General features: G+C 63.4%; 52 protein-coding genes and 1 tRNA gene (2 of these 53 running past the window's edge). 32 read left to right on the top strand and 21 right to left on the bottom strand.

Annotation, left to right across the window (positions count from 1 at the left end; translation table 11 throughout):
• The 3 genes from AC07X9_RS11290 to AC07X9_RS11280 form a co-directional block, all read left to right on the top strand.
• A protein-coding gene (locus tag AC07X9_RS11290; protein ID WP_017184247.1) for a uroporphyrinogen-III synthase crosses the window boundary here: on the top strand, window positions 1-332 show its end. 340 nt of this gene lie to the left of the window's left edge; the window shows 332 of its 672 coding nt (coding positions 341-672); its start codon lies off the left edge, out of view; the stop codon is at window positions 330-332.
• Window positions 329-1,237 (top strand): hypothetical protein, encoded by a 909-nt coding sequence (locus AC07X9_RS11285; RefSeq protein ID WP_017184248.1) that lies wholly within the window; start codon window positions 329-331, stop codon window positions 1,235-1,237. The genes AC07X9_RS11290 and AC07X9_RS11285 overlap by 4 nt, the downstream gene beginning before the upstream one ends.
• A 109-nt stretch (window positions 1,238-1,346) precedes the next feature.
• On the top strand, window positions 1,347-2,090 hold the full coding sequence (locus AC07X9_RS11280) for an esterase/lipase family protein (RefSeq protein ID WP_017184249.1): 744 nt from the start codon (window positions 1,347-1,349) through the stop codon (window positions 2,088-2,090).
• A 37-nt stretch (window positions 2,091-2,127) separates the two neighbouring features.
• Here AC07X9_RS11280 and gltX read toward each other — a convergent pair whose 3' ends face one another.
• Entirely contained in the window at window positions 2,128-3,456 is a 1,329-nt protein-coding gene (gene gltX, locus AC07X9_RS11275) for a glutamate--tRNA ligase (RefSeq protein WP_017184250.1), read from the bottom strand.
• A 39-nt stretch (window positions 3,457-3,495) separates the two neighbouring features.
• Complete coding sequence (locus AC07X9_RS11270; protein ID WP_017184251.1) at window positions 3,496-5,157, bottom strand: NAD+ synthase; 1,662 nt, start codon at window positions 5,155-5,157, stop codon at window positions 3,496-3,498.
• A gap of 134 nt (window positions 5,158-5,291) precedes the next feature.
• Between AC07X9_RS11270 and AC07X9_RS11265 the strand changes: the two genes are divergently transcribed.
• Window positions 5,292-6,227 carry a ribose-phosphate pyrophosphokinase gene (locus AC07X9_RS11265; RefSeq protein ID WP_006952279.1) on the top strand — a complete coding sequence of 312 codons (936 nt, stop codon included), beginning with the start codon at window positions 5,292-5,294 and terminating at the stop codon, window positions 6,225-6,227.
• A 5-nt stretch (window positions 6,228-6,232) separates the two neighbouring features.
• Here the strand turns inward: AC07X9_RS11265 and AC07X9_RS11260 are convergent, their stop codons facing one another.
• Window positions 6,233-6,469 (bottom strand): hypothetical protein, encoded by a 237-nt coding sequence (locus AC07X9_RS11260; RefSeq protein ID WP_017184252.1) that lies wholly within the window; start codon window positions 6,467-6,469, stop codon window positions 6,233-6,235.
• 55 nt (window positions 6,470-6,524) lie between these two features.
• Complete coding sequence (locus AC07X9_RS11255; protein ID WP_017184253.1) at window positions 6,525-6,947, bottom strand: VOC family protein; 423 nt, start codon at window positions 6,945-6,947, stop codon at window positions 6,525-6,527.
• Window positions 6,948-7,012: 65 nt separating this feature from the next.
• Here AC07X9_RS11255 and AC07X9_RS11250 point away from each other — a divergent pair, with 65 nt between their 5' ends.
• The 6 genes from AC07X9_RS11250 (at window position 7,013) to pheT (ending at window position 12,934) form a co-directional block, all read left to right on the top strand.
• Window positions 7,013-7,822 (top strand): inositol monophosphatase family protein, encoded by an 810-nt coding sequence (locus AC07X9_RS11250; protein WP_017184254.1) that lies wholly within the window; start codon window positions 7,013-7,015, stop codon window positions 7,820-7,822.
• 130 nt (window positions 7,823-7,952) lie between these two features.
• Window positions 7,953-8,156, top strand: coding sequence for a 50S ribosomal protein L35 (gene rpmI, locus AC07X9_RS11245; RefSeq protein WP_004208916.1), 204 nt, complete (start codon window positions 7,953-7,955; stop codon window positions 8,154-8,156).
• A gap of 13 nt (window positions 8,157-8,169) precedes the next feature.
• Window positions 8,170-8,532, top strand: coding sequence for a 50S ribosomal protein L20 (gene rplT, locus AC07X9_RS11240; RefSeq protein WP_017184255.1), 363 nt, complete (start codon window positions 8,170-8,172; stop codon window positions 8,530-8,532).
• 214 nt (window positions 8,533-8,746) lie between these two features.
• Window positions 8,747-9,361 (top strand): LysE family translocator, encoded by a 615-nt coding sequence (locus AC07X9_RS11235; RefSeq protein ID WP_017184256.1) that lies wholly within the window; start codon window positions 8,747-8,749, stop codon window positions 9,359-9,361.
• Between the two features lie 67 nt (window positions 9,362-9,428).
• Complete coding sequence (gene pheS, locus AC07X9_RS11230) at window positions 9,429-10,520, top strand: phenylalanine--tRNA ligase subunit alpha (RefSeq protein WP_017184257.1); 1,092 nt, start codon at window positions 9,429-9,431, stop codon at window positions 10,518-10,520.
• Window positions 10,517-12,934 carry a phenylalanine--tRNA ligase subunit beta gene (gene pheT, locus AC07X9_RS11225; protein ID WP_017184258.1) on the top strand — a complete coding sequence of 806 codons (2,418 nt, stop codon included), beginning with the start codon at window positions 10,517-10,519 and terminating at the stop codon, window positions 12,932-12,934. The genes pheS and pheT overlap by 4 nt, the downstream gene beginning before the upstream one ends.
• A gap of 18 nt (window positions 12,935-12,952) precedes the next feature.
• Here pheT and AC07X9_RS11220 read toward each other — a convergent pair whose 3' ends face one another.
• Both AC07X9_RS11220 and AC07X9_RS11215 read right to left on the bottom strand, forming a co-directional pair.
• On the bottom strand, window positions 12,953-13,852 hold the full coding sequence (locus tag AC07X9_RS11220) for a DMT family transporter (RefSeq protein WP_017184259.1): 900 nt from the start codon (window positions 13,850-13,852) through the stop codon (window positions 12,953-12,955).
• On the bottom strand, window positions 13,845-14,864 hold the full coding sequence (locus tag AC07X9_RS11215) for a threonine aldolase family protein (protein ID WP_017184260.1): 1,020 nt from the start codon (window positions 14,862-14,864) through the stop codon (window positions 13,845-13,847). Before AC07X9_RS11215 ends, AC07X9_RS11220 begins: the two co-directional genes overlap by 8 nt.
• A gap of 138 nt (window positions 14,865-15,002) precedes the next feature.
• Here AC07X9_RS11215 and AC07X9_RS11210 point away from each other — a divergent pair, with 138 nt between their 5' ends.
• Together AC07X9_RS11210 and AC07X9_RS11205 are read left to right on the top strand one after the other, a co-directional pair.
• On the top strand, window positions 15,003-16,094 hold the full coding sequence (locus tag AC07X9_RS11210; RefSeq protein ID WP_086485767.1) for a branched-chain amino acid aminotransferase: 1,092 nt from the start codon (window positions 15,003-15,005) through the stop codon (window positions 16,092-16,094).
• A gap of 96 nt (window positions 16,095-16,190) precedes the next feature.
• The gene (locus tag AC07X9_RS11205) at window positions 16,191-17,399 is read left to right on the top strand and encodes an FAD-dependent monooxygenase (protein WP_017184262.1); all 1,209 of its coding nucleotides are present in this window, start codon (window positions 16,191-16,193) and stop codon (window positions 17,397-17,399) included.
• A 72-nt stretch (window positions 17,400-17,471) separates the two neighbouring features.
• Here the strand turns inward: AC07X9_RS11205 and AC07X9_RS11200 are convergent, their stop codons facing one another.
• Complete coding sequence (locus AC07X9_RS11200) at window positions 17,472-17,984, bottom strand: cytochrome b (RefSeq protein ID WP_017184263.1); 513 nt, start codon at window positions 17,982-17,984, stop codon at window positions 17,472-17,474.
• A 22-nt stretch (window positions 17,985-18,006) separates the two neighbouring features.
• Window positions 18,007-19,950: an acetate--CoA ligase gene (gene acs / locus AC07X9_RS11195; RefSeq protein ID WP_086485766.1), complete on the bottom strand. Its 1,944-nt coding sequence runs from the start codon at window positions 19,948-19,950 to the stop codon at window positions 18,007-18,009.
• Window positions 19,951-20,135: 185 nt separating this feature from the next.
• On the opposite strand from acs, the gene AC07X9_RS11190 reads away from it, so the two are divergent.
• The gene (locus AC07X9_RS11190) at window positions 20,136-20,807 is read left to right on the top strand and encodes a glutathione S-transferase family protein (protein ID WP_017184265.1); all 672 of its coding nucleotides are present in this window, start codon (window positions 20,136-20,138) and stop codon (window positions 20,805-20,807) included.
• 22 nt (window positions 20,808-20,829) lie between these two features.
• On the opposite strand, the gene AC07X9_RS11185 is transcribed toward AC07X9_RS11190, so the two are convergent.
• Both AC07X9_RS11185 and AC07X9_RS11180 read right to left on the bottom strand, forming a co-directional pair.
• On the bottom strand, window positions 20,830-21,990 hold the full coding sequence (locus AC07X9_RS11185) for a GGDEF domain-containing protein (protein ID WP_026002593.1): 1,161 nt from the start codon (window positions 21,988-21,990) through the stop codon (window positions 20,830-20,832).
• A gap of 69 nt (window positions 21,991-22,059) precedes the next feature.
• Window positions 22,060-22,938 carry a LysR substrate-binding domain-containing protein gene (locus tag AC07X9_RS11180; protein WP_017184267.1) on the bottom strand — a complete coding sequence of 293 codons (879 nt, stop codon included), beginning with the start codon at window positions 22,936-22,938 and terminating at the stop codon, window positions 22,060-22,062.
• Between the two features lie 333 nt (window positions 22,939-23,271).
• Here AC07X9_RS11180 and AC07X9_RS11175 point away from each other — a divergent pair, with 333 nt between their 5' ends.
• The 6 genes from AC07X9_RS11175 (at window position 23,272) to AC07X9_RS11150 (ending at window position 32,298) form a co-directional block, all read left to right on the top strand.
• Complete coding sequence (locus AC07X9_RS11175; RefSeq protein ID WP_017184268.1) at window positions 23,272-25,557, top strand: CDC48 family AAA ATPase; 2,286 nt, start codon at window positions 23,272-23,274, stop codon at window positions 25,555-25,557.
• A gap of 128 nt (window positions 25,558-25,685) precedes the next feature.
• A complete protein-coding gene (locus AC07X9_RS11170) occupies window positions 25,686-26,330 on the top strand; it encodes a class I SAM-dependent methyltransferase (RefSeq protein WP_017184269.1) in 645 nt (214 codons plus the stop codon).
• A 117-nt stretch (window positions 26,331-26,447) separates the two neighbouring features.
• On the top strand, window positions 26,448-27,548 hold the full coding sequence (locus AC07X9_RS11165) for a helix-turn-helix transcriptional regulator (protein WP_086485765.1): 1,101 nt from the start codon (window positions 26,448-26,450) through the stop codon (window positions 27,546-27,548).
• 130 nt (window positions 27,549-27,678) lie between these two features.
• A complete protein-coding gene (locus AC07X9_RS11160) occupies window positions 27,679-29,064 on the top strand; it encodes a porin (RefSeq protein ID WP_026002594.1) in 1,386 nt (461 codons plus the stop codon).
• Between the two features lie 121 nt (window positions 29,065-29,185).
• Window positions 29,186-31,198: a TonB-dependent receptor plug domain-containing protein gene (locus tag AC07X9_RS11155; RefSeq protein WP_017184272.1), complete on the top strand. Its 2,013-nt coding sequence runs from the start codon at window positions 29,186-29,188 to the stop codon at window positions 31,196-31,198.
• A gap of 65 nt (window positions 31,199-31,263) precedes the next feature.
• Entirely contained in the window at window positions 31,264-32,298 is a 1,035-nt protein-coding gene (locus AC07X9_RS11150; RefSeq protein WP_017184273.1) for a LacI family DNA-binding transcriptional regulator, read from the top strand.
• A gap of 32 nt (window positions 32,299-32,330) precedes the next feature.
• Here the strand turns inward: AC07X9_RS11150 and AC07X9_RS11145 are convergent.
• Window positions 32,331-32,405, bottom strand: a tRNA-Thr gene (locus AC07X9_RS11145).
• A 113-nt stretch (window positions 32,406-32,518) separates the two neighbouring features.
• Between AC07X9_RS11145 and AC07X9_RS11140 the strand changes: the two genes are divergently transcribed.
• Window positions 32,519-32,647: a hypothetical protein gene (locus AC07X9_RS11140; protein WP_017184274.1), complete on the top strand. Its 129-nt coding sequence runs from the start codon at window positions 32,519-32,521 to the stop codon at window positions 32,645-32,647.
• On the opposite strand, the gene AC07X9_RS11135 is transcribed toward AC07X9_RS11140, so the two are convergent.
• Window positions 32,644-34,425 (bottom strand): aminopeptidase P family protein, encoded by a 1,782-nt coding sequence (locus tag AC07X9_RS11135; RefSeq protein ID WP_017184275.1) that lies wholly within the window; start codon window positions 34,423-34,425, stop codon window positions 32,644-32,646. The genes AC07X9_RS11140 and AC07X9_RS11135 overlap by 4 nt on opposite strands.
• 109 nt (window positions 34,426-34,534) lie before the next feature.
• Between AC07X9_RS11135 and AC07X9_RS11130 the strand changes: the two genes are divergently transcribed.
• From AC07X9_RS11130 to AC07X9_RS11120, 3 genes are all read left to right on the top strand, one after another.
• Window positions 34,535-36,622, top strand: a complete 2,088-nt coding sequence (locus tag AC07X9_RS11130) for a S9 family peptidase (RefSeq protein ID WP_026002595.1) — start codon at window positions 34,535-34,537, stop codon at window positions 36,620-36,622.
• Window positions 36,623-36,737: 115 nt separating this feature from the next.
• Complete coding sequence (locus AC07X9_RS11125) at window positions 36,738-37,136, top strand: acyl-CoA thioesterase (RefSeq protein WP_017184277.1); 399 nt, start codon at window positions 36,738-36,740, stop codon at window positions 37,134-37,136.
• 46 nt (window positions 37,137-37,182) lie between these two features.
• Complete coding sequence (locus tag AC07X9_RS11120; protein ID WP_017184278.1) at window positions 37,183-37,692, top strand: hypothetical protein; 510 nt, start codon at window positions 37,183-37,185, stop codon at window positions 37,690-37,692.
• Window positions 37,693-37,702: 10 nt separating this feature from the next.
• On the opposite strand, the gene AC07X9_RS11115 is transcribed toward AC07X9_RS11120, so the two are convergent.
• The 4 genes from AC07X9_RS11115 to AC07X9_RS11100 all read right to left on the bottom strand — a co-directional run bounded on the left by AC07X9_RS11115 (window position 37,703) and on the right by AC07X9_RS11100 (window position 42,952).
• Entirely contained in the window at window positions 37,703-39,547 is a 1,845-nt protein-coding gene (locus AC07X9_RS11115) for an ABCB family ABC transporter ATP-binding protein/permease (RefSeq protein ID WP_026002596.1), read from the bottom strand.
• Window positions 39,548-39,704: 157 nt separating this feature from the next.
• On the bottom strand, window positions 39,705-41,888 hold the full coding sequence (gene uvrB / locus AC07X9_RS11110) for an excinuclease ABC subunit UvrB (protein ID WP_017184280.1): 2,184 nt from the start codon (window positions 41,886-41,888) through the stop codon (window positions 39,705-39,707).
• A gap of 40 nt (window positions 41,889-41,928) precedes the next feature.
• Complete coding sequence (locus AC07X9_RS11105; protein WP_017181997.1) at window positions 41,929-42,321, bottom strand: hypothetical protein; 393 nt, start codon at window positions 42,319-42,321, stop codon at window positions 41,929-41,931.
• 22 nt (window positions 42,322-42,343) lie between these two features.
• A complete protein-coding gene (locus tag AC07X9_RS11100) occupies window positions 42,344-42,952 on the bottom strand; it encodes a DNA/RNA non-specific endonuclease (protein ID WP_241763597.1) in 609 nt (202 codons plus the stop codon).
• Between the two features lie 61 nt (window positions 42,953-43,013).
• On the opposite strand from AC07X9_RS11100, the gene AC07X9_RS11095 reads away from it, so the two are divergent.
• Together AC07X9_RS11095 and AC07X9_RS11090 are read left to right on the top strand one after the other, a co-directional pair.
• Window positions 43,014-43,571 carry a DUF3617 domain-containing protein gene (locus AC07X9_RS11095; RefSeq protein ID WP_037514165.1) on the top strand — a complete coding sequence of 186 codons (558 nt, stop codon included), beginning with the start codon at window positions 43,014-43,016 and terminating at the stop codon, window positions 43,569-43,571.
• 83 nt (window positions 43,572-43,654) lie between these two features.
• A complete protein-coding gene (locus AC07X9_RS11090) occupies window positions 43,655-44,170 on the top strand; it encodes a DUF3617 domain-containing protein (protein ID WP_017181994.1) in 516 nt (171 codons plus the stop codon).
• 14 nt (window positions 44,171-44,184) lie between these two features.
• Here the strand turns inward: AC07X9_RS11090 and AC07X9_RS11085 are convergent, their stop codons facing one another.
• Genes AC07X9_RS11085 through AC07X9_RS11070 form a run of 4 tightly spaced genes read right to left on the bottom strand, consistent with a single transcriptional unit; the run spans window position 44,185 to window position 48,725 of the window.
• Window positions 44,185-45,363 (bottom strand): MBL fold metallo-hydrolase, encoded by a 1,179-nt coding sequence (locus tag AC07X9_RS11085; protein WP_176342131.1) that lies wholly within the window; start codon window positions 45,361-45,363, stop codon window positions 44,185-44,187.
• Between the two features lie 44 nt (window positions 45,364-45,407).
• Window positions 45,408-46,457 (bottom strand): ribonucleotide-diphosphate reductase subunit beta, encoded by a 1,050-nt coding sequence (locus AC07X9_RS11080; RefSeq protein ID WP_017181992.1) that lies wholly within the window; start codon window positions 46,455-46,457, stop codon window positions 45,408-45,410.
• A 12-nt stretch (window positions 46,458-46,469) separates the two neighbouring features.
• On the bottom strand, window positions 46,470-46,733 hold the full coding sequence (locus tag AC07X9_RS11075; protein WP_017181991.1) for a hypothetical protein: 264 nt from the start codon (window positions 46,731-46,733) through the stop codon (window positions 46,470-46,472).
• A gap of 60 nt (window positions 46,734-46,793) precedes the next feature.
• Window positions 46,794-48,725: a ribonucleoside-diphosphate reductase subunit alpha gene (locus tag AC07X9_RS11070; protein ID WP_037514163.1), complete on the bottom strand. Its 1,932-nt coding sequence runs from the start codon at window positions 48,723-48,725 to the stop codon at window positions 46,794-46,796.
• A 470-nt stretch (window positions 48,726-49,195) separates the two neighbouring features.
• Here AC07X9_RS11070 and AC07X9_RS11065 point away from each other — a divergent pair, with 470 nt between their 5' ends.
• From AC07X9_RS11065 to AC07X9_RS11035, 7 genes are all read left to right on the top strand, one after another.
• Entirely contained in the window at window positions 49,196-49,840 is a 645-nt protein-coding gene (locus AC07X9_RS11065) for a glutathione S-transferase family protein (RefSeq protein ID WP_017181989.1), read from the top strand.
• A 101-nt stretch (window positions 49,841-49,941) separates the two neighbouring features.
• Entirely contained in the window at window positions 49,942-51,462 is a 1,521-nt protein-coding gene (locus AC07X9_RS11060; protein WP_017181988.1) for a fumarate hydratase, read from the top strand.
• A 122-nt stretch (window positions 51,463-51,584) separates the two neighbouring features.
• Window positions 51,585-51,818 (top strand): hypothetical protein, encoded by a 234-nt coding sequence (locus AC07X9_RS11055; RefSeq protein WP_017181987.1) that lies wholly within the window; start codon window positions 51,585-51,587, stop codon window positions 51,816-51,818.
• 51 nt (window positions 51,819-51,869) lie between these two features.
• The gene (locus AC07X9_RS11050; RefSeq protein WP_017181986.1) at window positions 51,870-52,925 is read left to right on the top strand and encodes a DUF3667 domain-containing protein; all 1,056 of its coding nucleotides are present in this window, start codon (window positions 51,870-51,872) and stop codon (window positions 52,923-52,925) included.
• A 30-nt stretch (window positions 52,926-52,955) separates the two neighbouring features.
• A complete protein-coding gene (locus AC07X9_RS11045) occupies window positions 52,956-53,873 on the top strand; it encodes an EamA family transporter (RefSeq protein WP_017181985.1) in 918 nt (305 codons plus the stop codon).
• A gap of 88 nt (window positions 53,874-53,961) precedes the next feature.
• A complete protein-coding gene (locus tag AC07X9_RS11040) occupies window positions 53,962-55,323 on the top strand; it encodes a methyl-accepting chemotaxis protein (protein WP_017181984.1) in 1,362 nt (453 codons plus the stop codon).
• 180 nt (window positions 55,324-55,503) lie between these two features.
• Complete coding sequence (locus AC07X9_RS11035) at window positions 55,504-56,070, top strand: glycine zipper 2TM domain-containing protein (protein ID WP_026002197.1); 567 nt, start codon at window positions 55,504-55,506, stop codon at window positions 56,068-56,070.
• Window positions 56,071-56,107: 37 nt separating this feature from the next.
• On the opposite strand, the gene AC07X9_RS11030 is transcribed toward AC07X9_RS11035, so the two are convergent.
• Window positions 56,108-56,489: the 3' portion of a thermonuclease family protein gene (locus AC07X9_RS11030; RefSeq protein WP_241763596.1), read on the bottom strand. 140 nt of this gene lie beyond the right edge of the window; only the last 382 of its 522 coding nucleotides appear in the window; its start codon lies off the right edge, out of view — the gene reads right to left on this strand; it ends in the stop codon at window positions 56,108-56,110.

The raw sequence follows: 56,489 nt of genomic DNA, 5'->3' as shown, positions 1-56,489 counted from the left end.
CGGTGCTGCATCTGGCGGGCACGACGGTTGCGCCCATGGCGACAGGATCGCTGCATGTCAGGCGGATCGCGGTGTATAGCATGACCAGTCTGCCGCCCGATCCCGCGCTGTTGGACGATGCGACGCCGGGATCGGTGCTGCTCGTCCATTCCCCGCGTGCGGGCGAGCGGCTGGCGGAGCAGGTCGCGCCGACTGCGCGTGCTGCGCTGCATATCGTGGCCATCAGCCCCAAAGCGCTGGCGGCGTGCGGAAGCGGCTGGGCCAGCGGTCATGCGCCCGACCAGCCGGGGGATGACGACATGCTGGCTCTCTTGCGCGGTTTGTGCGAATGACGGATGTCATGACAGGCAAGAGGGGCAGCATGAGCGACGAGGATGGCCTTGGCAGCATGACCCCGACCCCGCCTTCCGCCCGGCGACGGAGCATGGTGCCGCTGCTGGTTTTGATCCTTCTGGCCTTTGTGGTGGGGGTTGGCGTCACCATCTGGGCCTGGCCGCAAATCCAGAGCCGCATGGACGAACCGCAGCCACAGGCGGCCAGCATGGCCCCGCCACAGGCCAGCACTGTCCCGCGGACCCTGACGCAGCGCTCCTTGTCCATTGACGCCGCGCAGATGCTCGACGCGCGCGTGGTGCAGCTGGAGGAGCGGTTGACACGCATCACCGTGGAGGCGCAGGCGGCGTCGGGCAATGCTGCGCGAGCGGAGGGGCTGCTGGTCGCCTTCGCCGCGCGCCGGGCGCTCGATAGCGGGACGCCATTAGGCTATATCGAAGGGCAGTTGCGGCTCCGCTTCGGCCAGGCCCAGCCGCGCGCGGTCGCGACCATCATCAATGCCGCGCGGGAGCCGGTGACACTGGCCGACTTGCGCGGGGGGCTGATCGACATTGGCGAGCGGGCCACGACGCCGCCTGCCAATGCGAGCTGGTGGAGCGCGCTGGAACATGAAGCGCGCGAACTGGTGACGATCCGCCGGGCGTCGTCTCCTTCGCCCCGTCCGCAGGCCGGGTTCGACCGGGCAATCCACTATCTTGACGGCGGGCGGGTCAATGCCGCGCTGGCAGAGGTCGAGCGGCTGCCAGGCCGTGCGGCCGCTGATCGCTGGATCCAGCTTGCCCGCCGCTATCTGGAGGCGCGCCGCGCTCTTGACCTGATCGAAACGGCAGCCATATTGGAACCGCGCGTGTTGCGCAGTGCGGAGGGCGCGCCGGTCGCGCAGACGTCGCCGCTTGCCCCCTGATCCGATATTGCGATAAACAGTTTATCAGTTGCGACGAAACCGATGGACGCGGACGGCGTTTGTCACGACAGTGTCATCTTTGCCTCCAGGCCAAAGGGATTTTGTCGTCGTGCCTCCTTATGCTGCCGTCACCACTTTCTGGAAGGATCGCCTGGCGTCCGGCCCCCGTGCCGCCCGGCCTTCGATTCAGCATCTGGTCGGCAATATGGCGCTGCCCTTCGATCTGGCGCGGACGCGGGCGCAGGCCGATATATTGGCGCGGACGATACAGGGCGATGGTCGCACGCTGCTGCTGATTCCAGGCCTGCTGGCATCGGATGCGCGAATGGAGCCGATGCGCGCGATCCTCAACAAGGCCGGATTTGATGCCCATCATTGGGGCATGGGGCGCAATTATGGCCCGAAGCCGGACAGCCTGGACGCGATCGACCGGCGGGTGGACGAAATAAGGCGGACGACCGGCGGGCCGGTGACGCTGGTCGGCTGGAGCCTTGGCGGACTATATGCGCGCGAATATGCCAAGCTGGCGACGGCCAAGGTCGGCGGCGTGGTGACGCTGGGCACGCCTTTTTCCGGCGACCCGCGTGCCAATCATGCCTGGCGGCTGTATCAGCTGGTGTCAGGTACGCCGGTCGATCGCCCGCCCTTTCCCTGCATGCGGGAGGTCAAGCCGCCCGTTCCGACCGTGGCGCTCTGGTCGCGGCGCGACGGGGTGGTCCTGCCCGAATGCGCCAAGGGGCGCCGGGGGGAGCGGGATAGCGCGATCGAGGTGGATTGCACCCATATGGGTTTCGCGGCCGCCCCGGAAGGCATCGCCGCCGTGGGCAAGGCGCTGGCCTTGACGCGCGCCTGAGGCGATCCAGGCCCGCGTAGAGCGGATCGGATCGCCTTTAGGTTCGCAGCCGGGCCAGGGCTTCGTCCCGCCCAATCAACGGCAGCAATTGTCCCATGTCCGGCCCGTGATCCAGCCCGGTCAGCGCGCGACGCAGCGGCAGGAACAGCGCCTTCCCCTTGCGACCGCTTTCCTCCTTCAGCGCATGGGTCAGCGTGCGCCAGATGTCGGCGTCGAAGGGGGCATCCGTTAGGATGGCGTGGGCGCGGGTCAGGAAGGCGCGGTCGTCCGGATCAGGCGCGGGCGCGTCCACGGGACCTGTGACGATCCGCCACCAGTCGGCGGCACCCGCAACCGTCTCCAGATTGGGACGGATGGTGTCCCATGCCTGGCCATCCATGCCATCGGGCAGACGGGTGGCAACCGCCTCATATGGCAGCAGATGAACGATCTTCTGGTTGAGAGTGGCGAGTTCGCCTTCATCGAAGCGGGCTGGGGCGCGGCCAAAATGGGCAAAGTCGAAACTGTCGACCAGCGGCTGCATGTCCGCGAACGGCTCGATGGGTTGCGAACTGCCCAGTCGCGCCAGCAGCGAGGCGATGGCGGCAGGCTCCAGCCCGATTTCGCGGAAATGGGCGACGCCGAGCGAACCCAGCCGCTTGGACAGCTTGCCCTCGCTTCCCGTCAGCAACGCTTCATGGGCAAAGGCCGGGAGCGGCGTGCCCAAGGCCGTGAACATCTGGATTTGTGTCGCGGTGTTGGACACATGATCCTCCCCGCGCAGGACGTGGGTGACGCCCATGTCAATGTCGTCGATCACCGAAGGGAGCATATAGAGCCAACTGCCATCGGCGCGGCGAATGACCGGATCGGACAATGTTTTGGGGTCGAAACGCTGCTCGCCGCGGATGAGGTCGGTCCAGACGATGGGCTGGTCATGGTCCAGCTTGAAACGCCAGTGGGGCGCGCGCCCTTCGGCTTCATAGGCGGCGATCTGATCCGGCGTCAGCGTCAGCGCGGCGCGATCATAGACCGGCGGCAGGCCGCGCCCCAGCAGGATTTTGCGCCGAAGCTCCAGTTCCTGTTGCGTCTCATAGGCGGGATAGACATGGCCCGACGCCCTGAGCGCCTCGAACCGCGCTTCATAAAGGGCGAAGCGGTCGGACTGCTTCGCTTCGGCGTCCCAACGGAGCCCCAGCCATTGCAGGTCGGCGCGGATGGCATCGGCATATTCGGTGCGTGAGCGTTCGAGGTCGGTATCGTCGAGCCGCAGGAGAAATTGCCCGCCGCTTTTTTGCGCCCACAGCCAGTTATGCAGCGCGGCGCGGATATTGCCGACATGAAGGTGGCCGGTGGGCGAGGGGGCGAAGCGGGTGATGACGGTCATGTTTATCACTCATTCCCCGTTCGGTTCGAACGGAGGTTGTTAAAGGGTGCGAAATGCGTTGGTGATCGGATAGCGCCGGTCGCGGCCGAAATTGCGGCTGCCCAGTTTGACGCCGGGCGGGGACTGGCGGCGTTTATATTCCGCGACATAAAGCAGCCGTTCGATCCGCGCGACCGTATCGCGATCGAAACCGCGCGCGACCAGTTGTTCCACCGACAATTCCTCCTCCACCAGGCCATAGAGGATCGGGTCCAGCACCTCATAGGGGGGCAGGCTGTCATCGTCGCGCTGGTCGGGGCGCAGTTCGGCGCTTGGCGGCTTGGTGATGACCCTTTCGGGCATGACCGGGCCGGCGGGGCCAAAGCCTTCGCCCAGCGTCGGGACATTGTCGTTGCGCCAGCGGCAGAGGTCGAACACCGTGGTCTTATAGGCGTCCTTCAACACCGAATAGCCGCCCGCCATGTCGCCATAAATGGTGGCGTAGCCGACCGACATCTCGCTCTTGTTGCCGGTGGTCAGCAGCATGTGGCCGAATTTGTTGGACAGCGCCATCAGCGTTACGCCCCGGATACGCGACTGGATATTTTCCTCGGTCAGGTCGCGCTGGCGACCCGCAAACACTTCGCCCAGCATCGTGTCGAACGCGCCGACTGCCGGTTCGATGGGGATAGTGTCGTACCGCACGCCCAGAAGCCGCGCGCATTCGACGGCATCGTCCAGGCTTTCCTGACTGGTGAAGCGCGACGGCATCATCACACACCAGACGCGATCGGCCCCCAGCGCATCGACCGCGACTGCGGCGGAGAGCGCCGAATCGATCCCGCCCGACAGGCCCAGCACCACGCCGGGAAAGCGATTGCGGTTCACATAGTCGCGCAGGCCCAGCACCATCGCATTATAAATGTCGGCAGGCCGCTCATCCAGAACATGGACCTCGCCGGGCAGGCAGACCCACTGGCCGTCCCATTTTTCCCAATGGGTCAGCACCAGCGCTTCTTCCCAGTCAGGCATTTGCTGAGCGATGCCGAAATCGGCGTTCATCACGAAGGACGCGCCGTCGAACACCAGTTCATCCTGCCCGCCGACGCGGTTGAGATAGGCCAGCGGCAGGCCGGTTTCGCGCACCCGCGCGCCCGCCACCATGGTCTGGCGGCGGTCATCCTTGTCCACCTCATAGGGGCTGCCATTGGGGCTGATCAAAATCTCCGCCCCTTCCGCTTTCAGATGCGCGGTGACGAAGGGGAACCATATATCCTCGCAGATCGGTACGCCGATCTTCACCCCGCGAAAGGCGATCGGCGCGGGCAGCGGGCCGGGGGCGAACAGGCGTTTTTCGTCGAACGTGCCATAATTGGGCAGTTCGCGCTTCTGCCGGATCTGGGTGACTGCGCCGCCTTCCAGCAACGCGACGACGTTGAACAGGACGCCCTGGGCGGCAACCACGGTGCCGACCAGCATCGCCGGGCCGCCATCCGCCGTCGCCTGCGCCAGCCGGTCCAGCTCCTGATTCGCGCGCTCGACCAAAGCGGGTTTCAGCACCAGATCTTCGGGCGGATAGCCGATCAGCTGCAATTCGGGATAGACGATCAGGTCCGCGCCCACGGCCCTGTCCCGCCATGCCAGCATCGCGTCGGCATTGGCGGCAAGGTCGCCCACCGATTGGGTCATCTGGGCAAGGGCGATCACGAGTTTGTCGGTCATGGTCGGGCCGTTAGAGCATTTTGCCGCCACGCGCAAAAGCGCCTTTCCAGCAGGAACGGACGCGGCTAAAGGGGCGGCGTTTTCACGCAGCGTCATCAATTCGTCACGCCGCCAAATAGCAGGGGAACTTGGCCATGAAGCTCATGACCGGCAATTCCAACAAGCCGCTCGCGGCCGCCATCGCCGATTATATCGAAATTCCCCTGACCGACGCCAGCGTCCGCCGCTTCGCCGATGAGGAAGTGTTCGTGGAAATCCACGAAAATGTCCGGGGTGAGGATGTGTTCGTGATCCAGTCCACCAGCTATCCGACCAACGATAATCTGATGGAATTGCTGATCATGATCGATGCGCTCAAGCGCGCATCGGCCAAGCGTATCACCGCGGTCGTCCCCTATTTCGGCTATGCCCGGCAGGACCGCAAGCCCGGCCCGCGCACGCCCATCAGCGCCAAGCTGGTCGCCAACCTGATTACCAAGGCAGGTGCCGACCGCGTCCTGTCGGTCGATCTGCACGCGGGACAGATTCAGGGTTTCTTCGACATTCCGACCGATAACCTGTTCGGTGCGCCGGTCATGTCGGCCGACATTCAGGCGCGCTTTGGCGATCGCAACATCATGGTCGTGTCGCCCGACGTCGGCGGCGTGGTGCGCGCGCGGGCGCTGGCCAAGCGGCTCGACAATGCCCCGCTTGCCATCGTCGACAAGCGCCGCGAGCGCGCGGGCGAATCGGAAGTCATGAACATCATCGGTGACGTGTCGGGCCGTTTCTGCGTGCTGATCGACGACATCGTCGATTCGGCGGGGACGCTGTGCAACGCGGCGAGCGCATTGAAAGCCGCAGGGGCAGAGGAAGTCGTCGCCTATGTCAGCCATGGCGTGCTGTCGGGCGGCGCGGTCGCGCGGGTCGAGGCGTCGGACCTGCTGGAACTGGTGATCACCGATTCGATCCAGGGGACGGACGCGGTCAACAATGCCGCCCATATCCGCCACCTGCCGATCGCCCCTTTGCTGGGCGAGGCGATCAAGCGGATTGCGGACGAAAGTTCGGTGTCCAGCCTGTTCGATTGAGGGGTCTAACCTGCTGGCAGCAGTACCAGCGGCAAGGACAGGATCATGATCAGCGCGGCCACGACGCGCTGGCCGCGTGATATGCCAAGCGGCTTGCCCTGCCAGATCATGGGGCAAGCCAGCACTGCGAGCGCGATCAGCAGGTTGGACAGGGTGGCCGCGCCGCCGACCGGCATGTCCTGCCGCAGCGCAAGCCCTGCGAACAGGCCGACAAAACTCAAAAACCAGCCGATCAGCGCCATGCGCCCGCTCCCGCCATCCAGTCCCCAAGACTAGCGCGACGAGGTTGCCGAAGGCTTAAGCGGCCCAGGGATCGTAGCTGCCAAAGCTCCAGACATTGCCTTCCGGGTCGAGCGCGCTGTATCCGCGCCCCGGATAACCGTCATTATCATGCGGCTCATCGACCACCACGGCGCCTTCGTTGCGGGCATGGAGGCAATGGGCATCGACATCGGGCACCACGACATAGACGCACCCCGTCACCCCGCCCAGGTCGCGCGCGGTGGACCATGTGTAGAGCGATTCGGCGGCCATGTCCTGCACACTGCCGAGCATCACCATGCCGTCATTCAGCACCAGTTGGGCATGGTGGATGATGCCGGGGTCGGCATCATCGGCATAGACGGCGTGGCGCACGAAACCGAAGGCTTCGCACAGAAAGTCGATAGCGGCGGGGGCATCGGCATAGCGCAGGCATGGGATAACGGGCGAACCGGGCATTTTTCCCTCCTTCTCCATAGATCCGCAGTCTAGCGCAACGGCCGCGCAGCCGCTAGGCGAAGGGCATGACCACCCGTGATGATCTGGCCCTGGCCAACCACCTTGCCGACGCCGCCGGCGCGGCGATCCGCCCCTTTTTCCGCGCCCGCTATGACATGGAATATAAGGCGGACAAATCGCCGGTGACGCAGGCCGATCGCGCAGCAGAGGCGGCGATTCGAGCGATTTTGGAGAAGGAGCGTCCGGGCGACGGCATCATTGGCGAGGAATATGGATCGGTGCGGGAAGGCGCCGAGCGGGTGTGGATACTCGACCCCATCGACGGCACCCGCAGCTTCATCGCCGGGCGGCCGATCTTTGGCACGCTGATCGCGCTGACACAGGGCGGCTGGCCGACGATCGGCGTCATTGACCAGCCGATCGCCAATGAACGCTGGGCCGGGATGGCCGGGCAGCCGACGACGTTCAATGGCCAGCCGGTTCGCACCCGCGTCTGCCGCGCACTGGAGGGGGCAGGCATTGCGACGACCAGCCCGCACCTCTTCGACGATGGCGATGTGCCTTATTATATGGCGCTGGTCGCGGCGGTTTCCGGTGGATCGCCGCGTCAGGGGCCGGTCTATGGCGGCGATTGCTATAATTACGGTCTGGTTGCGTCCGGCTTCCTCGACATCGTGATCGAATCGGGTCTGCAATCCTATGATTTTGCCGCGCTGGTGCCAGTGGTCGAGGGCGCGGGCGGGTTGATGTGCGACTGGAATGGCGAGCCGCTGACGGCGGACAGCGATGGGCGTGTTCTGGCGCTGGGCGATCCGGCCCGGCTGGAAGATGTGCTGGAAGCGATGGCTGGGGCGACAGACCATCATCATCATTGAAATTCCGCGAATCGCTTGCCTTTCCGTGCATACCCGCCTATGCGCGCCCTTCGCGATTCAGTGGGACCGCCCGGCTAACTAGGGCTGCCGGGGCTGTCTGCAATCGTCGCGCTACGCAAAGGAGACGAAAATGCCCAAGCTCAAGACCAAGAGCGGTGTGAAGAAGCGCTTCAAGTTCACCGCTTCCGGCAAGGTCAAGCACGGCGTCGCTGGCAAGCGTCACCGCCTGATCAGCCACAACGCCAAATATATTCGCCAGAACCGTGGTACTTCCGTGCTGTCCGATGCCGACGTGGCTCACGTCCGCCTCTGGGCACCCTACGGCCTGAAGTAAGGAGTAAGGGACAATGGCACGCGTCAAACGGGGTGTAACCACCCGCGCCAAGCACAAGCGGATTCTGGAACAGGCGAAGGGCTATTATGGCCGTCGCAAGAATACCATCCGCGTCGCCCGTCAGGCGGTCGAAAAGGCCGGCCAGTACGCCTACCGCGATCGCAAGGTCAAGAAGCGCAGCTTCCGTGGCCTGTGGATCCAGCGCATCAACGCGGGTGTCCGCGCTGAAGGCCTGACCTATTCGCAATTCATGCACGGCCTGAAGCTGGCCGGCGTGCAGCTGGACCGCAAGGTTCTGGCCGACATTGCGATGCACGAAGGCGAGGCGTTTAGCGCCATCATCGCCCAGGCCAAGGCTGCGCTGCCCGCAGCATAAGGCCGGTCGGTCGCAAGATCGTCAAAAGGGCGCCGGGGCAGATGCTTCCGGCGCCCTTTTTGTTTGTTGCGATCCTACTAACCCGTTCGCCCTGAGCGAAGTCGAAGGGCACCACCGAACGGAGTGAGGCGCCTTCGCTACGCTCAGGCGGGGGCTTCGACAGGCTCAGCCCGAACGGATTTGGGGTTGGCCGGACATCAAAAGGACCAACCCGATGTCGCTGCATCTCTGGTGGCTATATGTGACTGCCGTGTTCCTGATCTCCGCCACGCCGGGGCCGAACATGCTGCATGTGATGACGCAGAGCATTGCCCATGGCCCGCGCCGTGCGCTGGCGACCATGGCGGGTCTGATGAGTGCGGTGCTGCTGTGCCTGATCGCGTCGGCGCTGGGACTTGGGGCGTTGCTCAAGGCTTCGCCGCGCCTGTTCGACGTGCTGCGCTATGCCGGGGTCGCCTATCTGGTCTGGCTGGGGATCAAGGCATGGCGCGCGCCAGTCGGCCTTGCCGCCACCGCCGCGCCTGCACGGTCCCATCATGCGCTTTATGCGACCGGGCTTTTGACCGGATTGTCCAATCCCAAGCTGATCATCTTTGCGGCGGCCCTGTTCCCGCAGTTCATCGACACAGACCGTCCGTTCGGGGTGCAGCTGGCGATCCTGGTGGTCAGTTTCGTGGTGATCGAAAGCTTTTGGTACAGCATTTACGCGCTCGGCGGGGTCAAGCTGGCCCGCTGGCTGGAGCCGGTGAACCGCCAGCGCCTGTTCAACCGGGCGAGCGGCGTGATGTTCGTTGGCTTTGGCGGCGCATTGCTGGGCGCGCGGGCGTAAGCCTTCCATTGCGCGGCGCGTCTCGCTAAGGCGCGGCAATATTTCCGCTTCTCAGGAATGACATCAGATGACAGACATTAGCGCATTGAAAGCCGGGCTGATCGCCGACATTGATGCCGCAGACACGCTGGACGCGGTGGAAGCGCTCCGCGTCGGCGCGCTGGGCAAGAACGGCGTCGTGACCGGGCTGCTCAAGACGCTGGGCGCCATGTCGCCGGACGAGCGGCTGGAAAAGGGGCCGCCGATCCAGGATCTGCGCGAATCCGTGACCGCCGCGATTGTCGCGAAGAAGGCGGCGCTGGAGCAGGCGGCGCTGGATGCGCGTCTGGCGTCGGAAAAGATCGACATGACGCTGCCCGCCGATGTGGGGCCGCAAGGGTCGGTGCATCCGGTTTCGCAGGTGATGGACGAACTGGCGGAAATCTTCGCGGATCTGGGCTTTTCGGTCGCGACCGGGCCGGAGATCGAGGACGACTGGCATAATTTCACCGCGCTCAACATTCCTGAGACGCATCCTGCGCGTGCGATGCACGACACTTTCTACTTCCCCGACGAGGAAGGTCAGAAGCGGATGCTGCTGCGCACCCATACATCGCCGGTGCAGATTCGCACGATGATGACGCAGGCGCCGCCGATCCGCATCATCGCGCCCGGCCGCGTCTATCGCAGCGACAGCGATGCCACCCACACGCCGATGTTCCACCAGATCGAGGGGCTGGTGATCGACAAGGGGATCACGCTCGGCCATCTCAAATGGACGCTGGAGACCTTCCTGAAGGCCTTTTTCGAGCGCGAGGATATCGTGCTGCGGCTGCGCCCCAGCTATTTCCCCTTCACCGAACCCTCTGTCGAGGTCGATGTCGGCTATACGCTGGTGAACGGCCAGCGTGTGATCGGCGGCGACGGCGATGCAGCGGATGGCGGCTGGCTGGAGGTGCTGGGCAGCGGCATGGTGAACCGTCGCGTGATCGAGGCATGCGGACTGGACCCTGACGAATGGCAGGGCTTTGCCTTTGGCACCGGGGTCGATCGCCTCGCCATGCTCAAATATGGGATGAACGATTTGCGTGCCTTCTTCGACGGCGACCTGCGCTGGCTCAAACATTATGGTTTTTCAGCGCTGGACGTACCCACGCTGAGCGGAGGAGTGGGCGCATGAAGTTCACACTGAGCTGGCTCAAGACGCATCTCAAGACCGATGCCGACCTGGCCACCATCCTCAAGACGCTCAACGCCATCGGGCTGGAGGTCGACGGTGTCGAAAATCCGGCAGAAAAGCTGGGTGGCTTCAAGATCGCGAAGGTCTTGACCGCCGATCGTCACCCGCAGGCCGATAAACTGCAGGTTCTGACCGTCGATCATGGCGATGGCGCACCGCTTCAGGTCGTGTGCGGCGCGCCCAATGCGCGCGCGGGCCTTGTCGGCGTGTTCGGGATCGAGGGTGCCGTCGTTCCCGCCAATGGCATGGTGCTGAAAAAGACCGCGATCCGGGGCGTCGAATCCAACGGGATGATGTGTTCGACCCGCGAACTGGAGCTGGGTGACGATCATGACGGCATCATCGAACTGGATGCAGCCGCGCCGGTCGGGCAGGTCTATGCCGACTGGGCGGGCCTAAATGATCCGGTCATCGACGTGTCGATCACGCCCAACCGGCAGGATTGCATGGGCGTGCGCGGCATCGCGCGCGATCTGGCGGCGGCTGGGCTGGGTACGCTGAACGCCATCATCGTGCCGGATATTGCGGGTGTGGGGCCGGGTCCGGACGTGCAGACCGAGGATATGGAAGGCTGTCCGGCCTTTTTCGCGCGCACCGTGCGCGGCGTCACCAATGGCCAGTCGCCCGAATGGATGGCCAAGCGCCTGAAGGCGATCGGGCAGAAGCCGATCAGCACCCTGGTCGACATCACCAACTATATCATGATCGACCTGGGCCGACCGCTGCACGTCTATGACATGGCAAGCCTGAAAGGCGGCCTGGTCGCGCGCAAGGGCAAGGCGGGCGAACAGGTGCTGGCGCTCAACGGCAAGACCTACACCGTCGATGAGACGATGACCGTCATCGCAGACGATGAAGCTGTCCATGACATTGGCGGCATCATGGGCGGCGAACATTCGGGCGCTCAGGACGGCACGACCGACGTGCTGATCGAATGCGCCTATTTCACGCCCGAACGGATCGCGATGACGGGCCAGAAGCTCAGCCTGACCTCGGACGCGCGCGGGCGGTTCGAGCGCGGCGTTGACCCGGCCTTTCTGGACGATGGCCTGTCGATCGCGACCAGCCTTGTGACGCATCTGTGCGGTGGTACGCCCAGCGAAGCGACCCATGCGGGGGCGCCGCCGGTAACACCCAAGCTTGTGGATTACCGGCCCGACCAGTGCCTGACGCTGGCGGGCGTCTATGTGGCGGCGGACGAACAGAAACGCATCCTCGAAAGCCTGGGCTTTGTCGTAAGCGGGCAGGACAATCGCACCGATTATGAGGATGGCGTGCCGGTGACCGTGCCGGGCATCTGGTCGATCACGGTGCCGAGCTGGCGCCGCGACATCGATGGCTGGCCCGACATTGTCGAGGAAGTGGTGCGGATCGTCGGGCTGGAGCATGTGCCATCCACCCCGTTGCCGCGCATGCCGGGCGTCGCCCGCCCGACCGCGACGGCGGAGCAGCTGGTCGAGCGCCGCGTACGCCGCACGGCGGCGGCGCGCGGCCTTGCCGAGGCGATCAACTGGTCCTTCCTGTCGGAAAAGGAAGCCGCTTCCGTGGGCGGGGGGCAGTGGACCCTGGCCAATCCGATCTCGGAAGATTTGAAGGTCATGCGCCCTTCGCTGCTGCCGGGCCTGCTGTCGGCCAGTCGCCGCAACATGGATCGCGGCGCTGCGTCGGTGCGGCTGTTCGAGCTGGGACGGCGCTATTTCAAACAGGGTGAGCGGGCGACCGTTGGCTTCGTGCTGGCGGGCGAGAAGCAACCGCGCAGCTGGCAGGATGGCAAGGCCCAGCCCTTCACCGCCTATGACGCCAAGGCGGACGTCATGGCGCTGCTGGCTGCGGCGGGTGCGCCGGTCGCCAACCTCCAGAACTTCGGCGAGGCATCTGCCGCCTATCATCCCGGTCAGTCAGGCACGCTGCGGCTTGGCCCCAAGGTGGTGCTGGCCGAATATGGCGTGTTGCATCCCGGCCTTGCCAAGCAATTCGGGTTGAGCGGCACGGTGGTGGCGGGTGAAATCTTCCTCGATGCGATACCGGGCAAGCGCAAGTCGGGCTTCATGCGCGCGCCCTATGCGCCACCCGCCTTGCAGGCGGTGAAGCGCGACTTCGCCTTTGTCGTGGCTGACTCGGTCGAGGCCGATGCGCTGGTTCGCGCCGTCAAGGGCGCGGACAAGAAGGCGATTGTGGACGCGCGCCTGTTCGACGTCTTCACCGGGCCGGGCGTGGACGAAGGCAGCAAGTCGCTCGCCATTGAAGTGACGCTCCAGCCGGGCGAGAAGAGCTTTACCCAGGAGGAGCTGGACACGATCAGCGCGGCCATCGTCAAGGCGGCGCAGAAGCTGGGCGGGGTGCTGCGCGGATAGGATGGATCGAGGGCGGGTTCAGCCCGCCTTCGCCCGCAGCGCGATCGCCATGCCAGCCACCGCCAGCATGGCGCCGCCAGCTGCCAGTCCGGTCCAGCGATAGCCCTCCAGCAGGGTGGAGATCAGCATCGCGATCACCGGGATGAGGACGCTTGTATATGCCGCGCGCCCCGCGCCCATGCGCTGGATCAGGCGGAAATAGAGCGGGAAGGTAATGACCGACCCGACCAGGCCCAGCCACGCCACGCCCAGCCAATAGCCCGTACGCCATTCGGCCACCGGCGGGCCGACCGTGGCAAGCGCATAGGCGGCGTCCACCGCCGCGCCGATCAGCATTGCCCAGGCCAGCACCGCGATCATCGGCAGGCGGCGGGCAATATCCATCCCCTGCATGACATTGGCGGCAGAGGCGCTGAGCAACCCGGCGAGTGCAAAGCCGACCCCCGCCAGCACGTCGCCCGGCGCTATGTCGGCGGCGTGATATTCATGGGTCAGCATCAGGATGATGCCGGTCGTCGCCACCACCGACCCGGCAATGAAGGCGCGACTGACGGGCTGACGGAAAATCAGGAAGGCCAGGATGGAGTTGGGGATGAGCAGCATGGCGTAGATGACCGCGACGACGCCCGAAGTCAGGGTAAGTTCGGCGCGATAGACGAAGTTGAAATTGAGCACGAACTGCGCCGTGCCCAGTAACGCGGCAAAGGCCACCCCCGCGCCGCCAATCCGCAAGGACACGCCGCGCATCCGGCAAAAAATGGCCATGGCGACCCCCGCCAGCGCGAAGCGGTAGCAGACCGACCAGCTGGGCGGCACGCTGCCAATCTGGTCGCGAATGACGATCCAGGTCGAACTCCAGATCAGCGTGACGAGCGCGAAGGGGACGAGTATGCCGCCTTTCGCAGTCGGTTCAGCCATGGTCGAGTGTCCGCAACGCGGCGGCGAGCGGCGCGACGCTGGCGGCGTCCTGTGACCAGTTGGTGACCAGCCGCGCGGCCCCTTCGCCCCAGTCGTAAAAGTCGAAACCCTGCGCCCGCAGCGCCGCTGCATCGGCGGCGGTGAGGCGGATGAACAGTTCATTCGCTTCGACGCGGTGGAGCAGGCGGGCGGGCACGGCCTGCGCCAGCGCCTGCGCTGCGGCATTGGCGGCGCGGGCGTTGGCCAGCCACAGGTCGCCTTCGACCATCGCCAAAATCTGCGCGGCAAGATAGCGGCCCTTGGAGAATAGATGCCCCGACCGCTTGCGCCAGCGGGCAGCCTCGGCGGCGCGGGCGTCTGCCTGCGGGCCGAAAAAGAGCAATGCCTCGCCGATCATCCCGCCATTCTTGACGCAGCCAAAGCTGAGCGCGTTGACGCCGGCGCGCCATGTCAGATCGGCGGGCGCGCAGCCCAGATGCGCCACCACATTGGCAAAACGCGCGCCATCCATATGGAAGCCCAGGCCGTGGGTGCGCGCGATGTCGCCCAGCGCTGCGACCTCGTCGGGCGTGTAGGCGCGGCCATATTCAGTGGCGTTGGTGATGCTGATCGCGCGGGCTGGCACCTGATGCACGTCCGGGCGGATCGCCGCGAGCCGCGCGCTGACCATGTCGGGATGAAGTTTCGCGCCCTCGCCGGGCAAAGCCATGAGGCTCGCGCCATGGGTGAAGAATCCGGGCGCGCCGCATTCGTCGACGACGATATGCGCTTCTTCATGGCAGATCACGCCGCCATAGGGCGGGCAGAGCGTTGCCAGCGCGATGCTGTTGGCGGCCGTGCCGGTCGCGATCCACAGTGCCCGGACGCGCGTGTCGAACAGGGCCGAGAAAGCGTCATCCAGCCGGGCGCTCCACTGGTCGCCATCATAGCCATGATCGGCCAGATCGGCAGCGGCTATCGCCGCCATCACCTGCGGGCATAGCGGGGTCGCATTGTCGGAAAAAAAGTGCATGGCCAAGCGATAGCGGGCGGACAGGGGAGCGCCAAGAGGCCAGCATGCCAATACTGGCCTGATGGGTCAGTATAGTTGACGTTGTTTCGCGCGTCTATTTGTGACATAGGCTCGCCCTCCAACCCAAGGAGACAGACTATGGACGTCGAGCAGACATCCCGCTTCACCGTAACGCCAAGCCCCAGGGCTTTGTCGGCGGACGAGCGTGAGCAATTGCTGGCGGACCCCGGTTTCGGGCGTATCTTTACCGATCATATGGTGACGATCCGCTACACTGAAGGGCAGGGCTGGCACAGCCATGCCGTCGGTCCGCGTGAGCCGTTCCAGATCGACCCGGCCTGTGCCGTGCTGCACTATGCGCAGGAAATCTTTGAAGGGATGAAGGCGTATCGGCTGGCGGATGGCAGCATCGCCATGTTCCGCCCGGAGGAAAACGCCCGTCGCTTTGCCGAATCGGCCGATCGCATGGCGATGCCTGCGTTGCCGCAGGAGGTTTTTCTCGAAGCGGTCGAGGCGCTGGTCAAGATTGACGCCGACTGGATTCCGGACGGCGAAGGCAGCCTCTATCTGCGCCCCTTCCTGTTCGCGAGCGAGAATTTCCTGGGCGTTCGCCCGTCCAACGACTATATTTTCTGTGTCATCGCATCGCCCGCCGGTGCCTATTTCAAGGGCGGCAAGAAGGCCGTGATCCTGTGGGTATCGGAACATTACACCCGCGCTGCGCGGGGCGGCACGGGCGCTGCCAAATGCGGCGGCAACTATGCCGCATCGCTGATCGCGCAGAAGGAAGCGATCGGCCATGGCTGCGATCAGGTCGTGTTCCTGGACGCAGCGGAGCATAAGTGGGTCGAGGAACTGGGCGGCATGAACGTCTTTTTCGTCATGGATGACGGATCGATCGTCACGCCCCCGCTCGGCGGCACCATCCTGCCCGGCATCACCCGCAATTCGATCATCACCCTGGCCCGCGCCAAGGGGCATGACGTGCGCGAAGAACCCTACAGCTTTGCCCAGTGGCGCGCCGATGCGGCCAGCGGCAAGCTGCGCGAGGCTTTTGCCTGCGGCACGGCGGCGGTCGTCACGGCGATCGGCACGGTCAAGAGCGTGGATGGCGATTTCACCATCGGCAATGGCGATGGTGGCATCGTCACCGAAACCCTGCGGGCGGAACTTACCGGCATCCAGCGCGGAACGGTCGCCGATCCGGCGGGCTGGGTACGGATGGTTTGATATCTGGACGCATAGTGCTCCCGCGCTGGCGGGAGCACTATGCTATTTGGTTCAGGTCGCTTCCCAATCGCCCCCCAAGCGCCTAGATAGCGGGTCATGGAACGCTTCGACGTCGTGATATTGGGTGGGGGCCTTGTCGGCCTGACCCTTGGCATCGCCCTTTCCGGCCATGGCGTGCGCTGTGCCGTGATCGACCCTGCCGATCCGGTGGACACGACCGCCAGCGGCTTTGACGGCCGCGTATCGGCAATCAGTTCGACCAGTTTTGCGATGCTGTCGGCGATCGGCGTCGCGCCGTTTCTGGAAGGGAAGGGTTGCCCGATCGACCGGATCTGGGTCAGCGACGGGCTGGAGCCGGGGGCGCTCGATTTCGTGCCGGATGCCGACGATGGCGTGATGGGGACGATGATCCCCAATCGCGACCTGCGCATTGCGCTGGCGCAGGCGGCGGCCGATGCCGTCCATCTCACCCGCTTCCAGCCCGATCGCGCCATCCATGTCGACCGCAACGCCGATGGCGTGACGCTGACGTTGGCGAGCGGTGCCGTGATCTGTGGCGCGCTGCTGGTCGCGGCGGAGGGGCGCAACAGTCCGACGCGCGAGGCTGCGGGCATCCGCACCACGCGCTGGCAATATAAACATACCGCCATGGTCACGGCGATCGACCATGAAGTGCCGCACGCCAACACGGCCTATGAGATTTTCTATGTCGGCGGCCCGTTCGCGCTGCTGCCGATGCTGCCTGGCACGCGATCGGCGATCGTGTGGACTGTGCCCACGCAGCAGGCGCCCGCCATGCTCAAACTGTCCGAGCGTGCCTGGCTGGCCGAAGCGCAGAAGCGGATCGGCGGCTTTCTGGGCGAAATCCGTCTGGCAGGGCCGCGTTCCTCCTATCCTTTGGGCTTCCACCACGCCGCGCGCATTACCGATACGCGGCTGGCGCTGGTTGGCGACAGCGCCCACGCCATTCACCCGATTGCGGGGCAGGGGCTGAACCTGGGCTTCCGTGATGTCGCCGCGCTGGTGGAGGTGCTGGTGGAGGGCAAGAGGCTGGGGCTTGATCCGGGCGACGCGCAATTGCTGGCGCGCTACCAGCGCTGGCGGAGCCTGGATTCGCTGTCGGTCAGCGTGGCGATGGACGGGCTGGTGCGGCTGTTCGATGTGCCGGGGCGTTTGCCTGCCTTGGCGCGGCGCGCGGGACTGGCCGCGGTGCAGCGGACGTCGCTGCTCAAGGGACGCTTCATGGCAGAAGCGCGTGGGCAATCAGGCGCGCTGCCACGGTTGCTGACGGGCGAGATGGTCTAGTCGTTCGTTTGGCATGCCCTGCGCTGGTGGCAGGGCCGGATGATCAGGCCGTTCATCCAGCAATCGTAACCGTCATATCATCCGCCGCAGCACATTGTCCTTCAGCACGACATGATGGCGCAGCGCAGCGGCGATATGGACGATGATGAGCGCTACCCAGGCAAAACCCATCACCTCATGCCCCTCGCTGGACAGGCCGACGATCGCGTCGCCCTTGGTCACCGCGAATTTCGGCACGTCGAACAGGAAGAACCAGTTGAGCGGCCGCGTACCCGCCGATGTCATGACCCAGCCGGTCAGCGGGACCAGGATCATGAAGGCGTAAAAGACGCCATGGGTGGCGTGCGCCGCCGCCTTTTCCCAGACCGGCATCGCGCTGGGGAGCGATGGCGGGCGGTGGCCGACGCGCCAGGCCAGTCGCGCCAGCGTGAGCGCCAGTACGGTGAGGCCGATCGACTTGTGAACCGGCATCACCGCCCAATCCTTGGGCAGGGCGTCATGCCCGATGCCTAGGACCAGATTGACGATGATCAGGACCGCCAGGATCCAGTGCAGGGCGCGAGCGACAGAGGTATAGCGGTCCATGGCAACTCCTTGGGCGTAGGCGTCAACCCTGCCGGTTCGCGACGAGATTGTCGACCACCGACGGATCGGCCAACGTACTGGTATCCCCTAGCGCCTGCGCCGACACTTCGCCCTCCGCAATTTTACGGAGGATACGACGCATGATCTTGCCCGACCGGGTTTTGGGCAGGCCCGGCGCGAACTGGATGGCATCCGGCGTGGCGATCGGGCCGATTTCGGATCGGACCCATTTGATCAGCGTCTTGCGCAGCTCATCGCTTGGCTCGTCATGCGCGTTGAGCGTCACATAGGCGTAGATGCCCTGGCCCTTGATATCATGGGGGAAGCCGACGACGGCGGCTTCGGCAACGCTTTCATGCAGGACCAGCGCGCTTTCAACCTCTGCGGTGCCCATGCGGTGGCCCGACACGTTGATGACGTCGTCCACCCGGCCAGTGATCCAGTAATAGCCGTCCGCATCCCGCCTCGCGCCATCGCCGGTCGTATATTTGCCGGGGAAGGTGGTGAAATAGGTCTGGAAGAAGCGATCATGATCGCCCCACACGGTGCGCATCTGACCCGGCCAGCTTTGCGCGATGACGAGATTGCCTTCGGTCGCGCCCTCCAGCACATGGCCTTCCGCATCGACAATCTGCGGCACCACGCCGGGCATCGGCAAGGTGGCGGAGCCGGGCTTCAGGTCGGTGGCGCCGGGCGTCGGCGCAATCATCGCCGCACCTGTTTCCGTCTGCCACCATGTGTCGATGATCGGGCAGCGCCCTTCGCCGACAATGCTGTGATACCAGCGCCAGGCTTCCGGGTTGATCGGCTCGCCCACGGTGCCCAGCAGCCGGAGTGATTTGCGGCTGGTCGAATGGACGAATTCGTCGCCTTCCTTCATCAGCGCGCGCAGCGCCGTGGGGGCGGTGAAGATGGTCTGGACCTGATGCCGGTCGACCACTTCCCAGATGCGCGCTGGCGTCGGATAGTTGGGCACGCCTTCATATATGAGCGTGGTCGCGCCGTTCGCCAGCGGGCCATAGACGATATAGCTGTGGCCGGTGACCCAGCCGATGTCGGCCGCGCACCAGTAAATGTCGCCTGGCCGATAGTCGAAACAGAGTTCGTGCGTCAGGCTCGCCCAGAGCAGATAGCCGCCGGTCGTGTGTAGCACGCCCTTGGGCTTGCCGGTCGATCCCGACGTATAGAGGATGAACAGCGGGTCTTCGGCATTCATCGGTTCGGGCGGGCAATCGGGCAAGACGTTCGCGGCTTCCTCATGCAACCAAAGGTCGCGACCGGGCGTCATGGCCACAGTGCCGCCGGTGGCCTGCACGACCACCACTTTCTTCACACTGGGGCAATCCTTCAGCGCGGCATCGACATTGGCCTTGAGCGGCACCGTCTTGCCCGCGCGACGACCCTCGTCAGCGGTCACGACCAGGGTGGAATCGCAATCGATGATGCGCCCGGCCAGCGCTTCGGGGGAAAAGCCGCCGAACACGACGCTGTGAACCGCGCCGATCCGGGCGCAGGCGAGCAGGGCGAAGGCGGCTTCGGGGATCATCGGCAGATAGAGGGTGATGCGATCGCCCTTCCTGGCGCCAGCGGCTTTGAGCACATTGGCCAGGCGGCACACCTGTTCATGCACCTGTGCATAGCTGTAGCGGCGCGGCTCCGCATCGGGCGAATCGGGTTCCCAGACGATCGCGGTCTGATCGCCGCGCGTCGCCAGATGGCGGTCGATGCAGTTGGCGCTGACGTTCAGCACGCCGTCGGCGAACCATTTGACGCCAAAGTCGGCCTCGGCAAAGCTGCTTTCATTGGCGCGGGTCGGCGGCGTGATCCAGTCGAGCCGTTGCGCCCGTTCCAGCCAATAGGCGTCGGCATCGTCAATCGAGCGGGCATAATCGGCAGCGCGCGCGGCCTTGTCCATCAGCGCATTCTTGGCCCAATCTTCCGGCACCGGGAAAAAATCATCAGACATCGGGCACCCCTTCCGTAGCGAAACCGTTGTTTGGATGGCCTTCTATCGTCCTGACACGAGGATCGGAAGCGCTGTTCATGCCGTTTATCATCATCCTTTTGGTCGATATGACCGGAGCGCCAGATCGACCGTCTTTCATTTTGCCGCTTTCCCCGGCGCTCCGGCACGCCTAACAGGAATCGCCTATGTGGCTTCTCTATCAATTTCCGCTCTGCCCTTTCTCTCGCAAGGTCCGCCTGCTGCTGGGGGAGAAGGGTGTCGGCTATGATCTGGTACGCGAATCGCCCTGGGAGATGCGCGACGAATTTCTCGATCGGAACCCGGCCGGGACGACGCCGGTGCTGATTGACGAGGCCAAGGGCATCACCCTGATCGACAGCCAGGCGATCTGCGAATATTTCGAGGAAACGGTGGAGAAGTTCCCGCTCATCTCCGGCTCGGCTGCTGGCCGGGCGGAAGTGCGGCGGCTGACCGCCTTTTTCGACCAGAATTTCTATGGCGACGTGGTCGGCCCGCTGCTGCACGAGCGGATGAAGAAAAGGCTGATCGAACGCGCCCCGCCCGACGCGCGCATCCTGCGGGAGGCCATGAAGCGGGCGAATGTCCATCTGGATTATATGGACTATCTGCTCGACCATCGCAGCTGGATGGGGGGCGGTACGCTCAGCCTGGCGGACATTGCGGCGGCGGCGCACCTGTCGGTCGCGGATTATCTGGGTGGCATCGATTGGCAGGGCCATGAGCCGGTGCGGCGCTGGTATGCAGGTTTCAAATCGCGCCCGTCCTTCCGGCCGCTTCTGTCCGAAAGGATGGAGGTGATTACGCCCCCGCCCCATTATGAAAAGCCGGATTTCTAAGGAACGCCGGACGCGCCCCCCTTCAATCCGTCTCCGCCGCCAGATAGACCCGGTTGCGGCCATGTTCCTTGGCCAGATAGAGCGCGCGGTCGGCGGCCTTCAGGGCGCTGCGCGGGTCTTCATAGGCCAGCACGTTGGCAACACCGGCGGAAAAGCTGACACGTTCCATCCGTTCGCCATTGGTGCGGTTGACCAGGCTGCGGGTGGACAGATCCTCCCGCACGGCATCGACGGCCTCGCATGCTTCGGCAGCGGTCTTGCCGCGGAACAGCATGACGAACTCCTCGCCACCATGGCGGGCGACATGGCAATGGTCGTTGGAAACTTTGGCCAGCAGACCAGCGACGAATTTCAGCACCCGATCGCCCGTTTCATGCCCATGCGTGTCGTTGACATGCTTGAAATGGTCGATGTCGCAAAAGGCGACGGACAGCGTCTCGCCATTGTCCTGCGCCAGCTTCACTTCCTCCCGCAGCACGCCTTCAAAGGCGCGGCGGTTGGGCAGGCCGGTCAGATGATCATGTTCGGCGGCGCGGCGGGCATTTTCCAGGCTGGATTTGAGCGCCTGCGTCTGCTTCTGGTTTTCGCGCAGCTGGGTTTCGACCAGTCGCGTCTTTTCCACCATCGACCGGGTCAGGCCGACAAGGCGCGCCAGCACGGGTTCGGCATCACCGCCCTCGGCCAGGCCCTTGGCCTGCTCCTGCAATGCGGCACCATAATCCTTGGCCGAATTGCGCGATTCGTGCATCAGGCCGGTAAACTGGGTCAGATTTTCCTCGACCTTGTCCAGCATCGTGGCGAGCGAATCGGGTGTGACTTCATCCGGGCTCTGACTGGCCGCGACCGATTCGATCCAGCCGTTGGTGATCTTGCCGCGCTCCATCAGCACTGCCTTGATCGCCTTTTCCACGCCGATATTCGCGCCGGTCAGATAATCGAGCGCCACGCTGAAATTGATGGGCGTCAGGTCCAGGTCATGGGCGAACAGGAAGTCGCCAATCTCTTCATAAAGGCGGCGGCGGCGCGTCACTTCGCGGTTCGCGGCGGACCCCGCGCGGGGGCGCTGATCTTCCGCGCCACCCTCGTCGTCATCGGCCTTGCCCGACAGGCCTTTCGCCCATCGCGCCAAGCGGTCGGTCAGCCCATGTTGCGGGCTAGCGGAAGGTGAAGTTGCCCCGTTCATGAGGGCTATAACGGCGGTCGCGGATTAAGGTTAAGAGCCAGGACAGATAAAAATTCGCTCGGCGTCCCGTCAGATATCGGCGGCGATCAACCAGTCGCGGAAGATACGCACGGCGCGGGTCTGGAGCGCGCGGGGACGACAGACGAAATAATAGCGATAGGGGCTTTCGACGCGGATCGGAAACAGGCGGACCAGCCGGTTGTCGGCAGCTTCCTTGAAATGGCTGGCGTGCATGAAGGCGACGCCAAGCCCCTGTGCTGCCGCTTCCAGCATCAACTGTCCTGAATCATAATTGTCCGTCGCCAGCGGTTGCAGGTCGGGCAGGCCGACCGCTTCCTTCCAGGCATCGAACGCCAACGGCATGTCGCGGTGGAGCAGCACAGTATGCTGTGCCAGTTCCCCCGGCGACGTCAGCGCATGGGGCGATTCGAGCAGAGATCGCGCGCCGATGACATAGACTTCGTCATGATCCAGTTCATGCGCATAGAGCGCGGCGTCGATATCCTTGGCCAGCACGATCGCCGCGTCCAGCCCTTCACCCAGCCGGGCGACGGCATGGGGCGTCGTTTCGATGTCGATGTGCAATTGCGGATGCAGCGCGCGCAGCGCGCCCAGATGGGGAAACAGCCTTTGGGTTGCGAACAGGGGCATGACCGCCAGTCGCAGCCGCAACTGGTTGCCGCCGCTCTGGATATTTTCCAGCGCCTGCGCAAGGGAATCGAGGGCTGGCGCGATATCGTCCAGCAGCCTCTGCCCCTCAGCATTGATTTCCAGCGCCTGATGCTTGCGGTCGAACAGTGGGCGGCCGATGAAGCGCTCCAGCGCCTGAACGCGGCGGCTGAGCGCTGGAGTCGAGAGTGCGAGTTCTTCCGCCGCAGCCTTGACCGAGCCAAGGCGCGCAACCTGAACAAAGGCCTCCAGGGCCGTAAGGGGCGGCAATCTGCGCATCTGTCTTCACTAATCCGAAGCCGGTGCGCTGCGTCGCATCATGTCTTTTTGTCGATCGCAGCGGCAGCCGGTTCCAAGCATCCTGTCCACACTCAGCAGGAAAATCTCCAAAATGGCAAGATGCATTTTCTGCAACTCCCCTTTTCTTTTCGCACTTGCAATAAATTCTGCCGCGGTGCACATAGGGGGTGCCTTTCAGGCATCCTCTCCTAAAACTTTCCGGGCTGGCCTTTGGGCTGGCCCTTTTTTTGTGCGCAGGGCTTCGCCTCCTGCCCCTTTTCCTTGGCCGCGTCGTTTCCTATTTCGTGATTGAGCGAAAAGGAGGGGCCCGCAATGGCGGAAGATGACGTGACGGGACGGCGGATTCAGGTTGCCAATGCGCGACCAGAAGATGCCGGACGCGGGCTGGCGCGGCTGCCACTGGCGGTTATGGCGCAGCTGAGCCTAGCTGAAGGCGATGTGATCGAGATCATTGGCAAGCGATCGACCGCTGCGCGGGTAGTGCGCCCCTATAAGGAAGATGAAGGGCTGGACGTGCTGCGCTTGGACGGGCTGCAACGGGCCAATGCCGGTGTCGGCTCCGGCGATTTCGTCCATATCGACAAGCTGGAGTCGCGCGCGGCCCAGCGTGTCGTGTTCGCGCCTGCACAAAATAATCTGCGGCTTCAAGGGCATCCCGAAGCGTTGAAGCGGGTTTTCTTTCAGCGTCCCCTGACAGCGGGCGATGTCGTCGCGACGGCTGGGCAGCAGCAGGTGCCACCCGGCGACATGCCGCCCCAGTTGCGGCAGATGCTGGCCGCGCCGGCTTACGCTCTGCAGGAAATCCGGCTCGTCGTCGTATCGACCATACCCAAGGGCATCGTTCATATCGACGCCGAGACCGAGGTTGAGCTGCGCCCCGAATATGAGGAACCCAAGGAAGCGCGCCGTGCTGACGTCACCTATGACGATGTGGGCGGCATGGCCGATACGATCGACCAGTTGCGCGAAATGGTCGAATTGCCGTTGCGCTATCCGGAACTGTTCCAGCGTCTGGGCGTCGATCCGCCGCGCGGGGTGATGCTCCATGGCCCGCCGGGTACGGGCAAGACCCGGCTGGCGCGCGCGGTTGCCAATGAATCGGAAGCCGAATTCTTCCTGATCAACGGGCCGGAAATCGTCGGGTCTGCCTATGGCGAATCGGAAAAGCAGCTGCGCGAGGTTTTCGAGGCGGCGTCGAAGGCTGCGCCGTCGATTCTGTTCATCGACGAGATTGATTCGATCGCGCCGAAACGGGGGCAAGTGACCGGCGAGACCGAAAAGCGGCTGGTCGCACAACTCCTGACGTTGATGGACGGGCTGGAGGCACGCACCAATCTGGTCGTGATCGCGGCGACCAACCGCCCCGAAGCGATTGACGAGGCGTTGCGGCGTCCCGGTCGGTTCGACCGGGAAATCGTCGTCGGCGTGCCCGACGAGCGTGGGCGGCGCGAGATATTGGGCATCCATACGCGCGGGATGCCGCTGGGCGATACGGTCGACCTGTCGGAACTGGCGCGCATGACCTACGGCTTCGTCGGCGCGGATTTGGCGGCGCTGACTCGCGAGGCGGCGATCGAGACGGTGCGACGGTTCATGCCGCGCCTCAATCTGGAGGACGGCACGATCCCGCCTGACGTGCTGGAGGAATTGTCGGTCACCCGCGATGATTTCATGGCCGCGATCAAGCGCGTCCAGCCATCGGCCATGCGCGAAGTGATGGTGCAGGCGCCCAATATCGGCTGGTCCGACATTGGCGGGCTGGATGACGCGCAGATGCGGCTGAAGGAAGGGGTGGAGCTGCCGCTGAAAGACCCCGATGCCTTCCGCCGCATCGGCATTCGTCCGGCCAAGGGCTTCCTTCTCTACGGCCCGCCCGGCACGGGCAAGACCCTGCTGGCCAAGGCTGTGGCGCGGGAAGCGCAGGCCAATTTCATCGCCACCAAATCGAGCGACCTTCTGTCCAAATGGTATGGCGAGAGCGAGCAGCAGATTGCCCGGCTGTTTGCCCGCGCACGGCAGGTGGCGCCGACCGTCATCTTCATTGACGAGCTGGACAGCCTGGTCCCCGCGCGCGGCAATGGCATGGGCGAACCGCAAGTGACCGAGCGGGTGGTCAATACCATCCTGGCCGAAATGGACGGGCTGGAAGAATTGCAGTCGGTGGTGGTCATCGGCGCGACCAACCGGCCCACGCTGGTCGATCCGGCGCTGCTGCGGCCGGGGCGGTTCGACGAACTCATCTATGTGCCGGTCCCCGATCGGGCGGGCCGTCAGCGCATCCTGTCGATCCATACCGGCAAGATGCCGCTGGGCGATGATGTCGACCTGGCTTCACTGGCGGCACGGACGGAACGCTTCACTGGCGCTGATCTGGAGGATCTGGCGCGACGGGCGGGCCTGTTCGCGTTGCGCCAGTCGCTGTCGGTCGACAAGGTGATGATGGCCCATTTCGAAGCGGCGCTGGAGGAAACGCGCGCATCGGTGACGCCGGAAATGGAGCATGAATATGAAAAGATCCAGGCGACACTGAAGCAGAAGGCGTTGCAGGTCGACCCGATCGGCTTCGTTTCCCCCGGCATGTTGCGAGGGGCGAGTTGAAGGGACAAGCAGGCGGCGAGGGAAACCATATGCCGCCTGCGCGTTTCTTGTCATGTAAATGCAAAGCGGCTTGCCAGTCGCACTGATATTTGCGACGCCCGACCACGATCATAGACAGACGGATAGTGATGGCCTCCATTCCCTTGAAAAAGAAAAATATTCCGGGCGGCAAGCCAGGTGCTGGCCGGTTTCTCCAGCAATGGGGCATGTTTTTCCGCCAGTTCGTCAGGCATCCCGGCATGATCGGATCGATCATTCCTTCCTCTGCGACGCTGGTGGACCGGATGCTGGATCAGGTCGATTGGCACAATACGCGGCTGTTCGTCGAATATGGGCCGGGGGTCGGCACCTTCACGCAGGCGATACTTGATCGGTTGCACCCCGACGCGATCCTGTTGGCAATTGACCTCAATCTGGATTTCGTCGCCTATCTGGAGGCGCAATTCGACGATCCGAGGCTGAAGGTCGTGCATGGGTCGGCTGCCGACGTGCGGCGCTTTATCCGGCAAGCGGGTCATGTCCAGGCGGACTATATATTGTCCGGCATCCCCTTTTCGACATTGCCCGACACGGTGGGCGCGTCCATCTGCGCTGAAACGCGCACCGCATTGCGGCCGGGCGGCGCTTTCCTGGTCTATCAATATTCACGCTATGTCCGCCGTCTGCTCGACCCGTTATTCGCGCATGTCCGTGAAGGACGGGAATGGCGCAATATTCCGCCTTGCTGGATGTTTTGCGCCATGCGGGAAGAAGCGTTGGCGCAGGCGGCTTGATCTGGGTTAATCCATAACAGTAACGCCCAGAATCACTTGCCCCTTTTCCTTACGTATATTTGACTTGAACCAAATATTGCGTATCGGATGCCTGCTTGACTGTGGGGGTTATGGGGGATGGCGTCACGCGCCACGAATGGGGATGAATGGGCAGACCTGTTTCTGTCCGCCGCGCTGGACCCGGAAAACTGGGACAGGGCGATCAGGGCAATGGACGCCGCGACCGGGTCGCGCCATGGCCAACTGATCGGCTTTGGTCCCGGCGCCAGCAGTTTCAACTGGATCAGCGACATTGATGACAGCATCGTCGCCAAGACCGCGACGATCGACCAGTCCCGACCTGACCTCAATTATCGCGTCGCGGCTGACGCTTTGCGCGACAGTCCGACCATCGTCCACGAAGCGCAATATGATGTGGCGCGCCAGTCGCTGCGCGCGGACGACTATCTCGACCTTTGCGCCGATTTCGACATTTTCAATGGCTGTCAGACCCGCCTTCTGGCGGGACGGGAAGGGATGATCGGGCTGGCGTTGCTGCGCGACAGCAAGGATGGGCGCACAACCCAGGAGCAGCGCGACCTGTTTGGCGCGATTGCCCCGCACGTCCGCACGGCCGTGTTGCTTCAGCGCGCGATCGAGCAGCAGGGATTTGCGCTGTTGTCCGGCACGTTCGAGGCGATGGACCGCGCCTGCTGGCTGCTCGATGCGACCGGGCGGGTTGGGGGCATGACCCCGCGCGCCGACGCGCTGCTGGCGACCAGCCGCATTCGCGTCCGTGATGGCTGGCTGGCCAGCGAACGGCCCGATGAAAGCCGCGCCATCGCTCGCGCGGTTCGCGCCGTGATAGACCCGCCTGGCCGCGCTGCCGATCCGGTCGCGCTGCGCGATGATAGCGGGGGCGTGGGCATCATGCTGGAATGCTACCCCTTGCCCAGTCGACCCTGGGCACTGCCGTTCGCGCCGCGCGCCATCATGATCGCGCGGGTTGGCGCGCCGACGGACCGGCACGTCCAGCTGTTGATGCGGACATTCGGCCTGACCCCGGCCGAAGCCGACATCGCCATCCGGCTGGCGGCCGGCCAGTCCCGCGCCGACATCGCGGCGGCGCGCGGCGTATCGGCCGAGACGTTGAAGGTGCAACTGCGCAGCATCTACGACAAGACCGGATGTCGCCGGGAGTCGCAACTTGTGCGGATCGTCGGCCTGATCAGCCATTGACGCTATCCCTTTCGGCGCGCCTGCACTGTCCGAAGGGATGAGAACCTAAGTCTAATTTTCCTGTCCGTTCGGACCCGCCACTCTCCTGCTTCGGCCGGGGGGAAACCGGCGTCACGAACGGGAGGATGATATGAAAGGGACGTTGCGCCTGATGAGCGCGGCGGGAGCGCTGCTGCTCGCCGCCACCGCTGCACCGGCCATGGCCGGCACCACGGCCGATCTGCTCAAGCGCCTGCATGAAAAGGGCATCCTGACCGATGAGGAATATCAGGAGCTGCTGAAGGGCCAGAGCGCAGAGGCCGCGCAAGCGCCGCCAGTCACTCCGGATGCGTCGGGCGGCAAGCCGCTGGTCCGCATGGCCGACAGCGGTGTGGGGCTGCAAATGGGCGATGTCACGCTCAAATTCTCCGGTTCGGTCAATGGCTTTTACGTCCATGACAATGGCGAGGCACCCAATGCGACCAACACCGTCGTAGGCGGCGTGGCGACGGTGGGCGGCAACAGCTCGGCGATCCGCAATGGCCTGCTGCCCGGCTTCCTGAAGGTCGAGGCGATGACGACGCAGGGCGGCTGGGACGTCGGCGCGCATTTCGGCATGTATCCCGGCATCAACTCGGTCAATTATGCCGCGGGCGGCGGGGCCAACAGCCCCGGCAATCCCCGCGCGCTCCAGACCGCCGGGATCGACTTTCGCCAGACCTATCTGACCTTTGGTCGGGCCGGTTTTGGTGAAGTGAAGATCGGCCGCGACATCGGGCTGTTCGGGTCCGAAGCGATCCTCAACGACATCACCCTGCTGTCGTCGGGCACGCCGGCAGGCAATGTCGCCCCGTCCAACACGACGCTGGGACGGATCGGCACTGGCTATATCTACACCGATTTCCAGCCGCAGATCACCTATACCACGCCCAATTTCAACGGTTTCACCGCCAGTGTCGGCATTTTCGAGCCCTTGTCCTCGCTCACCGGCCCGGCGGAATCGAACAAGCAGCCGGGCTTCCAGGCGAAGTTCGTCTATGATGGCAAGCTGGGCGAGGTTGCGACGCGGCTGTGGCTGTCGGGGATCAGCCAAAAGCATAATGTGATTGCGGGTCCGGACTATACCGGCTGGGGCTGGGATGCGGGTGCCAAGGTCACGTTCGGGCCGGTCACGCTGGTCGGCACCTATTATGATGCGTCGGGCCTGGGCACGACCGCGCTCAACCTGTTCGATACCGATGGTCTTGGCAACCGGCGCGACAGCCATGGCTTCTATCTGCAGGGGCTGGCGACGTTCGGCAAAATCTCGGTTGGCGGCAGCTATGGTGAAAGCCATCTCGATTATGCCAATGCTGCCGATGCACTGGCCAATCCGCTGCTCGTGGACAAGAATGGCAGCTGGGTCGGGCAAGTGCGTTACGGCCTCAACAGCTGGGTGACGCTGCTGGGCGAATATGTCCACACGACGTCGAAAGCGCATAATGGCAATGAGGCCAGTTCCGACGCGCTGGCGGCCGGGGCGATCCTGTTCTTCTGACCGGCTGGTCGACCCAAGGAACAATGTTACGGGGCGGGGACTGCATCCTAGAAAGGGTGCGGTCCCTTTCCGTTTGCAAAAATGCTGAAAAATCAGGACAGGGGGCGCCGAGGGGATTGTCATGAAAACCACCATTCTGCCCGCCTTGCTCTTGTCCATACCTACAGCCGCGCTGGCGCAGGCGCCGGACGATGCGGGGGATACGCCGTCGATCATCGTCACTGGCACGGGCCTGTCGCTGCCGCCCGGCACTCCGGCCTATGGGTCGGTGGTGATCGACCGCGCCCGGTTGCAGGACAGCGCGTCGGGCCGGATCGAAAGCGTGCTGGGCGATGTCGCTGGTTTCCAGCAGTTCCGCCGGTCCGACAGCCGGTCCGCCAACCCTTCGGCGCAAGGCGCGACCCTGCGCGCGCTGGGCGGCAATGCGTCCAGCCGGACGTTGCTGCTGCTGGACGGCGTGCCGATGGCCGATCCCTTCTTCGGCTATATTCCGTTCAACGCGCTGGTGCCTGATCGGCTGTCGGTCGTCCGGGTGACGCGCGGCGGGGGTATCGGCGCATTTGGTGCAGGGGCGGTCGCGGGCACGATCGAACTGGCCAGCGCCACGCGCGATCAACTGCCGATCTTTGCCGCGAGCGCCTTTTATGGCAGCCGCGATTCGACCGAATTGTCCGCCAGCCTGACGCCGGACCTTGGCAGCGGCTATGTGTCGCTGTCCGGGCGGTGGGACAGGGGAGACGGGTTCCAGACGACACCCAAGGGACAGCGCGTCGCCGCGACCGTGCCCGCCGCCTATGACGGATGGTCCACCAACATACGCGCGGTCGCGCCTGTCTCCGCGAACGCCGAACTGCAATTTCGCGCAACCCTGTTTGAAGATAACCGCACGCTGCGTTTCGCCGGTGCGGACAGTATGAGCCAGGGGCAGGACGCCAGCATCCGCTATATCAATCGCGGGCCGTGGCAGGTCGATGCGCTGGCCTACATACAGGCGCGCAATTTTTCCAACATCGTCATGTCGTCCTCGACCTTCCGCAAGTCGCTAGACCAGCGCAACACGCCCTCGACCGGCCTTGGCGGCAAGATCGAACTGCGGCCGCCCGTCGGTGGCAACCATCTGCTGCGCGTCGGTGTCGACACCCGCTTCGCCACCGGCGACATGTTCGAGGACGCCTTCAACGCGAATATCGCCAGCAACCCCGCGACCTTCCGCCGCCATGCCGGAGGGAAGGAACTGACCAGCGGTATTTTTGTCGAGGATGACTGGACGATTGGCAAGCTGGTCCTGACCGGCGGGGTGCGGGCCGATCGCTGGTCGATCCGCAACGGTTTTTACCGGCAGGTCAGTGCGACGACCGGGGCAGTCACCAACAGCGCCTTTGCGGACCGGTCCGACTGGGAAGTGTCGGGCAGGGTCGGCGCGCTCTACCGGGTGACCGAGGCGATAGCGTTGCGCGGCGCGGCCTATAGCGGCTTCCGCTTACCGACGCTAAATGAACTCTACCGTCCGTTCGTAGTCTTTCCGATCACGACGCAGGCCAATGCCGCGCTGACCCCGGAAAAGCTGAAGGGGGCGGAAGCAGGCATCGACCTTACGCCCGCACCGGGCGTCACCCTGTCGGCCACCGCCTTCTATAACCGGCTGGACGACGCCATCGCCAATGTCACCATCAATGCGACCACCCGCCAGCGTCGCAATGTCGATCGCATCGTGGCGAAGGGGATCGAACTGACGGCGGCAGCGGCGCTGGGGGACATGCGCCTTTCCGCCTCCTACGCCTATAGCCACAGCAGCGTGCATGCGCCCGGTGAACCCTTTGACGGCCTGACCCCGGCGCAAAGCCCCCGCCATGCCGCCAGTGCGACCATTGCCTATAGTCCGGCGCAGGGGCCGACCCTGTCGACCACGCTGCGCTATGTCGCCAAACAATATGAGGATGACCTGCAAAGCGACGTGCTGCCTGACGCGCTGACACTCGATGCCATCGCACGGCTGCCGGTCGGCCATGGCGTGACGCTGGTGGCACGGGGCGAAAATCTGTTCGACGAGAAGGTCGTGACCCGCAATGCGGGCGGGTCCATGGACCTGGGCACGCCGCGCACGCTGTGGATCGGCATCAGTTTCGCCAACTGACAAGCCGGTCTTACGGCAATCATGCATGATCTTGTCTGCGTCGGCAGACCGGCTATGGCTGTGTCATGACAGAGCAGGGCAATTGGGCGATCGGGGCCGACGTCACGATCGCGGACGTGGCCGACCGGGCGCAGGTATCCATTCGCACGGTCTCCCGCGTGATCAACGGATCGCCCAAGGTCAATGCCGAAACCCGCGCGAAGATAGTGGACGCGATCGCGGCGCTGGGTTTCCGCCCCAGCGCGCGTGCGCGGGGACTGGCGACCGGACGCTCCTATCTGATCGGCATGATCCATAATGACGGGAATGTGCTGGTGCTGGGCGACGTGCATCGCTGCGTCGCGAACGAAGCGACCGCACAAGGCTATGAAGTCATTGCCCACGCAACCCTGACGGGTCAGGACGGTTCGGTCGAGGATGTGCTCGATTTCGTGCGGCGGTCCCGCGTCGATGGCGTCGTCATTCTGGCGCCGGTCTCCGGTGTGCCGGGCCTGGCTGACGCCCTTCGGACCCTGGGCATCCCGGCGGTGGCGCTTTCATCGGTCCGCCTTCCCGGCTTCGACGCCATGCTGGTATCGGGCGAACGCCATGCCGCCGTGCGCGTGGCCGAACATATCGTGGCGCTGGGCCATAGGCGCGTGGCGCATGTGTCGGGACCACCCGCAATGCTTTCGGCGCAAGAGCGTCGCGCGGGTTTCCTGTCCGCCTTGGCGGCTGCGGGCGTGGCGTTGGTGGGCGAGGAGGCAGGCGATTACAGCTTTGAGTCAGGCGTGGCGGCGGCGGAGCGGTTGCTGTCGATCGACCCGATGCCGACCGCGATTTTTGCCGCCAATGACATCATGGCCGCAGGCGTGATCAAGGTAGCTGCCTCGCGCCGTCTGGTGGTGCCGCGTGACCTGACCGTCATAGGATTTGATGGCAGCCTGTTGGCCAGGATGATCGTCCCGGCGCTGACGACGGTGCAGCGGCCCATGGGGGAGATGGCGCAGATGGCCGCCCGCTGTCTGTTCGATATCATCGCCAAACGGTCTGTCGACACGCTGATCGAGGTCGACCTGCCGCTGCTGATCGCGGAATCGAGCGCACCGCCGCCCGCCTGACGGCAAGTTCATGTTGATGTCCGGGGGAGAAATGGTGCTGCCGGTGAGGATTGAACTCACGACCTCAGCCTTACCAAGGATGCGCTCTACCACTGAGCTACGGCAGCACTATTTCATGTCCGCGGGCCTGTTCGGCCTGCGGAGCCGGGCCTATGGCTGTGCGCGCCGCCCTTGTCAAGGCGGGTTGCGGCGGATGCCACATTTTGCTTAAGGCCATGCCATGACGAGCGAACAGGATGACCGCAAGGCGCGGCTGGCGCAGGCGTTGCGCACCAATCTGCGTCGGCGCAAGGCGCAGGCGCGGGAAGTCTTGCCTTCGCCGCCCGCGCCCGATAGTCCCAAGGATTAAAGCGGCGCGCAGGCGCTCTCCAGCCACGTCTTTGCATCGCCATCCAGCTGCGGCCCGACGACCGACAGCACCTTGGCATGATAGGCATCGACCCATGCCCGCTCGTCGGGGCTGAGCAGATCGAGCGCGATCAGATGACGGTCGATCGGGGCGAAGGTCAGCGTTTCAAAGCCCAGCATCGGCTTTTCCGCGCCCGCAATGGCGCGGTCCTCCACCAGCACCAGATTTTCGATGCGGATGCCATATTCGCCCGTCTTGTAATAGCCAGGCTCGTTGGACAGGATCATGCCTGCCTGCAACGGCTCGTCGCCGCCGCCGAACGTCGCGATCCGCTGTGGTCCTTCATGCACTGACAGGAAGCTGCCAACGCCATGGCCGGTGCCATGGGCATAATCCAGACCCTGCGCCCAGAGGAACTGCCGCGCCAATATGTCGAGTTGCCCGCCACGCGTCCCCACCGGGAACACCGCGCGCGCCAGGGCGACATGGCCTTTCAGCACCAGCGTGAAACGCTCCTGCATCTCGCGGCTAGGCGCGCCGATCGCCAGCGTGCGGGTCACGTCGGTCGTGCCGTCGCGATATTGGCCGCCCGAATCGACCAGATAGAGCGTGCCCGTCTCGATCGGGCGGTTGGTCTTTTCCTCGACCCGGTAATGCACCACTGCGCCATTCGGGCCGGCCCCGCTGATCGTGTCGAAGGACAGATCCTCCAGCAGGCCGGTTTCCTTGCGGAACGCTTCCAGCCGGTCGGCAGCGGTCATTTCGGTCTGGCCGCCCTTGGGCGCTTCCACGGACACCCAGTGGAGGAAGCGGCTCAAGGCTGCGCCGTCACGGGCCTGCGCTGATTTGTGCCCGGCAATCTCGATCGGGTTCTTGATCGCCTTTGGCAGGATAGCAGGATCGCGCAGCGGCAATATGGTCGCGCCGCCGCTGTCGAGCGCCTCGAAGATCGCCGCCACCGCCCGTTCGGGATCGGCCACCACGCTTTTGCCCGCAAAGCCCGCCAGCGCATCGGCAAAAGCGGCGCGATCATGCACCCGCACGGCATTGCCCAGATGCTTGGCGACGGCTTCGTCCATCTTTTCGGGCGCGACATACAGGTCCGCAGTCGCGTCGGCATGGACGATGGCATAGGCGAGCGCGACTGGCGTCCGGTCCACATCCTTGCCCCGGATGTTGAAGGTCCAGGCGATGGAATCCAGCGCGGAGAGCACCGCGGCATCCGCCTTTTTCCCGACTAGCCAGTCAGCCATCGCCTGCCGCTTTTCCGCCGCGCTCTGCCCGGCATAGCGATCGTCATGGACGACCAGCCGTGCGTCGCTGGGGGCAGGGCGGTCGGGCCACACCAGGTCGATCGGGTTGGTGTCCACCGCCACCAGCGTCGCGCCCTTGTCCGCCAGTGCCGCGCTCGCCTGCTCCACCCAGGCACGGGTATGGAGCCAGGGATCATAACCGATCCGCCCGCCCGCCGGGGCATGGGCCTTCAGCCAGTCCGCGATGGAGGTTTGCGGGACGCTCTCATATTGCCACAGCGCGCCGTCAACCTGTTCGCGCACCTGCAACGTATAGCGGCCGTCGACGAAGATCGCGGCCTGTTCCGGCAGCACCACGGCGCTGCCCGCCGACCCCTGGAACCCGGTCAGCCAGGCGAGGCGCTGGGCGTAGGCGCCGACATATTCGCTCATATGCTCGTCGGTCAAAGGCACGACGAAGCCGTCCAGCCGGTCGCGCGCAAGCTGGTCGCGCAGGGCGTTGAGACGGTCTTGATAGGTGGACATTCATGCTTCCTTGCGTATCGGCCCTCTTGCGCAGGCCATAATGACAACAACATAAGCAGGCTGTGGCCTATATGCCAGCGCCCGCCTTGTTCTCGCAGATGGATAGTGAATGACCGTAAACACCATGTCGCCCGTTGCCGCTCCCGTCGCGCTAGCGCGGCCGCACAGCATCACCCATCATGGCATCACCGTCAGCGATGATTATGCCTGGCTGCGTGATCCGGGCTATCCCGATGTCAAGGACGCGGATGTGCTGGACTATCTGGCGCGGGAAAATGCCTGGTTCGAGGCGGCGATGGCCCCGCACAAGGGGCTGACCGACGCGCTGTTTGCCGAGATGAAGGGGCGCATCAAGGAAGATGACAGTTCCGTTCCGCAAAAGGATGGCGACTATATCTACTGGCGCGCATTCGAAACCGGCGCGCAATATCGCAAATGGTATCGCAGGCCCGTGGCCGCAAAAGACGATGGAAGCGCTGACCAACTGATACTGGACGAACCGGCGCTGGCGCAGGGCCATGACTATTTCCGGCTGGGCGCGATGTCGGTCAGCCCGGATGGCCGCTATCTGGCCTATGCGATCGACAATGACGGGTCGGAACGGTTCGAGGCGCGGATCAAGGATCTTTTTACCGGCGAGATTTTGCCGGAGTCGATCCCCGACACCTTGTCATCGCTGGTGTGGACGTCCGACAGCAAGGGGCTGCTCTACGGCCTCGCCAATGAAAACTGGCGGACCGACAATGCCCGGCTGCACTGGCTGGGGCAGAGCGTCGAGTCCGACGTCGAACTGTTCCACGAGGCCGATGAGGGGTTCCGCGTCTCGATCGGCCTTACCTCGTCGGAAAAATGGATCGTCATCGCGACGGGCGATCATGTGACGACCGAAGCCTGGCTGATTCCCGCCGACAATCCCACTGCGCCGCCCCTGCTCGTGTCCGCGCGGCAGGCGGGCCGGGAATATGATGTCGATGAACATGAAGGTACGCTCTACATCAGGACCAACGACACCCATCCCAATTTCCGACTGGTGACAGCCACGCTGGCAGCGCCCGGTCAATGGACGGAGGTGATCGCGCCCGATGCGCATTTCTATCTGACCGACTTCACCCTGTTCAAACGCTTCTACGTCACGGAAGGGCGGCTGGACGGCCTCGATCAGATCGAGCTGCGCGATTATGCGACGCACACGCCAAAGCGACTGCCATTCCCGGAGGCAAGCTATTCCGCGTCGCTGGATGACAATCCCGAATATGACGTGACGGTCCTGCGCATCGGCTATGAATCGATGGTCACGCCCGACACGATCTTCGACTATCATATCGCGCAAGAGCGGTTCGAGCTGCTCAAGGTACAGGAAATTCCGTCAGGCTATGACGCCAGCCGCTATGCGACCGAGCGACTGATGATCCCGGCGCGCGACGGCACGCAGATTCCGGTGTCGATCGTCTATCCCGCCGGTCTGCCGCGCGATGGCAGCGCGCCGCTGCACCTCTATGGTTATGGCGCCTATGGCATGGCGATGGAGCCGGGTTTTTCGACAGGGCGGCTGTCGCTGCTGGATCGCGGCTTTGCCTTCGCCATTGCCCATATTCGCGGCGGCGATGATCTCGGGCAGCAATGGTATCTCGACGGTAAGCTCGACAAACGCAACAACACCTTCACCGACTTTGTCGATGTGGCCAGGGGGCTGATCGACCTTGGCTATAGCAGCAAGGGACGGATCAGCATTTCGGGCGGCTCTGCTGGGGGCGAACTGATGGGCGCAGTCATCAACAGCGATCCCGATCTGTGGGGCGCGGTGGTGGCGCATGTGCCTTTCGTCGATGTGCTCAACACCATGCTGGACGAAACGCTGCCGCTGACGCCGGGCGAATGGCCCGAATGGGGCAATCCGATTGAGGACAAGGCAGCGTTCGAGACGATCCTGGCTTATGACCCCTACGCCAATGTGAAGGCGCAGGATTATCCGCCGCTGATGGTGACCGCAGGGTTGAACGACCCGCGCGTCACCTATTGGGAGCCGGCCAAATGGGTGGCCAAGCTGCGCGCGACCAAGACGGACGACAATGTCCTGCTGCTCAAGACCAATATGGGTGCGGGCCATGGCGGCAAATCCGGGCGGTTCGAGAGCCTGCACGAAAGCGCGGAGGAGTTTGCCTTCATCTTGTGGCAGATGGGGATGGCTGGGGCGTGATATTTTTCCAAATCCGTTCGGTTCGGGCGGCTTCGAACGAAGTCGAGAAGCGCCCGACAAGAACAAAGGTGTCGAGAATTGTTCTCGACAGGCTCGCACCGAACGGAGGATAGAGATGGCTGCGTCCTACACCACCCAGATCACCGCCCAGCCGGCCGACATCGACATACTTGGCCATGTCAACAATGCGGTCTGGGTCCAGTGGATGGAGCAGGTCGCGACCGAACATTGGACCCATGATGCCGACCCGGCGCATGTCGAAGCCTATGTCTGGGTCGTGACCCGTCACGAAATCGACTATCGCGGCAATGTGGCGGAGGGCGAGACGGTGACGGTCCGCACCTGGATTCCCGATGCCCCCCGCGGCGCACGCTTCGACCGGCTGATCGAATTCAGCGGCCCCGATGGCAAGGTGAAGGTCACGGCCAGATCCACCTGGGCGATCGTGGATAAAAGCACGGGCCGCATATTGCGCGTGCCGCCGGAGGTGGCGGCGAATTTTGGGGGTGAGTGAATCGATAATGCGGCAGTTGGGTGCCAGTTGAGACTGGGAGTGAAAAATGCACCGCTGGATTGCAGGCTATACCCAGAGCGAACTGGATGACGCACAGGATCGTTATGCCTTACGCTTTCCGCCAGACCTGATCGACTTGCTCTTGGACCGGCAGCCGGAAGACGGCTACAATTGGGCATCAGAAAATGACCGCATTAGGAAAATGCTGAACTGGCCGTTGGACTGTTTATTGTTCGATGTGGAAAATGGCCTCTGGTGGCCAGGCTGGGGAGATATTCCTGCTCTATCGGTGGAGCGAGCCGAGATCGTGCGCGCCGCGTTCCAATCAGCACCGCGCCTGATCCCGTTGCTTTCCCATCGCTTTATTCCCGAAGTGCCGAACGAAGCGGGCAATCCGATATTCTCGATGTATGGGTTTGATACGGTTTATTATGGGGCAAACTTGGAAGAGTATTTTCGCAACGAATTTGAAGGTCGTTACGAAATCAGTTCTCCACGACACATACCCTTCTGGTCCGATATCATTCAGCGACAGCAGGATATTTATCCCAGCTAATTGCCAAAAGCTAAGGCCGCACCACCTCAAACACATCCCCAATCCCCGGCTCGACCGGCATATCCTCACGCTCGGCCGCCTGCCGGTTCCACATCACGGCATAGAGGCCGTCCGCCCGCACCAGATCGGCGTGGCGGCCCCGTTCGACGATGCGGCCCTGGTCCAGCACGATGATTTCGTCGGCGTCGACCACCGTGGACAGGCGGTGCGCGACGATCAGGGTGGTGCGTTTGCGGGCAATGTTGCGCAGCACATCCTGAATTTCATTCTCCGTCCGGCTGTCGAGCGCGCTGGTCGCTTCGTCCAGCACCAGCACTGGCGGGTCTTTGAGCAGCGTGCGGGCGATCGCCACTCGCTGCTTTTCCCCACCCGACAGTTTGAGACCCCGTTCGCCCACGCGCGTATCATAGCCCATCGGCAGGCCAAGGATGAAGTCGTGGATCGACGCGGCTTTGGCGGCGGCCTCGATCTCCGCCTGGCTCGCGCCCTCGCGGCCATAGCCAATATTATATCCTACCGTGTCGTTGAACAGCACCATATCCTGCGGCACGATACCGATCGCCGCGCGCAGCGACGCCTGCGTCACGCTGGCGATGTCCTGCCCGTCTATGCTGACCTGGCCCGATTGAATATCGTAGAAACGGAACAGGATGCGCGCGATGGTGGATTTGCCCGCGCCCGACGGCCCCACGATCGCCAGCGTCCGCCCGGCAGGCACGGTGAAGCTGACGTCGTGCAATATCTCGCGTTCGGGATCATAGCCAAAGCGTACATGATCGAACCGCACTTCGCCGCCCGACGCGATCAGGGCAGGCGCGCCGCCCAAGTCGGCAATCTCCTGCTGCGTGTCTATCAGCCTGTACATCGCTTCCATGTCGATCAGGCCCTGCCGGATCGTGCGATAGACCATGCCGAGCAGGTCCAACGGCCGGAACAGTTGCGCCAGCAGCGTATTGACCAGCACGACATCGCCGGTGGTGAACTGCCCGCGGCTCCACCCCCACACGGTATAGGCCATCGCGCCCGCCATCATCAGGTTGGTGATCAGCGACTGGCCGATATTGAGCCAGGCCAGGCTATTCTCGCTCTTCACCGCCGCCTGCGCATAACGGCGCATCGCCGTGCCGTAACGGCTGGCTTCGCGTTCTTCCGCGCCGAAATATTTGACCGTTTCGAAATTCAGCAGGCTGTCGACGGCATGGGCGACAGCGCTGGTGTCCATGTCGACCATGTCGCGGCGCAACTGGTTGCGCCATTCGGTCACGGTGCGGGTGAACCAGATGTAAAGCGCGACCATGGCCAGCGTCACGACGACGAGCCACGCACCGAACTTCACGAAGAAAATGACGCAGACCGCGATCAGCTCCAGCACGGTGGGCGCAATGTTGAACAGCAGGAAATAGAGCATCGTATCGATGCTCTTGGTCCCGCGCTCGACAATCTTCGTGACCGCGCCTGTGCGCCGGTCGAGATGGAAGCGCAGCGACAGGCGGTGCAGGTGGACGAACACATCGTCGGCCAGCCGCCGCCCGGCTTCCTGCCCGACCTTCTCGAACACCGCATTGCGCAGATTATCGAACAACACGCTGCCAAAACGCGCGCCTGCATAGACCGCGACCAGCGCGATCGCCAGGCTGGCGGTCGGTTCCATCCCCGGCACCATCCGGTCGATCGCGGCCTTGTAGGCAAAGGGCATGGCCAGGCTGATGACCTTGGCCGCCAGCACGCACAGCATGGCGACGACCACCCGCCGCCGCAACGCGGGCGCATCCGCCGGCCACAAATAGGGCAGGAACCGCCGGAGCGTCGCCCAGACGGGAGGTAGTGGCGCGGATGTGGGCATGTCAGGCGGCATAGGCGCTATGTAGAGCGCGGCGCCAGATTATCCAGCGGTGGTTTAGAGGGTGCGATAACACACCACATCCGTTCGTTTCGAACAAAGTCGAGAAACCAAAGCACAGCGTTTCTCGACTTTGCTCGAAACGAACGGCTAGTTGGGAAACGGCATACCCCTACCGCCCGAATTTCTTTTGGGTCTTGCCATAGCGCAACTTCCGCGTACCCGGCTTGCCTTCGGTCGCGCGTCCCTTGGGCGCTGCCACCTGTTGATCGTGCGGCAAGCCCAATTCCTCCGCCTCCAGCTTGCGGATTTCGTCCCTGATCCGTCCCGCTTCCTCAAATTCCAGGTCAGCGGCGGCGGCGCGCATCTTCTTTTCCAGATCCTCGATATAGGCGCGCAGATTGTGGCCGACCATGTGGGGCCGGTCGGCATCGCCGGTTTCCACCAGCACGCTGTCCTTGTTGGCCACATGAGCGATGATGTCGCCGATGTTGCGCTTGATCGTCGTCGGCGTGATGCCATGTTCGCGGTTATAGGCTTCCTGCTTCTCGCGCCGCCGCCCGGTTTCGTTCAACGCGCGTTCCATGCTGCCGGTGATCCGGTCGGCATAGAGGATCACCCGCCCGTCCACGTTCCGCGCCGCGCGCCCGATGGTCTGGATCAGCGAGGTTTCGGAACGCAAAAAGCCTTCCTTGTCCGCGTCCAGAATGGCGACCAGCCCGCATTCGGGGATGTCCAGCCCTTCACGCAGCAGGTTGATGCCGATCAGCACGTCATAGACGCCAAGCCGCAGGTCACGGATCAGTTCGATCCGCTCCAGCGTCTCGACATCGCTATGCATGTACCGGACCTTGATTCCCGCCTCATGCATGAATTCGGTCAAATCCTCGGCCATCCGCTTGGTCAGCGTGGTGACCAGGGTGCGATAGCCATTGGCCGTGACCTTGCGGCATTCGTTGATCAGGTCGTCCACCTGATCCTCGACCGGCTTGATCTCGACCGGGGGGTCAATGAGGCCGGTGGGGCGGATCACCTGTTCGCTGAACACGCCGCCGGTCTGCTCCATTTCCCATTTGCCGGGCGTGGCGGAGACGCTGACCGTCTGAGGCCGCATGGCGTCCCATTCGTTGAAGCGCAGCGGACGGTTGTCGATGCAGGACGGCAGGCGGAAGCCATATTCGGCCAGCGTGATCTTGCGCCGATGGTCGCCGCGCGCCATCGCGCCGATCTGCGGCACGGTCTGGTGGCTTTCATCCACGAACAGCAGCGCGTTTTCGGGGAGATATTCAAACAGGGTCGGCGGCGGTTCGCCGGGCAGGCGGCCAGTCAGGAAGCGGCTGTAATTTTCGATTCCCGCGCATGATCCCGTCGCCGCGATCATCTCCAGGTCGAAATTGGTCCTCTGCTCCAGCCGCTGCGCCTCCAGCAACTTGCCCTCGCTCTCCAGCTCCTTGAGCCGTTCGGCCAGTTCGAAGCGGATCGCCTCCATCGCCTGCTTCAGCGTCGGGCCGGGGGTGACATGGTGGCTGTTGGGAAAGACTTTCACATAATCGAGGCTGGCGACCTTCTTGCCGGTCAGCGGGTCGAACTCGACGATGGCCTCAATCTCGTTGCCGAAAAAGGATATGCGCCAGGCGGTATCCTCATAATGGGACGGGAAGATTTCCAGATTGTCGCCCTTCACCCGGAAATTGCCGCGCGCAAAACCTGCGTCGTTGCGCTTATATTGGAGCGCGACCAGCTTGCGGATGATCTCGCGCTGATCCTCTATCCCGCCCTTCTTCATGGAAAAGGTCATGGCCGAATAGGTTTCTACCGAGCCGATGCCATAGAGGCAGGAAACGGATGCGACGATGATGCAGTCGTCCCGTTCCAGCAGCGACCGCGTGGCCGAATGGCGCATCCGGTCGATGCTCTCGTTTACGCTGCTTTCCTTCTCGATATAAGTGTCCGACCGCGCCACATAGGCTTCGGGCTGGTAATAATCATAATAGCTGACGAAATATTCGACCGCATTGTCGGGAAAGAAGCTTTTGAACTCGCCATAAAGCTGCGCGGCGAGGATCTTGTTGGGAGCCAGGATCAGCGCCGGGCGCTGCAACGCCTCGATCACCTTGGCCATGGTGAAGGTCTTGCCGGAGCCCGTAACGCCCAGCAGCACCTGATCGCGCTCGCCTGCCAGTGCCTGTTCCACCAGTTCGGGGATCGCGGTGCATTGGTCGCCCGATGGCTCATAATCGCTCACCAGCTTGAACGGGCGCCCGCCCTCGCTCTTGTCCGGTCGCGCGGGGCGATGCGGCACGAAGCTGGTTTCGGTGTCGGGCTCGTCGAGCGTGGTGCGGATCTGGATGGCCATGGGGGCAATATGGGGTGTTTGCGTCAGGACGCAATTGACGTCAGGGCTTCAACTCGAACGCGCCTTTGGGCGGGGGTGGATAGATAACAGGCTTGTCACCGAAACGCGCACGCAGGGCGGCTTCCCGCCGTTCGTCATCGACAACTTCCACGTTGATCTCTTCGGGATATTTCATGCTGACGTGGAATTTTTTGTCTTGGATGGCATATTCCAGAACCGACCATCGCATATTTGGTCCATCTGGTTCCAGATACCAAGCTTCCCACAGCACGTCGCTAAGATTTGTCTCACGCGGATTGTAATAGCGGATGACTTCTCCCTCATCCCTAAAAACGCTGGGACTCACCCAACCCTCGCCGATTTCAACATAAAGGAAAACACCATTCGGATCGCCGCCGACCAAGGCGGCCAATTCGAGTCCAATCTCGTTCATGAGCGACCCCAAGGCGTCAAGTTTATCGGTCACGGGGCTTGACTTTGCTTTCGTTCGAGAAATCCCTGAATTCTTCCCTGCCATTGACGCGCCACGTGACATGGATGCGATAGGGCCGTTTGGATGTTCCTTCATATAGCGGAACGATATGGACGACGACCCTTTTACCGTCTCGCAAATTCCTCGCCCAGCCATCTTCCATGGCGCGATAGGCGCCACGGTGGAAATTCCGGTCCTGGGCGAAATGGTTGACGCTGTCGCCGGGACCGTTGAAGCTGGCAGCGATAAAATGACCGCCATCATCGCCCGGACGGCGATCTGGCTGACCCGCCTGAGCCTGAGCACGCCGTGAGCGCGCGGCAATCGGGCCGTCTGTAAGCTCAGCGACGACTTCCCTCGGTCGCGCAATGACATCAATATGGAAATCATAGCCATTCTTCGTCTCCTTGCGCCAGTTGTTGTCGAGGATCTGGCTTTCCAGCGACGGTGGATCAGCGGGGTCTGGCGGTGATTTTCCGCCATGCGTATCCATATAATGCGCCAAGGCCAGAAACTTGTTCTTGGCGGCCCGTCCGGCATCCAGATAGGTCTGATGCCCATCCATTTCGGGGAAAATTTTGCAATGTCGCACCGGCTTGATATGCTCGGCTATCCACGGCCCAGCCCATGCCGACGCGATGAGGGGATAAGCGATGATCAGAGCTGTATTTGCCGCCGCCACCATGACCCTGTTGCTCGCTGCCTGCGGCGACAAGCCCGGCGACGCGCCAGCCAATGGCGGTGTGTCCATGACCAAGGAAGAGGTCAAGGCTGCGGTCGACAAGGTGCAGTTGAAGGCGGGCCAGTGGGAAGGGCGCTTCACCGTGCAGGATATCGACCTGTCCAATATGCCCGGCGCGCCCGCTGGCATGAAGGACCAGATGAAGAGCATGATGAGCCAGACGTCGCTCAAATATTGCGTCACGCCTGAAGAAGCGGCCAATCCCAGTGGCGAGATGTTTTCCGGTCAGGAAAACAAGGATTGTACCTATCAGGGCTTTGCCGTCAGCGGTGGCAGCGTGAAGGGGCAGGTGTCGTGCAAGGCGGATGGCGGCACGATGCAGGCCAGCATGTCGGGCACCTATGGGCAAGAGGCCTATTCGATGGACATGGACATGAAGATGGCGGGTGGCCCCAATGGCGCGGCCATGGCGATGAAGGCGCGTTCCGAAGGCAAGTGGATCGGCCCTGACTGCACCAAGGCGGAATAAGTCTCCACGCATTTCCGCTTGCGCTTTGCGCGCGACGGGTAGAGCCTCTTGCCTGTTCCGACCAAGAGAACAGGGGAGAGGTTATGCGAAAGACCGTGCTGGCGGGGATGCCGCTTGCGATCATGCCGCTCGTAACGATGTTGGCCCTTGGTGGCTGTAGCGAACCGGCCCCGGCGCCGGAAGTCGAGGAAACGCCGATCCTGATGCAGGCGGGCGAGTGGGTGTTGACCCGCAAGACCACCGGTTACAACACGCCGACCGTCACGCCGGAGCAATATCAGGCGGCGCTCAAGCAGACGAGCGAGGATAAGGTCTGCCTTTCGGTCGATGCCGAAGGGTTGCCGGACGTGGCGGCGATGGCGGGCAAGGATGGCACGGACTGCACCTATAAGGACAAGATGGTCCGCAAGGGCCGCATGATCGCGACCCTGGCCTGTACGGCGGGCAAGGGCACGTCGGAAATTGCGCTGGAAGGCAATTATACCGCTGACACGCTGACGCTGGGCGAAACCATGACGCAGTCGGAAGGCGGCGGCGCGGTGCTGCGCGCGACCTATGACCTGTCGGGCAAGCGGATAGGCGACTGCCCCAAGGGCTGACGCCGGACGGGGCGCTATTCCAGCGCCCTGATCGCGCGCCAGTCGCACTGTCGCTTGCGCTTTGATCCCTTGTCCTGCGCTACGGCGGCGTAGGGCGGCACCAGCAGCGACTGGCCGATCCGCAGCGGGGCGAAGCGCTGGCGCTCTATGCCTTCGCACGCCAGGAACAGGTCCAGCATACGGGGCGGCGTATTCCATTGTTCGTAGGACAGGTGGAACGTCCCCCAATGGATCGGGATCGCGGTCGACGCGCCCAGCCGTTTGAACACTTCCACCGCCTGTTGCGGGCCGATATGCGCGTCCGACGCCATCTGCCCTTTCCAGAAGCGGAACGCGCCGATGGGGATCAGGGCCAGCCGGATCGGGCCGAAGCGTGCGGCTTCATAGGGCCAGCCCATGTCGCCCGCGCCGGTGTCGCCTGCAAAGAAGATGTTGCCCGCGCGCGTCTCGATCAGAAAGCTGGACCAGAGCGCGCGGTTGCGATCCGTGCCCCAGCGGCTGCCCCAATGATGGTTGCGGGTCACATGGACGCGATAGTCGGGGCAATGTTCGTAATTGCCGCACTGGATCACTGCCTGCGGGGCAAGCCCGTTGAGCGCCGCGCCGCTGACCGACTGGCCCCAGTCAAGTGCGGTCGACGGGATGCCGTGCGCCTTCAATATCGTGTCATTGCCCAGGCTGGTGACGATCCTGGGCCGGTCGCGCTCCCACAATCGCTTCAGCGTCGGCAGGTCCATATGGTCATAATGATTGTGGCTCAGGACGATCAGGTCGATCCGGGGCAGATCATCGAAGCGGATGCCCGGCGGCGCGATCCGCCTGGGGCCGAAGGGGGGCAGGGGGCTGGCATGGTCCGACCAGATCGGATCGGTCAATATGTTTATGCCCGCCGCCTGCACCAGCACCGTGGCATGGCCCACCCATGTCGCCACCATCCCGCGCGGCGCCGCGAAGGGCGCGGGGCGGGCGGGCTTGACGGCGATCGCGTCGGGCCATTGTGGCCGGTCGTCATGGCCCAGAAGCCAGCTGGCGATAAAGCCCCGTCGACTCGTCCCCGGCGGGGCGGGCACGTCGATCACCCCATCGGGATTGAAGAAATGCGCGCCGTCATAGTGACGGCTCACCGGCCCTTCATAATAGATGCGGTCAAGGAAGGGCGGCACGATCGTGACGGCCAGGCACAGGGCGACCATTGCAAACAGCAATGTCACCCCGATGCCCTTCACGAATTTGGCAATCACTCCGCCGCGATGCCCGCCGCCTTGAACATGTCGGGATCGGTTGCTTCGTCCGCATTGGCGGGCGTTGCGCGGGTCTTGCGGCGGTCGAACGCGTCCCAGACCTCGTTCCACTGGCCGCGCGTCGCGCCCTTTGAATATTCGGTCGCGCGGGTTTCAAAGAAGTTGGCATGTTCGACGCCATTGAGCATCGGGGTCAGCCAGGGGAGCGGATGCTCGTCGATCATGTAGATGGGTTTGAGGCCCAGCTGGCCCAGCCGCCAGTCGGCGATATAGCGGACATATTTCTTGATGTCCTTGGGCGTCATGCCCGGCACCGGACCCATTTCGAACACCAGATCGACAAACGCATCCTCGATACGGACGGTTTTTTGGCACATGTCCATGATGTCGTCCTTGACCGAAGGGGTCAGGCACTGGCGTTCGGCGCAGAAGGCGTGGAACAGCTTGATGATGCCCTCGCAATGGAGCGTTTCGTCGCGGATCGACCAGGTGACGATCTGCCCCATGCCCTTCATCTTGTTGAAGCGCGGGAAGTTCATCAGCATCGCGAAGCTGGCGAAGAGCTGCAACCCTTCGGTAAAGCCGCCGAACATGGCGAGCGTGCGGGCAATATCCTCGTCCGTGTCGACGCCGAACTGTTGCAGATAGTCGTGCTTGTCCTTCATCTCCTTATATTGGAGGAAGGCCGAATATTCGCTTTCGGGCATCCCGATCGTGTCGAGCAGATGCGAGTAGGCGGCGATATGGACGGTTTCCATGTTGCTGAACGCGGTCAGCATCATCTTGATCTCGGTCGGCTTGAACACGCGGCCATATTTTTCGTGGTAGCAATCCTGCACTTCCACGTCCGCCTGTGTGAAGAAGCGGAAAATCTGCGTCAAAAGGTTCCGCTCATGATCGGACAGCTTCTGCGCCCAATCACGGCAATCCTCGCCCAAAGGCACTTCTTCGGGCAGCCAGTGCAGCTGCTGCTGCCGCTTCCAGAACTCATAGGCCCAGGGATATTCGAACGGCTTGTAGACTTTGGAGGCTTGGAGAAGGGACATGAATCGAACTCCTTAGTTCGCAAAATAAGTGAAGGCAGCAGCGGCAAACAGGCCGATCATGCCAGCCAGAATTTCTTTGCGACCCTTGGTTCGGACGGTCGCTTCATCAGCGGGTGGAGTGGTGCCATAGGCTTGCCATTCCCGCCGCTGCTCAAAATAGCTTTCCTTGCCGCTAGCAATGAACGCCGCATTTTTCCGCGCGACCTGCTCCGACCGGATCATGGCGTGGGCACCATAGCCAATCGAGCAGAGGGACATAGCGACGACGAACCACATCACTAAAACTCCACTCCGAAGCATGACCAGCGCGCTCTCCCGACGGGAGAGGGAATTACATCACTGGCAGGCCAGGCACTCGTCATAATCGGTGCTGCCGCCGGCCAGTTCGAACTTGGGTGCGTCGATCGTGTTGTCGGCTTCCACCCCGCCCGCGAAACCCGCGCGCTGCACGCTCTTGGACCGCAGATAGTAAAGCGACTTGATGCCCAGTTCCCACGCGCGGAAGTGGAGCATCAGCAGATCCCATTTCTCCACATCGGCGGGGATGAACAGATTGAGCGATTGCGCCTGGTCGATATAGGGTGTGCGGTCGGCGGCCAGTTCGAGCAGCCAGCGCTGGTCGATTTCGAAGCTGGTCTTGAACGTGTCCTTTTCTTCCTGACTCAGGAAGTCGAGATGCTGGACCGAGCCGCCATGCTCCAGGATCGAGTTCCAGACATTGGTCGAATCCTTGGCCTTTTCGACCAGCAATTTTTCCAGATAGGGATTCTTGATCGAGAAGCTGCCCGACAGCGTCTTGTGGGTATAGATGTTCGCCGGGATCGGTTCGATGCAGGCCGACGTGCCGCCGCAGATGATGGAGATGGACGCGGTCGGCGCGATCGCCATCTTGCAGGAGAAACGCTCCATCACGCCCTGATCGGCAGCATCGGGGCAGGGGCCGCGCTCGATCGCCAACTGCATCGAGGCTTCGTCCACCTGACTCTTGATATGCTTGAACATGCGCAGGTTCCACGACTTGGCCATGGCCCCTTCGAACGGGATACCGCGCGCCTGCAGGAAGCTGTGAAAGCCCATGACGCCAAGCCCGACCGATCGTTCGCGCATCGCGCTATATTTGGCGCGCGCCATTTCGGGCGGCGCGCGGTCGATATAGTCCTGCAGCACATTGTCGAGGAAACGCATGATATCCTCGGCAAACAGCTTCTCATCCTTCCACTCGTCCCAGGTTTCCAGGTTCATCGAGGAAAGGCAGCACACGGCGGTGCGGTCATTGCCGAGATGGTCGCGACCCGTCGGCAGGGTGATTTCGGAACAGAGATTCGATGTCGAGACTTTAAGGCCCAGATCGCGATGATGTTTGGGCATCATGCGGTTCACCGTGTCGTTGAACACGATATAGGGCTCGCCCGTGGCCAGGCGGGTTTCGACCAGCTTCTGGAACAGCGCGCGGGCATTGACGGTGCCGCGGATCGACTGGTCCTTGGGGCTGCGCAGGTTGAAATCGCTGCCGTCGCGCACCGCTTCCATGAACTCGTCGGTCAGCAGCACGCCATGATGCAGGTTCAGCGCCTTGCGGTTGAAGTCGCCGCTGGGCTTGCGAATTTCAAGGAATTCCTCGATTTCCGGGTGCGAGACGTCAAGATAGCAGGCGGCGGAACCGCGACGCAGGCTGCCCTGGCTGATCGCCAGCGTCAGCGAATCCATGACGCGGACAAAGGGGATGATGCCGCTGGTCTTGCCGTTGAGGCCAACCGGCTCGCCAATGCCGCGCACACTGCCCCAATAGGTGCCGATGCCGCCCCCGCGTGAGGCCAGCCAGACATTCTCGTTCCAGGTGTTGACGATGCCTTCCAGGCTGTCGTCCACGCTGTTGAGATAGCAGCTGATCGGCAGGCCGCGTCCGGTGCCGCCGTTGGACAGGACCGGGGTGGCGGGCATGAACCAGAGACGGGAGATATAGTCATAGACGCGCTGGGCATGCGCCTGATCATCGGCATAGGCCGCCGCCACGCGGGCGAACAGATCCTGATAGCTTTCGCCGGGCAGCAGATAGCGGTCGTTCAGCGTGTCCTTGCCAAACTCGGTCAGCAGCGCGTCGCGCGACGGATCGGTCACGACGTCGAAGCGTCGTTCCTGCACCGAGGAAGAGGACAAAGGTTCGGCCTTGGTCGGCGCGACAGGCTGTTCGCTCACCCGGTCCATCACATCATCCATCACAGTCGCCACGTCGTTTGTACCACCCTGTCCACTATCACGAAAATCCATGTACGCCCCCGAATGTTCCCGTTCCGTTCGATTCGGTCAAGCGGTGTTCGGCAGGTGCCAACACCCTAGCAGATACCGTATCGCAACGGGGTCGAAATGGGACCAACTGACGGGATTGCAGGGACAAAATCCCCCTTGCGCTGAAAACCGGTCCAGCGACGCAATCACTATCTGTTGGGTGACCCCCGTTTACCCGATACCACAGATAGTGCCATAGCCTGTTTTGCGCGCAAGAGGGTAAATGACGGTTTAGGGACTCAATTCGTCGCTGTTCCGATTCCGTTCATCGCTGTTTCTACCCGTTGCGACGCAGCGACGCGTGGACTTTCCTCGTTCCCCCGAAAGACAAGAGCGAAAAGCGGAATAAAAAATAATTTTGGCTTGCCACGCAAATGCGTGGGCGCACGCAAAAGGGGCTATGGTGTCGCCTCCGACTGACTGCCCCGTTCCCCCTATGCAGAGGCCGACCGATGATTCTCTATTATCACCCGCTCTCTTCCTATTGCTGGAAAGTGCTGATCGCCTTTTACGAAAATGGCACGCCCTTCACGCCGCGCATGCTGGAGGGCGAGGATGTGGCGCAGGAATGGCTGGCGCTGTGGCCGATCGGCAAATTTCCCGTATTGCGCGATTCGACCCGCGACATGACCGTCGCCGAAGCCAGCATCATCATCGAATATCTGGCGACGCATGAGCCGGGCACCTTCCGGCCGATACCGCTCAACCCCGACGCTGCGCTACAGGTGCGGATGATGGACCGGCTGTTCGACAATTATGTGATGACGCCGATGCAGGCGATCGTCGCCGACCGGCTGCGCCCGGCCGACTCGCGCGACCCTTATGGCGTAGAGCAAGCGCGCGCCCTGATCGCAAAAGCCTATGCCTTGCTGGAAACGCGCATCGGCGCGCAGGGATGGGCAGTGGGCGACAATTTCACCCTGGCCGATTGCGCGGCGGCCCCCGCGCTCTTCTATGCCGACAGGATCGCGCCGATCGGCAGCGATCATCCTCGCCTCGCGGCCTATCTCGCCCGGCTTGTCGCGCGGCCCAGCTTCGCGCGGGTGCTGATGGAGAAGGAACCATGGTGGCCGATGTTCCCCTTTGCGAACGGCTAGGCCTCCCCTCTCTGGACAGGCGGGCGATTCCTGATTAGCCGCTGCCCGAGCAGGAACCCGCCGTGCAGGGCCGGGCCGCAGACATAAGGGATTTGGGTAAGATGACGCTCATCAAGACCGCCGACCTGATCGAGAGCGTCGCCGACGCGCTTCAGTTCATCAGCTATTATCACCCGATGGATTATATCCGTGCGCTGGGCAAAGCCTATGAGGCCGAACAAAGCCCGGCGGCCAAGGACGCCATCGCCCAGATCCTGACCAACAGCCGCATGTGTGCGGAGGGGCATCGCCCGATCTGCCAGGACACCGGCATCGTCAATGTGTTCGTCAAATGGGGCATGGAATGCCGCCTGGACGATAATAGCCGGTCGATGCAGGAGGTGATCGACGAAGGGGTGCGCCGCGCCTATCTCAACCCCGAAAACCGCCTGCGCGCCTCCATCCTGCGCGATCCCGCGTTCAGCCGCCAGAATACCAAGGATAATACGCCCTGCGTCCTGTCGGTCGAAATGGTGCCCGGCAATAAGGTGGTGATCGACGTCGCGGCCAAGGGCGGCGGCAGCGAAAACAAGACCAAGTTCAAGATGATGAACCCCAGCGATTCGATCGTCGACTGGGTGCTGGAGATGGTGCCGCAAATGGGTGCCGGCTGGTGCCCGCCCGGCATGCTGGGCATCGGCATTGGCGGCACCGCGGAAAAGGCGGTCGCCCTGGCCAAGGAAAGCCTGATGGACGCGATCGACATGGGCGAGCTCAAGGCGCGCGGACCGCAGACCGAGATCGAGAAGATGCGGGTCGAGATTTTCGACAAGGTCAATGCGCTGGGCATCGGCGCGCAGGGTCTGGGCGGCCTGTCCACCATACTGGACGTCAAGATTTACGACTATCCCTGCCATGCGGCGGGCAAGCCTGTGGCGATGATCCCCAATTGCGCCGCCACCCGCCACGCCCATTTCACGCTGGACGGCTCCGGCCCCGCCTATCTGGAAGCGCCCAAGCTGTCCGAATGGCCCGACGTCAACTGGACGCCGAGCAAGGAAGCGATCCGCGTCGATCTCAACACGCTGACGCCGGACATCGTCCAGGGCTGGAAGCATGGCGACCGGCTGCTGCTGAACGGCAAGATGCTGACCGGGCGCGACGCCGCGCACAAGCGGATCAAGGACATGCTGAGCCGCGGCGAGAGCCTGCCGGTCGATTTCAAGGGCCGCGTCATCTATTATGTCGGTCCGGTCGATCCGGTCGGCGACGAAGTGGTCGGCCCTGCCGGTCCCACCACCGCAACGCGCATGGACAGCTTCATGGACATGATGCTGGAGCAAGGCCTGCTGGGCTGCGTTGGCAAGGCCGAGCGCGGGGTCGCGGCGACCAAAGCCATCGCCAAGCATAAGAGCGCCTATCTGATGGCGGTCGGTGGTGCCGCCTATCTGGTCGCCCGCGCGATCAAGGGGGCCAAGGTCGTGGGCTTTGAGGATCTGGGCATGGAAGCGATCTACGAATTCGATGTGCAGGACATGCCCGTGACCGTTGCGGTCGATAGCGAAGGCCAGAATGTCCACCATCTCGCCCCGCTGGTCTGGCAGGAAAAGATCAAGCGCGAAGGGTTGCTCGAAAACGCCTGACGCAAGCCGCCCCCCATGCCGTGCGTGGGGGGATCAGCTAATCGCACCAACCTGGATCAAGGGGCCGGAACCCCGGCCGCTACACGGCATTGTCTCCGCACCTTCATGCCGGAGCCAGTCCCATGTCCTTCACGCAACTCGACCCACCCTTGCCCGTCCATGTGGAGGGCAAGGGGAAGGGCTATGCCCTTGCCGTCATCGATTATGGGCAGGAACATAATCTGATCTGGGTCACCGGCCTGTCCGACAGCGGCGAAATCTGGTGCGCGCCCAATCCGCTGGTGCGGCTGGAGGGGAACTGGACGATGGGGCGGAACCTGGCACACCATGTACCGCCCGGCGTCCAGCCCAGCTAAACGCAAACAACTGTCTGGCAAGCGCCATACACCGCTGTTATCCTGTCCCCCATGACGGGGGAAATCGACGCGGCGGGGGACGCCATCACCGGAGGCATGATCGCGCGCGCGGTCGAGCCGGGGCATGGCGAATCCGATCATGATGGCCATGGCAAATGCCTTAATTGTGGCGCGGAACTGACCGGCGCCTATTGCGCGCAATGCGGGCAGGCGGCGCATCTCCATCGCAGCTTCGGCGCGATCGGCCATGATCTGGCCCATGGCGTGCTGCATTTTGAAGGCAAGATATTCCGGACATTGCCCGAACTGGCGCTGCGTCCGGGTAAGCTGACGCGACGCTACATCCATGGCGAGCGCGCGAAATTCGTGTCGCCCTTCGCGCTGTTCCTGTTCAGCGCCTTCCTCATGTACGCCATCTTCTCGCTCACCAGCGGCCATGGCGCCAGCGCGGGCAAGATGGTGCAGATGGACGATGGCGCCATCGCGGAACTGCGCGCCGAAGAGGCCAAGGCCGACGCGCGGATTGCGAAGATAGAAAGACGGTTGAAAGAGCCGGGCCTGACGCCGAAGCGGCGCGAGAAGCTGAACGAGGATTTGAGCGAGGCGCGCGAGGAGCGACAGGGCATGACGCTCGCTGCCAACATGACGCAAACCCTGCGTGGCGAGGGCATGAATGGCGGAGTCGCGGCCACAGTGGGAGAGGTCGTCAGCGCGGCGGCGAAAGACCCGGAACTGGCCTATTACAAGCTCAAGGCCAATGCCTATAAATTCTCCTGGGCGTTGATCCTGTTTTCCATGCCGTTCGTGTGGCTGCTCTTCCCGTTCAACCGCCGCTTCAAGATGTACGACCATGCGATCTACGTCACCTATTCGATCGCCTTCATGTCCCTGCTCTTTTCATTGTCGATGCTGTTGTCGGCGCTGCATGTCACCGCCGGTTTGGTGACGACGGCGCTGCTGCTCTACGCCGCCTGGCATATGTATCGACAGATGAAGGACGCCTACAGCCTGTCGCGCTTTGGCGCGATGTGGCGGCTGCCCCTGCTCTATATGTTCGCCTGTCTCGCGCTGGCGCTGTTCTTCACCATGCTGGTGATGATGGGATGACGCCGGGCGTCCGGCGGCCATAGCAGCGCGATGATCACGTCCCCGATCTGGTTGCCCGCGACGCTGATGGCGGGCGGGATGCAGGCTTGGCGCACCGCCGTCCAGCGGCGCGTCAGTCATAGCCTGTCGCTCAATGCGGCGGGGCTGGTGCGCTACTTTTACGGACTGCCGTTCGCTATTATGTTGTTGGGCGGATATTGGCTGGCCAATCCAGCACCTCTGCCTGCACTGGGGCCGTTGTTCCTGCTTTTCTGCATCGGCGGCGGGCTGGCGCAGATCGTTGCGACCAACCTGCTGATCCTGGCATTTGGATACCGCAATTTCGTCGTCGGCACCGCGTATTCCAAGACCGAGGCGGTCCAGGGCGCGCTACTGTCCTTCCTGCTGATGGGCGAGCGTCTCTCGCCGCTGGCCTGGGGCGGGATCGGCTGCGGCGTGGTGGGCGTGATGCTGCTGTCGACCGGGGGCAGGCGCATGGGGGCGATGGATTTCGTCCGCGCGCTGGGCCAGCCCGCTGCCCTCTGCGGCATAGCGTCTGGATTTTTCTTCGCCCTGACCGCGATCGGCATCCGCCGCGCAACGCAGCAGGTGGACACGGGCGACGCGGTCCTGGCGGCGCTGGTCGTGCTGGTCGTGACGGTCGCGCTTCAGACCCTGATGCAGGGCGGCTGGCTATTGGCGCGCGAATCAGGCGAAATGCGGCGCGTGTTCGCCACCTGGCGGGTATCGGGACAGGTCGGGATGCTCTCGGCCCTAGGATCGGCCTGCTGGTTCACCGGCTTTGCAACGGCGCCGGTCGCGCTGGTGCGGATCGTCGGGCAGATCGAGGTCGCCTTCACCATGGGTTTTGCGCATTTTTACCTGCGGGAACAGATGCAGCGGAGCGAGGCCATCGGGCTGCTGCTGGTGGTGTCCGGGGTGGTGCTGGCGCTGGCCGGATCGCTCTGACGCATCGCTAATCTTTCCTTTACCATGTTGAGCTAGCCCTCGATCCGTGGGTAGCGAAACGAAATCCGAAACCGTTGCAAGAGCGGTTATGAAGGTGGCCAAATTGTCGGGCGACCTGGGCATACGCACGCTCGATCTCCAGGCCGACATCAGCGAACTGGCCGACCGCGTAACGCAGCAGGCGCGCACGATCGAGGCGATCAGCGGCGCAGCGACGCAATTGTCGCACGATGGCGAAAGCGTGGCCAATGCCGGGCAGGATGCGCGCGCCAAGGCGGTGGCGGCCCGTTCCATCATCGACGATTCCGGGCGGCAACTCTCCGCCGCCAACCATGTCTTTGTCGATCTGATCGATCAGGTCAGCCGTATCCATGAGCGGCTGGACGGCTTTGGCGAAGCGCTCAAGACCGTCGCCCATGTCACCAATGTGATTAGCGGCATCGCGCGGCAGACCAATTTGCTAGCGCTCAACGCCACGATAGAGGCGGCACGCGCGGGCGATGCCGGTCGCGGCTTTGCCGTCGTCGCCGCCGAAGTGAAGAAACTGGCGCAGGAAACCGGCGCGGCCACGCACACGATCGAACAATCGATCGCGGCGTTGACCAGCGAGGCGGGCGGGATGCTCGACAGCATCAACCGCGGCGCGCAGACCGCGCGCACCGCGCAATCGGACACGCGCAACATAGAGGCGCTGGTGGAGCGGCTTGGCTCGCTCATGGTCGACCTGTCGAGCAATACCGAGGGCGTGGCCGAACGGATCGCGTCGATCGTGGGATCGGCGGGGGAAATCCGCACTGGCCTGGCCGCGCTGGCCAGCACGTCGGCGGACAATGCGGGCGGGTTGCAACGCCTGTCGGGCCGCGTATCGACCGCCAGCGACGATACCAACATGCTGCTGCAATATCTGGCCGAAAGCGGGGTCGCGATTCCCGATTCGCCCTATATCAGTTTCAGCCTGGAATCGGCCGAGATCGTCAGTCGCGCGATGGAGCAGGCGATCGACAGCGGGCGGATCAGCGAAGCCGCGTTGTTCGGCGATCTGCCAACCCCTATTCCCGGTACCAATCCGCAACAATATAGCCATCCCGTACAGGATGTGATGTTGCCCGCCGCGCGCGCGCAGCAGGAAAAGGCGCGCGCCTTCACTGGCCTGTTCGGCATGACCTTCACCGACCGCAATGCCTTTGGCGCGATCGCCATGCCCGAACGCGCCCATCCGCAGCGGCCGGGCGAAGATGTATGGAATGCGGAATATTCGCGGCAGGGCCTGATCTTCGATTTCGCCGATACGCGCGAACAATGCCGCACGACGCAGCCCTTCTGCATCAAGGCGTATCGCCGCCTGACTGCGGCGGGCGATGTCATCCTGCTCAAACAGGTGATCGCGTCGATCCATGTAAAGGGCCGGCACTGGGGCATACTCCAGATGGCCTATCAGGATCAGGGCTGAGGCAGCGATTATCGGATCGCCGCTGCACGATCCCGCCATTCTCCCGATTGCACCATCGGTGCCCTGCTCCCCGCCTCATCCTGCTCCACGATGAACGGGTGGTTTTGTGTCGTTCATGCAACAAGCTCTATCGTCATGGGTTCTGACATTCACGAATATGCCCATGCAAAGGACTCTGCCATGACGTTCACTTTCAGACAGGCTATTGCTGCCCTGTCACTCGGCGCGATGACGCTGACCGGCCTGGCCGCAACGCCCGCTTTCGCCCAGCCGGGCCGCGACAATCGCGAACGGCGCGACGATCGCCAGGACCGCAGGGCCGACCGCCGGGATGATCGCCAGGACCGACGCGCCGACCGGCGCGATGATCGCCGCGACTGGCGCCGGGATCGTCGGGACGACCGCCGCGTTGCCTATCGTCGGCCCGGTCGCGTGGTGTACCGCTATGACTGGAACCGCCCCGATCCGCGTTATGGCCGCAGCTACCGGCCCGACCGCTATTATCGCGCCGGCTATGCGCCGATCCGCGTCGATCGCCGCACCCGCATCTATCGTGGCTATGATGACCGCTATTATTGCCGCCGGTCGGACGGCACCACTGGCCTGATCGTCGGCGCGGCGTTGGGCGGCCTGCTCGGCAGCCAGATCGATCGCGGCCAATCCAATGTCGCGGGCATATTGATCGGCGGCGGCGCAGGTGCGCTGCTCGGCCGTGAAATCGACCGGGGTGGCCTGAACTGCCGCTAAGCGGGACGAAGGGGCGGGCGCTGCGCGTTCGCCCCGTTCAGCACCATCCGTGACGCGCGCCATCCCATTCGCGTGCCAGCCCTTCGGCGACGAGCATCCCGCCGATCGATTCGCCGCCGCGTGTCACGACCCTCAGCGATCGACCGTAGCGGTCCGTATCCCGGTCCCCGCTCTCCAGAGAAAACGCCCCCGCATTCATCAGGGCCTGCAACCGCTCCGTCGCCCGCGCGCCCAATGCACCCTCGGCGGCGCAGCGTGGCCCGTGGGTTTCGGGCGTGTCGATATCGGCGATCCGATATTTCTCGCCGCCAAACCAGAATGTGTCGCCATCGACGACGCAATTCACACCGCCCCCGCTATGGCAAAAGCCGAATTGCGCGGACAGCGCATCGGCGGCCATGCTTTGCCGGGGGGGCTCC

This window comes from Sphingobium sp. GW456-12-10-14-TSB1, from assembly GCF_059424385.1.
This window is presented reverse-complemented; position numbering and strand designations above follow the sequence as displayed.

Bases quoted from the DNA above. Each gene is read 5' to 3' on its own strand.
- AC07X9_RS11060 (WP_017181988.1), top strand. From the start codon at position 49,942: ATGACGCTCATCAAGACCGCCGACCTGATCGAGAGCGTCGCCGACGCG.
- AC07X9_RS11180 (WP_017184267.1), bottom strand. From the start codon at position 22,938: ATGCGCAGATTGCCGCCCCTTACGGCCCTGGAGGCCTTTGTTCAGGTT.
- AC07X9_RS11210 (WP_086485767.1), top strand. From the start codon at position 15,003: ATGGACGTCGAGCAGACATCCCGCTTCACCGTAACGCCAAGCCCCAGG.
- AC07X9_RS11160 (WP_026002594.1), top strand. From the start codon at position 27,679: ATGAAAGGGACGTTGCGCCTGATGAGCGCGGCGGGAGCGCTGCTGCTC.
- rplT (WP_017184255.1), top strand. From the start codon at position 8,170: ATGGCACGCGTCAAACGGGGTGTAACCACCCGCGCCAAGCACAAGCGG.
- AC07X9_RS11150 (WP_017184273.1), top strand. From the start codon at position 31,264: ATGACAGAGCAGGGCAATTGGGCGATCGGGGCCGACGTCACGATCGCG.
- AC07X9_RS11085 (WP_176342131.1), bottom strand. From the start codon at position 45,363: ATGGTCGCCCTGTGCCTGGCCGTCACGATCGTGCCGCCCTTCCTTGAC.
- AC07X9_RS11105 (WP_017181997.1), bottom strand. From the start codon at position 42,321: ATGAACGAGATTGGACTCGAATTGGCCGCCTTGGTCGGCGGCGATCCG.
- AC07X9_RS11170 (WP_017184269.1), top strand. From the start codon at position 25,686: ATGGCCTCCATTCCCTTGAAAAAGAAAAATATTCCGGGCGGCAAGCCA.
- AC07X9_RS11235 (WP_017184256.1), top strand. From the start codon at position 8,747: ATGTCGCTGCATCTCTGGTGGCTATATGTGACTGCCGTGTTCCTGATC.
- AC07X9_RS11055 (WP_017181987.1), top strand. From the start codon at position 51,585: ATGTCCTTCACGCAACTCGACCCACCCTTGCCCGTCCATGTGGAGGGC.
- AC07X9_RS11080 (WP_017181992.1), bottom strand. From the start codon at position 46,457: ATGTCCCTTCTCCAAGCCTCCAAAGTCTACAAGCCGTTCGAATATCCC.
- AC07X9_RS11045 (WP_017181985.1), top strand. From the start codon at position 52,956: ATGATCACGTCCCCGATCTGGTTGCCCGCGACGCTGATGGCGGGCGGG.
- pheS (WP_017184257.1), top strand. From the start codon at position 9,429: ATGACAGACATTAGCGCATTGAAAGCCGGGCTGATCGCCGACATTGAT.
- AC07X9_RS11125 (WP_017184277.1), top strand. From the start codon at position 36,738: ATGGCTGCGTCCTACACCACCCAGATCACCGCCCAGCCGGCCGACATC.
- AC07X9_RS11140 (WP_017184274.1), top strand. From the start codon at position 32,519: ATGACGAGCGAACAGGATGACCGCAAGGCGCGGCTGGCGCAGGCGTTG.
- uvrB (WP_017184280.1), bottom strand. From the start codon at position 41,888: ATGGCCATCCAGATCCGCACCACGCTCGACGAGCCCGACACCGAAACC.
- pheT (WP_017184258.1), top strand. From the start codon at position 10,517: ATGAAGTTCACACTGAGCTGGCTCAAGACGCATCTCAAGACCGATGCC.
- AC07X9_RS11165 (WP_086485765.1), top strand. From the start codon at position 26,448: ATGGCGTCACGCGCCACGAATGGGGATGAATGGGCAGACCTGTTTCTG.
- AC07X9_RS11220 (WP_017184259.1), bottom strand. From the start codon at position 13,852: ATGGCTGAACCGACTGCGAAAGGCGGCATACTCGTCCCCTTCGCGCTC.
- AC07X9_RS11065 (WP_017181989.1), top strand. From the start codon at position 49,196: ATGATTCTCTATTATCACCCGCTCTCTTCCTATTGCTGGAAAGTGCTG.
- AC07X9_RS11130 (WP_026002595.1), top strand. From the start codon at position 34,535: ATGACCGTAAACACCATGTCGCCCGTTGCCGCTCCCGTCGCGCTAGCG.
- AC07X9_RS11035 (WP_026002197.1), top strand. From the start codon at position 55,504: ATGACGTTCACTTTCAGACAGGCTATTGCTGCCCTGTCACTCGGCGCG.
- AC07X9_RS11095 (WP_037514165.1), top strand. From the start codon at position 43,014: ATGATCAGAGCTGTATTTGCCGCCGCCACCATGACCCTGTTGCTCGCT.
- AC07X9_RS11205 (WP_017184262.1), top strand. From the start codon at position 16,191: ATGGAACGCTTCGACGTCGTGATATTGGGTGGGGGCCTTGTCGGCCTG.
- AC07X9_RS11070 (WP_037514163.1), bottom strand. From the start codon at position 48,725: ATGGATTTTCGTGATAGTGGACAGGGTGGTACAAACGACGTGGCGACT.
- AC07X9_RS11115 (WP_026002596.1), bottom strand. From the start codon at position 39,547: ATGCCGCCTGACATGCCCACATCCGCGCCACTACCTCCCGTCTGGGCG.
- AC07X9_RS11215 (WP_017184260.1), bottom strand. From the start codon at position 14,864: ATGCACTTTTTTTCCGACAATGCGACCCCGCTATGCCCGCAGGTGATG.
- AC07X9_RS11075 (WP_017181991.1), bottom strand. From the start codon at position 46,733: ATGTGGTTCGTCGTCGCTATGTCCCTCTGCTCGATTGGCTATGGTGCC.
- AC07X9_RS11040 (WP_017181984.1), top strand. From the start codon at position 53,962: ATGAAGGTGGCCAAATTGTCGGGCGACCTGGGCATACGCACGCTCGAT.
- AC07X9_RS11255 (WP_017184253.1), bottom strand. From the start codon at position 6,947: ATGCCCGGTTCGCCCGTTATCCCATGCCTGCGCTATGCCGATGCCCCC.
- AC07X9_RS11260 (WP_017184252.1), bottom strand. From the start codon at position 6,469: ATGGCGCTGATCGGCTGGTTTTTGAGTTTTGTCGGCCTGTTCGCAGGG.
- acs (WP_086485766.1), bottom strand. From the start codon at position 19,950: ATGTCTGATGATTTTTTCCCGGTGCCGGAAGATTGGGCCAAGAATGCG.
- AC07X9_RS11050 (WP_017181986.1), top strand. From the start codon at position 51,870: ATGACGGGGGAAATCGACGCGGCGGGGGACGCCATCACCGGAGGCATG.
- AC07X9_RS11135 (WP_017184275.1), bottom strand. From the start codon at position 34,425: ATGTCCACCTATCAAGACCGTCTCAACGCCCTGCGCGACCAGCTTGCG.
- rpmI (WP_004208916.1), top strand. From the start codon at position 7,953: ATGCCCAAGCTCAAGACCAAGAGCGGTGTGAAGAAGCGCTTCAAGTTC.
- AC07X9_RS11175 (WP_017184268.1), top strand. From the start codon at position 23,272: ATGGCGGAAGATGACGTGACGGGACGGCGGATTCAGGTTGCCAATGCG.
- AC07X9_RS11090 (WP_017181994.1), top strand. From the start codon at position 43,655: ATGCGAAAGACCGTGCTGGCGGGGATGCCGCTTGCGATCATGCCGCTC.
- AC07X9_RS11190 (WP_017184265.1), top strand. From the start codon at position 20,136: ATGTGGCTTCTCTATCAATTTCCGCTCTGCCCTTTCTCTCGCAAGGTC.
- AC07X9_RS11185 (WP_026002593.1), bottom strand. From the start codon at position 21,990: ATGAACGGGGCAACTTCACCTTCCGCTAGCCCGCAACATGGGCTGACC.
- gltX (WP_017184250.1), bottom strand. From the start codon at position 3,456: ATGACCGTCATCACCCGCTTCGCCCCCTCGCCCACCGGCCACCTTCAT.
- AC07X9_RS11250 (WP_017184254.1), top strand. From the start codon at position 7,013: ATGACCACCCGTGATGATCTGGCCCTGGCCAACCACCTTGCCGACGCC.
- AC07X9_RS11285 (WP_017184248.1), top strand. From the start codon at position 329: ATGACGGATGTCATGACAGGCAAGAGGGGCAGCATGAGCGACGAGGAT.
- AC07X9_RS11200 (WP_017184263.1), bottom strand. From the start codon at position 17,984: ATGGACCGCTATACCTCTGTCGCTCGCGCCCTGCACTGGATCCTGGCG.
- AC07X9_RS11120 (WP_017184278.1), top strand. From the start codon at position 37,183: ATGCACCGCTGGATTGCAGGCTATACCCAGAGCGAACTGGATGACGCA.
- AC07X9_RS11270 (WP_017184251.1), bottom strand. From the start codon at position 5,157: ATGACCGACAAACTCGTGATCGCCCTTGCCCAGATGACCCAATCGGTG.
- AC07X9_RS11155 (WP_017184272.1), top strand. From the start codon at position 29,186: ATGAAAACCACCATTCTGCCCGCCTTGCTCTTGTCCATACCTACAGCC.
- AC07X9_RS11265 (WP_006952279.1), top strand. From the start codon at position 5,292: ATGAAGCTCATGACCGGCAATTCCAACAAGCCGCTCGCGGCCGCCATC.